At 68.6% G+C, this 57,671-nt stretch carries 46 protein-coding genes and 1 tRNA gene (2 of these 47 cut by a window edge); 22 read left to right on the top strand and 25 right to left on the bottom strand.

Annotated elements, in window-relative coordinates:
* The 3 genes in view from SFC76_RS05935 to SFC76_RS05945 are tightly spaced (at most 7 nt apart) and all read right to left on the bottom strand, a layout consistent with a single transcriptional unit that may run on beyond the window.
* Nucleotides 1–1,130: the 5' portion of an acyl-CoA dehydrogenase family protein gene (locus SFC76_RS05935; RefSeq protein ID WP_322848540.1), read on the bottom strand. The gene continues 16 nt to the left of window position 1, outside the view; 1,130 of the gene's 1,146 nt are visible here — the first part of the coding sequence; the start codon lies at nucleotides 1,128–1,130; its stop codon lies off the left edge, out of view.
* Nucleotides 1,131–1,137: 7 nt separating this feature from the next.
* The gene (locus SFC76_RS05940) at nucleotides 1,138–1,632 is read right to left on the bottom strand and encodes a hypothetical protein (protein WP_322848541.1); all 495 of its coding nucleotides are present in this window, start codon (nucleotides 1,630–1,632) and stop codon (nucleotides 1,138–1,140) included.
* A gap of 5 nt (nucleotides 1,633–1,637) precedes the next feature.
* The gene (locus SFC76_RS05945; protein ID WP_322848542.1) at nucleotides 1,638–3,167 is read right to left on the bottom strand and encodes a CoA-acylating methylmalonate-semialdehyde dehydrogenase; all 1,530 of its coding nucleotides are present in this window, start codon (nucleotides 3,165–3,167) and stop codon (nucleotides 1,638–1,640) included.
* A 388-nt stretch (nucleotides 3,168–3,555) separates the two neighbouring features.
* Here SFC76_RS05945 and SFC76_RS05950 point away from each other — a divergent pair, with 388 nt between their 5' ends.
* Nucleotides 3,556–5,679, top strand: coding sequence for a TonB-dependent siderophore receptor (locus tag SFC76_RS05950; protein ID WP_322848543.1), 2,124 nt, complete (start codon nucleotides 3,556–3,558; stop codon nucleotides 5,677–5,679).
* Between the two features lie 39 nt (nucleotides 5,680–5,718).
* On the opposite strand, the gene topA is transcribed toward SFC76_RS05950, so the two are convergent.
* The 3 genes from topA to plsY all read right to left on the bottom strand — a co-directional run bounded on the left by topA (nucleotide 5,719) and on the right by plsY (nucleotide 10,133).
* Entirely contained in the window at nucleotides 5,719–8,325 is a 2,607-nt protein-coding gene (gene topA, locus SFC76_RS05955) for a type I DNA topoisomerase (RefSeq protein ID WP_322848544.1), read from the bottom strand.
* Between the two features lie 121 nt (nucleotides 8,326–8,446).
* Nucleotides 8,447–9,526: a DNA-processing protein DprA gene (gene dprA, locus SFC76_RS05960; RefSeq protein WP_322848545.1), complete on the bottom strand. Its 1,080-nt coding sequence runs from the start codon at nucleotides 9,524–9,526 to the stop codon at nucleotides 8,447–8,449.
* Nucleotides 9,519–10,133, bottom strand: coding sequence for a glycerol-3-phosphate 1-O-acyltransferase PlsY (gene plsY / locus SFC76_RS05965; protein WP_416222389.1), 615 nt, complete (start codon nucleotides 10,131–10,133; stop codon nucleotides 9,519–9,521). Before plsY ends, dprA begins: the two co-directional genes overlap by 8 nt.
* A gap of 138 nt (nucleotides 10,134–10,271) precedes the next feature.
* Here plsY and murI point away from each other — a divergent pair, with 138 nt between their 5' ends.
* Both murI and hemA read left to right on the top strand, forming a co-directional pair.
* Nucleotides 10,272–11,066, top strand: a complete 795-nt coding sequence (murI, locus tag SFC76_RS05970; RefSeq protein WP_322848547.1) for a glutamate racemase — start codon at nucleotides 10,272–10,274, stop codon at nucleotides 11,064–11,066.
* Nucleotides 11,067–11,237: 171 nt separating this feature from the next.
* Nucleotides 11,238–12,479 carry a 5-aminolevulinate synthase gene (hemA, locus tag SFC76_RS05975; protein ID WP_322848548.1) on the top strand — a complete coding sequence of 414 codons (1,242 nt, stop codon included), beginning with the start codon at nucleotides 11,238–11,240 and terminating at the stop codon, nucleotides 12,477–12,479.
* 204 nt (nucleotides 12,480–12,683) lie between these two features.
* On the opposite strand, the gene SFC76_RS05980 is transcribed toward hemA, so the two are convergent.
* On the bottom strand, nucleotides 12,684–13,160 hold the full coding sequence (locus SFC76_RS05980; protein ID WP_322848549.1) for a DUF3429 domain-containing protein: 477 nt from the start codon (nucleotides 13,158–13,160) through the stop codon (nucleotides 12,684–12,686).
* A gap of 164 nt (nucleotides 13,161–13,324) precedes the next feature.
* Here SFC76_RS05980 and rpiB point away from each other — a divergent pair, with 164 nt between their 5' ends.
* The 5 genes from rpiB to SFC76_RS06005 are packed head-to-tail and all read left to right on the top strand — an operon-like array spanning nucleotide 13,325 to nucleotide 16,483.
* On the top strand, nucleotides 13,325–13,759 hold the full coding sequence (rpiB, locus tag SFC76_RS05985) for a ribose 5-phosphate isomerase B (protein ID WP_322848550.1): 435 nt from the start codon (nucleotides 13,325–13,327) through the stop codon (nucleotides 13,757–13,759).
* A 4-nt stretch (nucleotides 13,760–13,763) separates the two neighbouring features.
* Nucleotides 13,764–15,074 carry a serine hydroxymethyltransferase gene (gene glyA / locus SFC76_RS05990; RefSeq protein WP_322848551.1) on the top strand — a complete coding sequence of 437 codons (1,311 nt, stop codon included), beginning with the start codon at nucleotides 13,764–13,766 and terminating at the stop codon, nucleotides 15,072–15,074.
* Between the two features lie 4 nt (nucleotides 15,075–15,078).
* Nucleotides 15,079–15,252 (top strand): small multi-drug export protein, encoded by a 174-nt coding sequence (locus SFC76_RS05995; protein WP_166753199.1) that lies wholly within the window; start codon nucleotides 15,079–15,081, stop codon nucleotides 15,250–15,252.
* A gap of 8 nt (nucleotides 15,253–15,260) precedes the next feature.
* A complete protein-coding gene (gene nrdR / locus SFC76_RS06000) occupies nucleotides 15,261–15,737 on the top strand; it encodes a transcriptional regulator NrdR (RefSeq protein ID WP_322848552.1) in 477 nt (158 codons plus the stop codon).
* Nucleotides 15,734–16,483: an RNA methyltransferase gene (locus tag SFC76_RS06005; RefSeq protein ID WP_322848553.1), complete on the top strand. Its 750-nt coding sequence runs from the start codon at nucleotides 15,734–15,736 to the stop codon at nucleotides 16,481–16,483. Before nrdR ends, SFC76_RS06005 begins: the two co-directional genes overlap by 4 nt.
* Here SFC76_RS06005 and SFC76_RS06010 read toward each other — a convergent pair.
* Nucleotides 16,453–16,755: a chorismate mutase gene (locus tag SFC76_RS06010; protein WP_322848554.1), complete on the bottom strand. Its 303-nt coding sequence runs from the start codon at nucleotides 16,753–16,755 to the stop codon at nucleotides 16,453–16,455. The two genes, SFC76_RS06005 and SFC76_RS06010, sit on opposite strands and share 31 nt — an antisense overlap.
* Nucleotides 16,756–16,964: 209 nt before the next feature.
* On the opposite strand from SFC76_RS06010, the gene rpsD reads away from it, so the two are divergent.
* The 4 genes from rpsD to aguB all read left to right on the top strand — a co-directional run bounded on the left by rpsD (nucleotide 16,965) and on the right by aguB (nucleotide 21,555).
* The gene (gene rpsD, locus SFC76_RS06015) at nucleotides 16,965–17,579 is read left to right on the top strand and encodes a 30S ribosomal protein S4 (RefSeq protein WP_322848555.1); all 615 of its coding nucleotides are present in this window, start codon (nucleotides 16,965–16,967) and stop codon (nucleotides 17,577–17,579) included.
* 394 nt (nucleotides 17,580–17,973) lie between these two features.
* Complete coding sequence (locus SFC76_RS06020; RefSeq protein ID WP_322848556.1) at nucleotides 17,974–19,614, top strand: M28 family metallopeptidase; 1,641 nt, start codon at nucleotides 17,974–17,976, stop codon at nucleotides 19,612–19,614.
* Entirely contained in the window at nucleotides 19,611–20,585 is a 975-nt protein-coding gene (locus tag SFC76_RS06025) for an agmatine deiminase family protein (protein ID WP_322848557.1), read from the top strand. Before SFC76_RS06020 ends, SFC76_RS06025 begins: the two co-directional genes overlap by 4 nt.
* 109 nt (nucleotides 20,586–20,694) lie before the next feature.
* Nucleotides 20,695–21,555 (top strand): N-carbamoylputrescine amidase, encoded by an 861-nt coding sequence (gene aguB, locus SFC76_RS06030; protein ID WP_322848558.1) that lies wholly within the window; start codon nucleotides 20,695–20,697, stop codon nucleotides 21,553–21,555.
* Here aguB and SFC76_RS06035 read toward each other — a convergent pair.
* Complete coding sequence (locus SFC76_RS06035) at nucleotides 21,543–22,241, bottom strand: uracil-DNA glycosylase (protein ID WP_322848559.1); 699 nt, start codon at nucleotides 22,239–22,241, stop codon at nucleotides 21,543–21,545. The genes aguB and SFC76_RS06035 overlap by 13 nt on opposite strands.
* A gap of 22 nt (nucleotides 22,242–22,263) precedes the next feature.
* On the opposite strand from SFC76_RS06035, the gene folK reads away from it, so the two are divergent.
* Both folK and SFC76_RS06045 read left to right on the top strand, forming a co-directional pair.
* Entirely contained in the window at nucleotides 22,264–22,740 is a 477-nt protein-coding gene (folK, locus tag SFC76_RS06040) for a 2-amino-4-hydroxy-6-hydroxymethyldihydropteridine diphosphokinase (protein ID WP_322848560.1), read from the top strand.
* 20 nt (nucleotides 22,741–22,760) lie between these two features.
* Nucleotides 22,761–22,836: transfer RNA gene (locus SFC76_RS06045), tRNA-Lys, on the top strand.
* Nucleotides 22,837–22,918: 82 nt separating this feature from the next.
* Here SFC76_RS06045 and SFC76_RS06050 read toward each other — a convergent pair.
* Nucleotides 22,919–23,203 carry a hypothetical protein gene (locus SFC76_RS06050; RefSeq protein WP_322848561.1) on the bottom strand — a complete coding sequence of 95 codons (285 nt, stop codon included), beginning with the start codon at nucleotides 23,201–23,203 and terminating at the stop codon, nucleotides 22,919–22,921.
* Between the two features lie 187 nt (nucleotides 23,204–23,390).
* Here SFC76_RS06050 and SFC76_RS06055 point away from each other — a divergent pair, with 187 nt between their 5' ends.
* The gene (locus SFC76_RS06055; protein ID WP_322848562.1) at nucleotides 23,391–24,116 is read left to right on the top strand and encodes a dihydrofolate reductase family protein; all 726 of its coding nucleotides are present in this window, start codon (nucleotides 23,391–23,393) and stop codon (nucleotides 24,114–24,116) included.
* Here the strand turns inward: SFC76_RS06055 and SFC76_RS06060 are convergent.
* From SFC76_RS06060 to SFC76_RS06095, 8 genes are all read right to left on the bottom strand, one after another.
* The gene (locus SFC76_RS06060; protein WP_322848563.1) at nucleotides 24,088–25,623 is read right to left on the bottom strand and encodes a sodium:proton antiporter; all 1,536 of its coding nucleotides are present in this window, start codon (nucleotides 25,621–25,623) and stop codon (nucleotides 24,088–24,090) included. The genes SFC76_RS06055 and SFC76_RS06060 overlap by 29 nt on opposite strands.
* A 118-nt stretch (nucleotides 25,624–25,741) precedes the next feature.
* Complete coding sequence (locus SFC76_RS06065) at nucleotides 25,742–26,110, bottom strand: hypothetical protein (RefSeq protein WP_322848564.1); 369 nt, start codon at nucleotides 26,108–26,110, stop codon at nucleotides 25,742–25,744.
* A gap of 33 nt (nucleotides 26,111–26,143) precedes the next feature.
* The gene (locus tag SFC76_RS06070) at nucleotides 26,144–27,181 is read right to left on the bottom strand and encodes a glycosyltransferase family 2 protein (protein ID WP_322848565.1); all 1,038 of its coding nucleotides are present in this window, start codon (nucleotides 27,179–27,181) and stop codon (nucleotides 26,144–26,146) included.
* A gap of 141 nt (nucleotides 27,182–27,322) precedes the next feature.
* The gene (locus SFC76_RS06075) at nucleotides 27,323–28,276 is read right to left on the bottom strand and encodes an alpha/beta hydrolase (RefSeq protein WP_322848566.1); all 954 of its coding nucleotides are present in this window, start codon (nucleotides 28,274–28,276) and stop codon (nucleotides 27,323–27,325) included.
* Nucleotides 28,277–28,310: 34 nt separating this feature from the next.
* Complete coding sequence (locus SFC76_RS06080) at nucleotides 28,311–29,201, bottom strand: alpha/beta hydrolase (protein ID WP_322848567.1); 891 nt, start codon at nucleotides 29,199–29,201, stop codon at nucleotides 28,311–28,313.
* A gap of 95 nt (nucleotides 29,202–29,296) precedes the next feature.
* On the bottom strand, nucleotides 29,297–30,607 hold the full coding sequence (gene xylA, locus SFC76_RS06085) for a xylose isomerase (protein ID WP_416222390.1): 1,311 nt from the start codon (nucleotides 30,605–30,607) through the stop codon (nucleotides 29,297–29,299).
* Nucleotides 30,604–32,046 carry a xylulokinase gene (gene xylB / locus SFC76_RS06090; protein ID WP_322848569.1) on the bottom strand — a complete coding sequence of 481 codons (1,443 nt, stop codon included), beginning with the start codon at nucleotides 32,044–32,046 and terminating at the stop codon, nucleotides 30,604–30,606. Before xylB ends, xylA begins: the two co-directional genes overlap by 4 nt.
* 8 nt (nucleotides 32,047–32,054) lie before the next feature.
* The gene (locus tag SFC76_RS06095; RefSeq protein ID WP_322848570.1) at nucleotides 32,055–33,161 is read right to left on the bottom strand and encodes a glycoside hydrolase family 43 protein; all 1,107 of its coding nucleotides are present in this window, start codon (nucleotides 33,159–33,161) and stop codon (nucleotides 32,055–32,057) included.
* A gap of 802 nt (nucleotides 33,162–33,963) precedes the next feature.
* Here SFC76_RS06095 and SFC76_RS06100 point away from each other — a divergent pair.
* Both SFC76_RS06100 and SFC76_RS06105 read left to right on the top strand, forming a co-directional pair.
* Nucleotides 33,964–35,742, top strand: coding sequence for an IlvD/Edd family dehydratase (locus SFC76_RS06100; RefSeq protein ID WP_322848571.1), 1,779 nt, complete (start codon nucleotides 33,964–33,966; stop codon nucleotides 35,740–35,742).
* Between the two features lie 42 nt (nucleotides 35,743–35,784).
* A complete protein-coding gene (locus tag SFC76_RS06105; RefSeq protein ID WP_322848572.1) occupies nucleotides 35,785–37,209 on the top strand; it encodes a sugar porter family MFS transporter in 1,425 nt (474 codons plus the stop codon).
* 64 nt (nucleotides 37,210–37,273) lie between these two features.
* Here SFC76_RS06105 and SFC76_RS06110 read toward each other — a convergent pair whose 3' ends face one another.
* Entirely contained in the window at nucleotides 37,274–38,923 is a 1,650-nt protein-coding gene (locus tag SFC76_RS06110; RefSeq protein ID WP_322848573.1) for a glycoside hydrolase family 43 protein, read from the bottom strand.
* 342 nt (nucleotides 38,924–39,265) lie between these two features.
* On the opposite strand from SFC76_RS06110, the gene SFC76_RS06115 reads away from it, so the two are divergent.
* The 5 genes from SFC76_RS06115 to SFC76_RS06135 are packed head-to-tail and all read left to right on the top strand — an operon-like array spanning nucleotide 39,266 to nucleotide 46,346.
* A complete protein-coding gene (locus SFC76_RS06115) occupies nucleotides 39,266–39,994 on the top strand; it encodes an acetylxylan esterase (RefSeq protein ID WP_322848574.1) in 729 nt (242 codons plus the stop codon).
* Between the two features lie 14 nt (nucleotides 39,995–40,008).
* Complete coding sequence (locus SFC76_RS06120; protein WP_322848575.1) at nucleotides 40,009–41,466, top strand: family 43 glycosylhydrolase; 1,458 nt, start codon at nucleotides 40,009–40,011, stop codon at nucleotides 41,464–41,466.
* Between the two features lie 35 nt (nucleotides 41,467–41,501).
* A complete protein-coding gene (locus tag SFC76_RS06125) occupies nucleotides 41,502–43,085 on the top strand; it encodes an alpha-N-arabinofuranosidase (protein ID WP_322848576.1) in 1,584 nt (527 codons plus the stop codon).
* 4 nt (nucleotides 43,086–43,089) lie between these two features.
* Nucleotides 43,090–44,742 carry a GH39 family glycosyl hydrolase gene (locus SFC76_RS06130; RefSeq protein ID WP_322848577.1) on the top strand — a complete coding sequence of 551 codons (1,653 nt, stop codon included), beginning with the start codon at nucleotides 43,090–43,092 and terminating at the stop codon, nucleotides 44,740–44,742.
* 29 nt (nucleotides 44,743–44,771) lie between these two features.
* Nucleotides 44,772–46,346 carry a glycoside hydrolase 43 family protein gene (locus SFC76_RS06135; RefSeq protein ID WP_322848578.1) on the top strand — a complete coding sequence of 525 codons (1,575 nt, stop codon included), beginning with the start codon at nucleotides 44,772–44,774 and terminating at the stop codon, nucleotides 46,344–46,346.
* Between the two features lie 142 nt (nucleotides 46,347–46,488).
* Here SFC76_RS06135 and SFC76_RS06140 read toward each other — a convergent pair whose 3' ends face one another.
* From SFC76_RS06140 to SFC76_RS06165, 6 genes are all read right to left on the bottom strand, one after another.
* A complete protein-coding gene (locus SFC76_RS06140) occupies nucleotides 46,489–47,256 on the bottom strand; it encodes a FadR/GntR family transcriptional regulator (protein WP_322848579.1) in 768 nt (255 codons plus the stop codon).
* Between the two features lie 62 nt (nucleotides 47,257–47,318).
* Nucleotides 47,319–49,214 carry an NPCBM/NEW2 domain-containing protein gene (locus tag SFC76_RS06145; RefSeq protein ID WP_322848580.1) on the bottom strand — a complete coding sequence of 632 codons (1,896 nt, stop codon included), beginning with the start codon at nucleotides 49,212–49,214 and terminating at the stop codon, nucleotides 47,319–47,321.
* The gene (locus SFC76_RS06150) at nucleotides 49,211–51,883 is read right to left on the bottom strand and encodes a glycoside hydrolase family 3 C-terminal domain-containing protein (RefSeq protein WP_322848581.1); all 2,673 of its coding nucleotides are present in this window, start codon (nucleotides 51,881–51,883) and stop codon (nucleotides 49,211–49,213) included. Before SFC76_RS06150 ends, SFC76_RS06145 begins: the two co-directional genes overlap by 4 nt.
* Nucleotides 51,884–51,908: 25 nt before the next feature.
* Nucleotides 51,909–53,852 (bottom strand): sialate O-acetylesterase, encoded by a 1,944-nt coding sequence (locus tag SFC76_RS06155; protein WP_322848582.1) that lies wholly within the window; start codon nucleotides 53,850–53,852, stop codon nucleotides 51,909–51,911.
* Between the two features lie 17 nt (nucleotides 53,853–53,869).
* The gene (locus SFC76_RS06160) at nucleotides 53,870–55,411 is read right to left on the bottom strand and encodes a tryptophan halogenase family protein (protein WP_322848583.1); all 1,542 of its coding nucleotides are present in this window, start codon (nucleotides 55,409–55,411) and stop codon (nucleotides 53,870–53,872) included.
* Between the two features lie 64 nt (nucleotides 55,412–55,475).
* Nucleotides 55,476–57,671, bottom strand: partial view of a TonB-dependent receptor gene (locus SFC76_RS06165; protein WP_322848584.1) — the 3' portion only. 861 nt of this gene lie beyond the right edge of the window; the window shows 2,196 of its 3,057 coding nt (coding positions 862–3,057); the start codon falls outside the window, past its right edge; it ends in the stop codon at nucleotides 55,476–55,478.

Genomic DNA, 57,671 nt, shown 5'->3' on the forward strand with positions numbered 1-57,671 from the left:
TCGCGGCCGACGATCATCCGCATCACCTGGTTGGTGCCCTCCAGGATCGAATGGACGCGCAGGTCGCGCCAGAAGCGCTCGATCGGATAGTCCATCAGATAGCCGTAGCCGCCGTGCAACTGCAGCGCGCGGTCGACGACGCTGCTGCCGGTATCGGTGGCGAGCCGCTTGGCCATCGCCGCGAAGCGCGTCTTGTCGGGGGCGTTTGCCGTCACCTTCGCCGCCGCCATGTAGAGCAAGGCGCGCGCCGCCTCCAGCTCGGTCGCCATGTCGGCGAGGGTGAATTGGGTGTTCTGGAAATCGGCGATCGCCGTGCCGAACTGCTTGCGATCCTTGGTATAGCGGATCGCCTCGTCGAGGCAGCGCTGCGCGCCGCCGAGGCTGCACGCGCCGATGTTGAGCCGGCCGCCGTCGAGCCCCATCATCGCGATGCGGAAGCCCTCGCCCTCGGCGCCGACGAGATTCTCGGCCGGCACGCGCACATTGTCGAACGTCACCTGCCGCGTCGGCTGCGAATGCCAGCCGAGCTTGCGCTCGTTGGCGCCGAACGAGACGCCGGGCATGTCCTTCTCGATGACCAGCGCCGAAATGCCCTTGGGCCCCTCCTCGCCGGTGCGGACCATCGTGACATAGACCTCGTTCTCACCGGCGCCGGAGATGAACTGTTTCGAGCCGGTGACGACGTAATAATCGCCGTCCCGGACCGCCTTGGTCTTCAGGGCGGCGGCGTCGCTGCCCGAGCCGGGTTCGGTGAGGCAATAGCTGCCGAGCCGGTCCATCGAGACGAGGCTGGGGAGATATTTGTCCTTCACCGTCTGCGACCCGAAGCGGTCGATCATCCAGCTCGCCATATTGTGGATCGAGATGAACGCGCTGGTCGAGGGGCAGCCATAGGCCATCGCCTCCATGATCAGCGCCGCCTCGAGCCGGCCGAGCGCAATGCCGCCGCTCTCCTCCGACACGTAGATCGCGGCGAAGCCCAGTTCGGCCGCCGCCTTGATCGTGTCGCGCGGGAAGATGTGCTTCTCGTCCCATTCCGCCGCATGGGGCGTGATCCGGTCGGCGGTGAAGCGGCGCGCGAGGTCCTGGATCTCGCGCTGGTCGTCGGTCAAGTCGAACTGGTTTTCCATGATATCCTCAGGCCGGGCAGCGGCTGTAGCGGAACGAGCCGGCGCGATTGGCATCGCCCTTGGCCTCGCGCACCAGCGTCTTGCCGTCGTCGAGCAGGGTGAGCGTGGTGGGTTCGGACCAGGTCATGCCCTCGCCGCTCATCGGCAGGTCGAAGGCGATCTGGGCCGGGCGGATCTGGCGGATCGTGCCCGCGGTGCCGCGCGATTCGAAGAAGGACAGGCGGTTGCCGGCGATGGTCAGCGCGCCCTTGTCGGCGCCGCTCGATGCGTCGCAGTCCCCGGAGACCATGCCCCAATGGCCCTGGAAGCCGCTGGGAATCGCGGCGATCGGCGAGGGGCTGACCGCGGGTATCGGCACCACGCTGTTCTGCGGATCGTCGGTGAGGTTGGTCGGCGTCGGCTCAACCGCGGCGCTGCCGCCGGACGATTCGTTGTTGGCCGATTCGCCGCCCGAACAGGCGGCGAGACCGAGCGCGGCGGCGAGGAGGATCGTGCAGCGCATGTCGGTCAGCCCATCGTCGGGATGACGAAGGCATCCTGGATGCGGCTCGGGCCGCCATCCTCGCTGCCGCCGGGGAGCGCCGAGCCATCGGGCCAGCGCTGCGTCACCGTCTTGACCTTGGTCCAGAATTTGACGCCTTCCATGCCGTGCTGGTTGGTGTCGCCGAACGCGCTGCGCTTCCAGCCGCCGAAGCTGTGATAGGCGACCGGCACCGGGATCGGCACGTTGATCCCGACCATGCCGACATTGACCCGCGCCGCGAACTCACGTGCGGCATGGCCGTTGCGGGTGAAGATCGCGACGCCGTTGCCATATTGATGCTCGCTCGGCAGCCGCACCGCGGTGTCGAAATCGGGCGCGCGGACGATCTGGAGGACGGGGCCGAAGATCTCCTCCTTGTATGCCGACATCCCGGGCGTGACGTGGTCGAACAAGGTCGGGCCGACGAAGAAGCCGTTCTCATGCCCCTGCAGCGTGAAGCCGCGGCCGTCGACGACCAGCTCGGCGCCCTCGTCGACGCCGGTCTGGATCCAGTTTTCGACGCGCTGCTTGTGCGCGGCGTTGACCACCGGACCGTAATGCGCCTGCGCATCGGTCGACACGCCGACGCGCAGCGCGGCGATCGCCGGGATCAGTTTCTCGCGCAGCGCATCGGCGGTCTTGTCGCCGACCGGCACCACCACGGGCAGCGCCATGCAGCGCTCGCCCGCCGAGCCGAACGCCGCGCCCGACAGATCGGCGACGACCTGGTCGAGATCGGCGTCGGGCATGACGATGCCGTGGTTCTTGGCGCCGCCCATCGCCTGCACGCGCTTGCCCGCCTCGACGCCGCGGCGGTAGACGTAATGCGCGATGTCGCTCGACCCGACGAAGCTCACCGCCGCGATTCCGGGGTGATCGAGGATCGCGTCGACCATCGTCTTGTCGCCGTGGACGACCTGCAGGATGCCCTCGGGCGCGCCCGCCTCCAGCATCAGCTCGGCGAGCCGCACCGGCACCGAAGGATCGCGCTCGGACGGCTTGAGCAGGAAGGCGTTGCCGGTGGCGATGGCGACGCCGAACATCCACATGGGGATCATCGCCGGGAAGTTGAACGGGGTGATCCCCGCGCCGATCCCTACGGGCAAGCGCATCGAATAGACGTCGATGCCGGGGCCGGCGCCCTGGGTGAATTCGCCCTTTAGGATGTGCGGGATGCCGCAGCAGAATTCGATCACCTCCAGCCCGCGCTGGATGTCGCCCTTCGAATCGGCGATCACCTTGCCATGTTCGGAGGAGAGCAGATGCGCGAGCGCGTCCATGTTCGCCTCGACCAGTTCCTTGAAGCGGAACATGACGCGGGCGCGGCGCTGCGGATTGGTGGCGGCCCAGCCGGGCTGCGCGGCTTGTGCCGCCGCGACGGCGCGATCGAGATCGGCCGCGGTGCCGAGCGGCACGCGCGCCTGGATCTCACCGCTGTTGGGATCGAACACGTCGCCGAAGCGCGTGGCATCACCGCCGGCCGATCCGACGATGAGATGATCGATAATACGCATCCTCGCTCCTTCGTGCCGCTTTGGTCGGCTTTGGAGCTTCCGTCGCAGGGTCCGGCCCGCGGTGCAAGAGGGGGCGGGTAATCGGTGGGGAAGGCTGACGTTTTTGTGGGGAGGATGTTGGCCGTAATCGGCTGGGGAACACCGACCCTGCCGGCGCGCCCGCAAACGGAATTCCGGCCTCGCACCGCGACAGCGTGTGCGCAAGCAACAGCAGAAAAACACTTTTTCAGGGTCTTACCATGCATGTAATCTGATGTTTAGATCAGCCTATAAAAAGTAATGGTATAGATCAGAGGTGGCATAGTTAGGCAGGTTAAATCCTAGTCGACTGGTGTATGTAGCCGTGATTCCTAACAAGTGGGCATTTGTACTTTATATTTCGATTGCAATGGCTTCGCCGGCCGGCGCGGAGCAGGTCGAGAAAAAGACATCCGATCGCAAATCGAAGGTGGGGGCAAATGCGGATGCCGATGCATCCCGCGCCGCCGCGGCGACGGGCGAGGACAATGCGGCGCCACAGACCATCGTCGTTACCGGGACGGCACGTCGCGATACGGTGACGGGGGGAGCCTTGGGCGTGCGGTCCGACCTCGACACGCCATTCTCCGCACGCGTGGTAACCGCGGACGAGATCGAGGAACGTCAGGTCCGGTCGCTGGCGCGGGTATTCAGTCAGGATGCTTCGGTGGTCGCCAACGGCGACACCTATACCTTCAACAGCTATTCCCAGACGATCCGCGGCATCCCGCTCGACGATCTCTACGGCTACCGGATCAACGGCGACCCGTTTTACATGACGACGGTGGAGCTGCCCCTCGAATCGTTCGAGGCCGTGCAGTTGCTGAAGGGCGCGTCCGGCTTTCTCTATGGCTTCAATGCGCCGGGGGGGCTGATCAACTATCAGACGAAACGACCCACGCCGGACACTTTCGTCACCGCCGACCTGGGGTATTCGTCCAACACGGTCTTGCTGCAACATATCGACACGGGCGGTCCCGTCGCCGCGGGTCTGGGCTATCGTCTCAACCTGACGCACGAAGCGGGCGGCACCTACAGCGGGTCGCACGTCCTGCGCTATTCGGGTTCGCTCGGTCTCGACGCGCAACTGACCGACACGCTGCTGTGGACCGGCGACCTGATCTATCAGGATCGCCGCATAAAGGGTGGAACGCAGGACTTCTTCATCGACGATCCCGTCGCTTATGGCGCGAACGCCCTGCCGCGGCCGATCAGCGGCACCACCAATCTCGCCGCCTATCCCGACCTGTTCTTCAACAGCCACGTCTTCTACGGCGCCACCGGTCTGCGCTGGACCGCCGGCCCGCATTGGACGGTCAAGGCCGACTACAGCAACAGCCTGGACTGGCGGACCTACAAGGCGGAATGGATGCCGCTGATCAACCGCGATGGCGACTATGGGGTGAAGCTGAACACCAATCCCCGGTCGTGGTCGCGCTACAATCAGGCACAGGTCACGCTCGAAGGGCATTTCACGACCGGACCGCTCGCCCATCAGCTGACGCTCGGCGCGACATGGCAGGACCTCAAGCGCTATCTGCCTCGCGATCGGCTGAACACGGTCATCGGGTCGCAAAACCTGTATCGACCGGTAACACCGGTGAACTATCCCAGCGCGTTCACCGATGCGATCTACCGCAGCTATCATTCGGTGCAGGAAGGCGCGTTCGCAAGCGACACGATCAGCCTCGGCGGCGTGTCGGTGATCGGCGGCCTGCGGGTGACGCGCTATGTCGAGCATCAATACAGCAAACAGGGCATTGTCAAAACCTATGCCAAGTCACCGGTGACGCCCGTCGCGGCGGTGCTGTATCATCCGTTGCCGGACGCCACCGTCTACGTCAGCTACGTTCAGGCGCTCGAAAGCGGGATAACGGTCCCCGACAGCTTCGCGAATGCCCGCGAGACACTGCCGCCGGTGATGTCCGACCAGATCGAGGTGGGTGCCAAGGTCGAACGGCCGGCGTGGTTCTTTTCGACGGCTCTGTATCGCATCGAACGGGGCGCCCAATACGCCAATGCCGCCAACGTCTACGTGTCCGACGGTACGCAACGCTATCAGGGTGTCGAAGCCAATTGGCGCGTCGCACTGCCGCTCGATCTATCCGTCGCCAATAGCGTCGCGATCGAGGAGGCGACCTACCGGAAGTCGGAACAGGATCTGCAAGGGCGACAGGTCGAGGGCGTGCCGCGCTTCAAGGACACCGTGCAGGTGACCGAGCGGCCATCGCGCCTGCCCGGTTTCAGCACCACCGCCGAACTATCCCACACGGCCAGACTGTGGGGCAATGCGGTCAACACTTTCCGCGTACCGTCGACGACGTTGGTCAATCTGCGCGCCAGCTATGACATCGGGTCCACCCCCCATGCCCTGACGCTTCGTGCCGAAGTCGACAACGTCGCGAACCTCCACCATTGGGGGTATCTCGGCTCGGGCTATGTATTCGTCGGCGAGCCACGGACGGTCAGGCTGAACGCCAGCATCAAGCTTTGAGAGCGACGGGATCGGAGGCGTACCCCCGATCCCCTCGCATCACTCCGCCGCGGCTTTCTTCGCCGCCGGCTTCTTGGCGGGCGCCTTCTTGGCCGCCGCGGGCTTGGCCGCTGCCGTCTTCGTCCCTGCCGCCTTGGCGGCCGGCTTTTTCGCCGCCGCCTTCTTGGCGGGGGCCTTCTTCTTCTTCGGCGGGGCGGCGGCGGCGCGGTCGTCGATCAGTTGCACCGCTTCTTCCAGCGTCAGCGCGTCGGGGGTGATCGACTTGGGCAGGGTCGCGTTGGTCTCGCCGTCGGTGACATAGGGGCCGTAGCGGCCCTCCATCAGCTTGATCTCCGCCTCGGTGCGCGGGTGCTTGCCGAGTTCCTTGAGCGGCGCGCGCGCGGCGCCGCGTGCCGGACGGCCGCCACCCGCAGCCGCCTCGGCGAGCTTGACCACCGCGGCGTTCATCCCGGTCTCGAACACGTCGGCGGTCGATTGCAGCCGCGCATATTTGCCGGCGTGCGCCAGATACGGCCCATAGCGGCCGATCGAGGCGGTGATCGGCTCGCCCGTCTCCGGGTGGTTGCCGATCGTGCGCGGCAGGCTGAGCAGCTTCAACGCCCATTCGAGGTCGAGTTCGCCGGGCAGGTCCTTGGGGATCGAGGCGCGCTTGGCCTCCTTGCCCTCGCCGAGCTGGATATACGGGCCGAACCGCCCCGATTTGCGCTCGACCTCCAGCCCCGTCGCCGGGTCCTTGCCGAGCCCTTCGGGGCCGCTGTCCTCGCCCTCCTCGCCGCCGGGCTGGGCGAAGCGGCGGGTGTATTTGCACTCGGGATAGTTGGAGCAGGCGATGAACGCGCCGAACTTGCCGCCGCGCAGCGCCAGCTTGCCCTGTTCGCATTTCGGGCACAGCCGCGGGTCCGATCCGTCCGCCTTGTCGGGGAAGAGATAGGGCGCGAGGAAGACGTCGAGCTCGGCGGTGATCGCGCTGGGCTGCTGCTCCATCACCTCGTTGGTGCGCGGCTTGAAGTCGCGCCAGAAGGCTTCGAGCACCGCCTGCCATTGCGCGCGGCCGCCCGAGACGTCGTCGAGCTCTTCCTCCAGCTCGGCGGTATAGTCGAAGCCGACGTATTTCTCGAAGAAGCGTTCGAGGAAGGCGGTGACGAGACGGCCGCTTTCCTCGGCGAAGAAGCGGTTCTTCTCGACGCGCACATAGGCGCGGTCCTTCAGCGTCTTGATGATCGAGGCATAGGTCGACGGCCGGCCGATGCCGAGTTCCTCCATCCGCTTGACGAGGCTCGCCTCCGAGAAGCGCGGCGGCGGCTGGGTGAAATGCTGTTCGGCGAGCACGTCCTTCTTCGCCGGTGCGTCGCCCTCGCGCAGGCGGGGCAGGCGGCGCGCCTCCTCGTCCTGCGTATCGTCCGATCCCTCTTCGTAGAGCGCGAGGAAGCCGGGGAAGAGCACGACCTGGCCGGTCGCGCGCAGCACGTTGCGGCCCGTCCCGTCTGCCATCTCGACGGTGGTGCGCTCCATACGGGCCGAGGCCATCTGGCTGGCGAGCGCGCGCTTCCAGATCAGCTCGTACAGGCGATTGTGGTCGCCCGAGCCGGCGCGGTCCTTGGTGAAGTCGGTCGGGCGGATCGCCTCGTGCGCTTCCTGTGCGTTCTTCGCCTTGGTCTGATACTGGCGCGGCGAATCGGGGACGTAGCTCGCGTCGTATCGGTTGGCGATGGCGAGGCGCGCGGCAGAGATGGCGCTGCCGTCCATCTGCACGCCGTCGGTGCGCATATAGGTGATCGCGCCATCCTCGTAGAGGCCCTGCGCGATCCGCATCGTATGATCCGCGGAGAAGCCGAGCTTGCGTGCCGCCTCCTGCTGGAGCGTCGAGGTGGTGAAGGGCGGCGGCGGGTTGCGCGTCGCCGGCTTGGTCTCGACGGTCTGGACCGAGAAGCGGCCTTCCTCGACCGCGGCCTTGGCCTTCAGCGCGTCGCCCTGCGTGCCGATCGACAGGCGGTCGAGCTTCTTGCCGTCCCATTGCACGAGGCGCGCGACGAAGGGCGTGCCGTCCTGCTCCATCTGCGCAGTGACGGACCAATATTCCTGCGCCTTGAACGCCTCGATCTCGCGCTCGCGGCCGACGATCAGACGCAGCGCGACCGACTGGACGCGGCCCGCCGACTTGGCGCCGGGCAGCTTGCGCCACAGCACCGGCGACAGCGTGAAGCCGACGAGATAGTCGAGCGCGCGGCGGGCGCGATAGGCGTCGATCAGGTCGGTATCGAGCTCGCGCGGCGCCTTCATCGCGGCGAGGATCGCCGGCTTGGTGATCGCGTTGAAGGTGACGCGCTGGACGTCCTTGGGCAGCGCCTTGCGGTTGCGCAGCACCTCCTGCACGTGCCAGCTGATCGCCTCGCCCTCGCGATCGGGATCGGTGGCGAGGATCAGGCGGTCGGCGGTCTTCGACAGGTCGGCGATCGCTTTAAGCTGCTTGGACTTGTCCGCGTAATTCTCCCACTCCATCGCGAAATTCTCGTCCGGGTTCACCGAGCCGTCGCGCGCCGGCAGATCACGGACGTGACCGTAGGAGGCGAGGACGCGGAAGTCCGAGCCCAGATACTTTTCGATGGTTTTCGCCTTGGCGGGCGATTCGACGATGACGAGCTGCATGGCGGTTCAATAACGTCCTTACGTGTACGCGCGAGGGTGGCGAGCGGTCGGGGCTCGCGTCAAGTCGGGGGCGTGGGGCGAAACGTCAACGGGTGGGAAGGCGGTCGGCCCGCGCCCGCGGTCAGGCGGTGAGGCTGACCCGGCCGCCGGCGTGGCGTTCCAGGCGGCCGGCGAGTTCGAGTTCGAGCAGCACGGTCTGGACGATCGCGGGGGCGGCGTGGCTTTGGCGGATCAGCTCGTCGACCGGGACCGGGGCGGGGCCGAGCAGCGCGGCGATGCGGGTGCGGTCGGCGTCGCTCGCATCCGCGGGGGGCGGGGCGGCGTAGGGCGAGGCGTGCGTGCGGACGGCGCGGGGGTCGATCGGGCGGAGCTGTTCGAGGACGTCGGCGGCGGTCTGGATCAAGGTCGCGCCGTCGCGGATCAAGAGATTGCACCCCTGCGCGCGCGGATCGAGCGGGCTGCCTGGGACCGCCATGACCTCGCGGCCCATCTCGCCGGCGAGCCGCGCGGTGATCAGCGAGCCCGAGCGCGGTGCCGCCTCGACCACTACGGTGCCGAGCGCGAGGCCGGCGATGATGCGGTTGCGCGAGGGGAAATGGCGCGCGAGCGGCTGGGTGCCGGGCGGCTGTTCGGCGACCAGCAGGCCCTGCGTCGCGAGCTGCTCCTGCAACGCCGCATTCTCGGGCGGGAAGGCCACGTCGATGCCGCTGGCGATGACGGCGATCGTGCGCGGCAGCGCGCCGACGTGCGCCGCGGTGTCGATGCCGCGGGCGAGGCCGGAGACGATCGTCGCACCCTCCGCGGCGAGGTCGTGCGCGAGGCTGCGCGCGAAACGGCACGCCGCCGCCGAGGCGTTGCGCGCGCCGACGATTGCGACCGTCGTCCGGCTTGCCAGCGTCAGGTCGCCGCGCAGGATCAGCGCGGGCGGCGCGGTGTCGATCTGGCCGAGCAGCGGCGGATAATCGGGATCGTCGAGGAACAGATAGCGTGCGCCGAGCCGGGCGGTCGCCGCCATCTCGCGCTCGACCGCGGCGCGCTCGGCGATGCGCGGCGGCGCGCCGCCGCCGCGCCGGGCGAGCGTCGGCAGCATGTCGAGCGCCGCCTCCGCGGTGCCGAAGCGGGCGAGCAACTGGCGCCAGGTGACCGGGCCGATCCCGGCGGTACGAAGGAGACGGAGGCGCGCGACATCGCGCTCAGCCATCGGCGAGCGCATCCGCGTCCTCGGCGTCGCGCGCGCCGCCGATGCGCGGTTCGGTGCCGGCGAGCAGCCGTTCGATATTGTCGCGATGCTTCCACAGCACGATCGCGGCGAGCGCGAGCAGCAGCATGACGAGATCGAAGCGGCCGAACAGCGTGCCGCTGACCGGCGCGCTGACCGCGGCGGCCATGCCGGCGACCGAGGAGATGCGCAGGCTGGCGAGCAGGCCGAGCCAGACCAGCGCATAGACGAGGCCCATCGGCCAGTGCAGCGCGAGGACGATCCCCATCAGCGTCGCGACGCCCTTGCCGCCCTTGAAGCGCAGCCAGACCGGGTAGCAATGGCCGACGAACGCCGCCGCCGCGGCGATCATGCCGTCGCCGGGGAACAGCCATTCCGCCAGCCACACCGCCGCCGCGCCCTTGGCGAGATCGAGCAGCAAGGTGGCCGCCGCCAGCCCCTTGCGGCCGGTGCGCAGCACGTTCGTCGCGCCGATGTTGCCCGAGCCGATGCTGCGCAGATCGCCCGCGCCGGCGAGCCGGGTGAGGATGACGCCGAACGGGATCGAACCCAGCACATAGCCGAGCAACAGCGCGCAGGTCGGCGCGATCCAGAGTATATGCGTGTGCAAGACTGCCCCGTCCTCCCCGGCCGACCATAGCGGGTCCGCCGCGGTTTCGCCAATGGGACCCTGCCTGATTTCGATCAAGATTGGCGCTGCCCGCCACGGTGGCTTATGGAGCCGGCGATGGACGATGCGCCGATCCTGTTCTTCGATTCGGGTGTCGGCGGCCTGTCGGTGGTCGCGCCGACGCGCGCGATGCTGCCGCGGGCGCCGATCGTCTACGCCGCCGATTCCGCCGGTTTTCCTTATGGGATCAAGAGCGAGGCGGAGATCGCGGCGCGGGTGCCGGCGCTGCTCGGGCGGCTGGTGGAGCGGTATCGGCCGCGGCTGGTGGTGATCGCGTGCAACACCGCCTCGACGATCGCGCTGCCGGTGGTGCGCGCGGCGCTCGACGTGCCGGTGGTCGGCACGGTGCCGGCGATCAAGCCCGCCGCGGCGCTGAGCCGTAGCCGGGCGATCGGGGTGCTCGGCACCGATGCGACGGTGCGCCAGGCCTATGTCGACGATCTCGCGGCACGGTTCGCGGGCGATTGCGTGGTGGTGCGGCATGGCTCGGCGGAACTGGTGCGGCTGGCGGAGGCGAAGCTGGCGGGCGCGGCGAGCGATCCGGCGCGGTATCGCGCGGTGCTCGACGGTCTGTTCGACCAGCCCGGCGGCGCGCGGATCGACGTGATCGTCAACGCCTGCACGCATTTTCCGCTGGTCGAGGCGGAGCTGGCGGCGGTGGCGCCCGCGGGGGTGCGATTCGTCGACGGCGGTCCGGGCATCGCGCGGCGGATCGCCTTCCTGACCGAGGGGCAGCGCTGGCCGGCGGGCGAGTCGGTGCATCGCGCGGTGTTCACGCGGCTCGGCGCGGCGGAGCACGCGTTGGCGCCGGCGCTGGCGGGATATGGGATCGGGACGATCGAGGAGCTTTGATTCCTCCCTCGCGTAGCGGGGGAAAAATTACTGGGGCGGGGATCGACACGCTCGCGCTTCGACCGATCCCCTCCCCCTCCCACGAGGGTGGGACAAAATGTCCAGCCTCCCGATCACGCTGAGCGCTTTTATCCACTGGCAAGCCCGTCGCCGCATCGGTACATGGTGCCCATGAGCAGCGACGGTACCGACGTACGCGTGGATTATTCGCGCGTCTTCACCCAGGCGATCGATCGCCTGCATAGCGAGGGCCGGTATCGGGTCTTCATCGACATCCTCCGCAACAAGGGGGCTTTCCCCAACGCACGGTGCTTCGCCGGGCACAATGGCCCCAAGCCGATCACCGTCTGGTGTTCGAACGACTATCTCGCGATGGGCCAGCATCCCGAGGTGATCGCGGCGATGGAAGAGGCGCTGCACGACGTCGGCGCCGGTTCGGGCGGTACGCGCAACATCGGCGGCAACACGCATTATCACGTCGATCTCGAGCACGAACTCGCCGACCTGCACGGCAAGCAGGGCGCGCTGCTGTTCACCAGCGGCTATGTCTCGAACGAGGCGACGCTGTCGACGCTCGCCAAGATCCTGCCGGGCTGCATCATCTTCTCGGACGAGCTCAACCATGCCTCGATGATCGCGGGCATCCGCAATGCCGGCTGCGAGAAGCGCATCTTCCGCCACAACGATCTCGCGCATCTCGAGGAGTTGCTCGCCGCCGAGGATCCGGCGGTGCCCAAGCTGATCGCGTTCGAAAGCGTCTATTCGATGGAGGCCGACATCGCGCCGGTCGCGGCGATCTGCGACCTCGCCGACAAATACAATGCGCTGACCTATCTCGACGAAGTCCATGCGGTCGGCATGTACGGCGCGCGCGGCGGCGGGATTTCGGAAGCCGAAGGCGTCGCGGACCGGCTGACGATCATCGAGGGGACGCTGGGCAAGGCGTTCGGCGTGATGGGCGGTTACATCGCCGCCGACCAGACGATCATCGACGTGATCCGCAGCTACGCGCCGGGGTTCATCTTCACCACCTCGCTGTCGCCGGTGCTGGTCGCGGGCGTGCTCGCCAGCGTCCGCCATCTCAAGGCGTCGAGCGTCGAGCGCGAAGGCCAGCAGGCGTCGGCGACCTTGCTCAAGACGATGCTGAGCGAGGCGGGGCTGCCGGTGATGCTCGGCAGCACGCACATCGTGCCGATCCTCGTCGGCGATCCGGTGAAAGCCAAAAGGATCAGCGACATCCTGCTCGCCGAATATGGCGTCTACGTGCAACCGATCAATTATCCGACGGTGCCGCGCGGTACCGAGCGGCTGCGCTTCACGCCCGGCCCGAGCCATACGCCCGAGATGATGCGCGAGCTGACCGATGCGCTGGTCGAGATCTGGAGCCGGCTCGAATTGCGCAAGGCGGCCTGACGAGGTTTCCGGGTGCGGGGGTGGCTTGGTCTGCTGCCGTTCGCGGGGTTCGGGACCTTGAGATATCGCGGGGGCAGCGAGGTTCGACCGGTTTTCTTTGCGAGACCCGTTACCCCGGAACGAGCCCGGGGTGACGGGGTGAGTTGGGAAAGCATCCGGCCTATGCGGCGGACTTCGGGCGGCGACGCGTAGCCGCCCGCGCGATCAGCTCGCCGACAGACCGCAGATGATCCCGCACAGGATCGTCAGGCCGCCGAGCCCGACCGACAATGGGATGCGCAGCGTCATCCAGCCGGTGGGGGCGTGGGCGGTATCGACCAGGCGGCGGTCGATCAGCAGGGTGGTGATGACCGCCGAACCCATCAGCACGAGTGCGAGGCCCAAGGGCAGCACGTGCGCGATCGACAGCAGGATCAGCAACGCGCCGAACAGCGACGGCAGCACTGCCAGCGTCGCGATCCGGCCCTGGTCGCGGCCGCTGCGCATCGCGAAGCCCCACCAGATGCCGCCGAGGAAGCTGAGGATCAGCGCCGCATATGCGAAGGCGAACATCGGCCCGACGTCGCTTTCGGCGGAGAAGAAGCAGGTGGCGACCGCCGCGATCTGCGGAAACAGGCCCGCATAGCCGAGGATCAGTGGCGACTCGCCGACGCTCCCGCGGGCGGAAACGGGTTCAGCCATGCCGGCCAACGCGGGGTCGAGGGACTTGCGGCATGTTCTTATCCTGCATTGCGTGGATCGCTTAGCGCGCGAGCGACGCGCTACGTTCCGCAACAGGTGTGGCATTTGGCCGTATCCCCCGCTAAGGCGCCCTGACCGCCCATCACCGTCACGGGACGTCACCCTTGCGCATCGCCTTCGCCTCCGATCACGCCGCCGTCGCGCTGAAGGCGCTGCTGGTCGAGCATGTCGGCACGCTCGGCCATGCGGCGATCGATCTCGGGCCGGACGGCGACGCGCGGGTCGACTATCCCGATTACGGGTACAAATTGGCGCGGGCGGTCGCGGCGGGGGAGGCGGAGTTCGGCGTCGCGCTCTGCGGTTCCGGCATCGGCATCTCGATCGCGGTCAATCGCGAGCCGGCCTGCCGCTGCGCCCTGGTTTCCGAACCGCTGTCGGCGGCGCTGGCGCGCCAGCACAACGACGCCAACGTCCTCGCGATGGGCGCGCGGCTGATCGGTCCCGATCTCGCCAAGGCCTGTCTCGAAGCTTTCCTCGCCGCCCCGTTCGAGGGCGGCCGTCACCAGAACCGCGTCGACAAATTGTCGCGAAAGGACTGATCCCATGAGCACCCAGCCCACCGACTTCAGCGATATCCGCCACACCGGCTTCTTCAGCGAAGCGCTCGCCGACGCCGATCCCGCGGTGTTCGCCGGCATCGCCCACGAACTGGAGCGCGAGCAGACGCAGATCGAGCTGATCGCGTCGGAGAATATCGTTTCCAAGGCGGTGCTCGAGGCGCAGGGCTCGGTGTTCACCAACAAATATGCCGAGGGCTATCCGGGCAAGCGCTATTACCAGGGCTGCGCGCCGTCGGACGAGGTCGAGAGCCTGGCGATCGAGCGCGCCAAGCAGATCTTCGGTTGCGGCTTCGTCAACGTCCAGCCGCATTCGGGTGCGCAGGCGAACGGCGCGGTGATGCTGGCGCTGGTCAAGCCGGGCGAGACGATCCTCGGCATGAGCCTCGACGCCGGCGGCCACCTCACCCATGGCGCGCGCGCGGCGATGAGCGGCAAATGGTTCAACGCGATCCAGTACGGCGTCGATCCGGTGACGCATCTGATCGACTACGATCAGGTCGAGCGCCTCGCCGTCGAGCATAGCCCCAAGCTCATCATCGCAGGCGGCAGTGCTTATCCGCGCGTCATCGACTTCGCCCGCTTCCGCGAAATCGCCGATAAGGTCGGGGCGTATTTCCTCGTCGACATGGCGCATTTCGCCGGCATCGTCGCCGCCGGCCTGCACCCGACGCCGTTCGGCCACGCGCATGTCGTCACCACGACGACGCACAAGACGCTGCGCGGGCCGCGGGGCGGGATGATCATGACTAATGACGAGGCGCTGGCGAAGAAGATCAACTCGGCGGTGTTCCCGGGGCTGCAGGGCGGGCCGCTGATGCACGTCATCGCCGCCAAGGCGGTCGCATTCGGCGAGGCGCTGCAGCCGGGCTACAAGAGCTATATCGCCGCGGTGGTGGAGAATGCCAAGGTGCTCGCCGCGACGCTGAAGGAGCGCGGTTCGGACGTCGTCTCGGGCGGCACCGACACGCATCTCGCGCTGATCGACCTCACCCCGCTCGGCATCACCGGCAAGGACGCCGACGAGGCGCTGGAGCGTGCCGGCATCACCTGCAACAAGAACGGCATTCCCAACGATCCGCTGCCGCCGGTCAAGACCAGCGGCATCCGCGTCGGTTCGCCCGCCGGCACGACGCGCGGCTTCGGCCCCGCCGAGTTCCGCGAGATCGGCAACATGGTCGCCGACGTGCTCGACGGATTGGCCAAGAAGGGCGAACATGGGGACCCCGAGGTCGAGGCGAACGTTCGGCAGCGTGTACGCACGCTGTGCGCACGCTTCCCCATCTACGAAGGATAACACCATGTCGAAGATCGAAGAGGTCCAGGCGACCGTCAAGAATACCCCCGGCCTCGGCAAGAAGATGGCGAAATACGGCGCGATCGGCGCGGTCGTGGCGATCCCGATCCCGTTCGTCGGGCCGGTGCTGGGTGCGCTGGTCGGCGCGGGCGTCGCCTACGCCAAGCGCAAGGATTGATCGCCTGAATGCGTTGCCCGTTCTGCGGCCATGAAGACAGCCAGGTGAAGGACAGCCGCCCCACGGAAGATGGGGCGGCGATCCGGCGCCGGCGCCAGTGCGAAGGCTGCGCGGCGCGCTTCACCACCTTCGAGCGGATCCAGCTGCGCGATCTGTGGGTGCTCAAGAGCACCGGCAGCGGCGGGGTGCGGCGCGAGCCGTTCGACCGCGAGAAATTGCTGCGCTCGGTATCGATCGCGACGCGCAAGCGGCCGATCGAGCCGGTGCGGATCGAGAAACTGGTCAGTGGCATCCAGCGCCAGCTCGAGACGCAGGGCGAGAGCGAGGTGTCGTCGAAGCGGATCGGCGAGATGGTGATGGACGGGCTCAAGGGGCTCGATTCGGTTGCCTATATCCGCTTTGCCAGCGTCTATCGCGACTTCAGCGAGGCGCGCGACTTCGAGGAATTCGCCGGCACGGTCGAGCAGGCGGGGCGCGCCGAATGAAGCCGGTCATCGTGCTCGTCCGCCCGCAGCTCGGCGAGAATATCGGCAAGGCGGCGCGCGCCATGCTCAATTTCGGCCTCACCGACATGCGGCTGGTCAGCCCACGCGACGGCTGGCCCAATCCGCAGGCGGGGCCGGCGGCGAGCGGTGCCGACAGCGTGCTCGCCGACGCGCAGGTGTTCGACAGCGTCGCCGACGCGGTGGCGGATTGCGCGCACGTCTATGCGACGACGGTGCGCAAGCGCGGCATCACCAAGCCGGTGGTGACTCCCGAGATCGCGGCGCGCGACATCCACGCCGCGCCGGAGCGGTCGGCGATCCTGTTCGGGCCGGAGCGATCGGGGCTGGAGACCGACGACGTCGCGCTGGCGCGGACGATCGTCACCGTGCCGATCAACCCCGCATTCGGCAGCCTCAACCTCGCGCAGGCGGTGATCCTCGTCGCCTACGAATGGTCGAAGGGCGAGGCGCTGGCACAGCCGTCGATCAACCCGATCGAGCCGCCCGCGCCGCATGAGGAGCTGGAGGGGATGATCCTCCAGCTCGACGACATGCTGGAACGTGCCAATTTCTTCTTCCCGCCCGAACGGGTGTTCCAGACGCGGCGGACGCTGCGCACGCTGCTGACCAAGCCGGGCTGGTCGTCGCAGGAGGTGCGGACGGTGCGCGGCGTCTTGTCGGCGCTGGACGGCGCCAAGGTCCGCCGGGTCGAGGCTCAGCGCCGGTCGAACGACGCCAGTTCGTAGGCGATCGACGCCTCGACGAGCTGCTCCCACAGATCGGCGATGACCGCGCCGGGCAGGCCGAGCGCCTCCGCCGCGGCACGGGCGTTGGCGATGACCTGCGCCTTGCGCGCCTCGTCGCGGACGTGGCCGCGCTCCGGCTTGATACGCGCCGCGGCGTCCATATAGGCGAAGCGGCGCGCGAGCAGCGCGACCAGCTCGCGGTCGAGCGCGTCGACGCCGGCGCGCACCTCGGTCATCGTCGTGCAGTCGGGGCCGGGCAGAGGTGTCGTCATGCCCGCCGTGTGACGCGGCGGCGCGACGCTGTCCAGCTTGACTTGGCGGCACGGCCCGTCTAGGCGGCCGCCTTCGCAACAGCCCCCGCACCCCGGTGAAGCGGATGGCCTGCCCCCGTCAGGGATCAGCAGAGCGATACCGGGATCAACCCCGCCGCATGGCTTGCCATGGGACGGGATCACGTCGTTACAGTTGCCAAGGAATCACTATGTCGAAGCGCCATAGCGCCAAGCACAAGCTCGACCGTCGTCTCGGCGAGAACATCTGGGGCCGGCCGAAGAGCCCGGTCAACAAGCGCGAATACGGCCCGGGCCAGCACGGCCAGCGCCGCAAGGGCAAGGTGTCGGACTTCGGCATCCAGCTGCGCGCCAAGCAGAAGCTCAAGGGCTATTACGGCGACGTCACCGAGAAGCAGTTCAAGGCCTGCTACACCGAAGCCGCCCGCATGAAGGGCGACACCAGCCAAAACCTGATCGGCCTGCTCGAGCAGCGTCTCGACATGATCGTCTATCGCGCCAAGTTCGCGCCGACGATCTTCGCCGCGCGCCAGATCGTCAGCCACGGCCACATCCGCGTCAACGGCGTGAAGTGCAACATCGCGTCGCGCCGCTGCTTCGTCGGCGACGAGATCACCCTGGGCACCAAGGCCAAGGAAATGGCGCTCGTCCTCGAGGCGCAGAACCTCGCCGAGCGTGAGATCCCCGATTACGTCGCGCCGGACGGCAACGCCAAGATCACCTTCGTCCGCGTGCCGACGCTCGACGAAGTGCCTTACCCGGTGAAGATGGAACCGAACCTGGTCGTCGAGTTCTACTCGCGCTGATTTCGGGTCTTCCGGTTTCGGATTTGGAAGGGCGGTCCTTGCGGGCCGCCCTTTTTGATTCACGCGAAGACGCGAAGGTGTCGCGCGCGCGGCGTCCGCGCCGTGCAGCGCAGGCGTGGCCCTCTCTCTACCTCTTCGCACCTTCGCGTCTTCGCGTGATTCATTCTTTGAGCGCAGAGGCGCAGAGAGCGCAGAGGATGTTGCGCTCAGGTCGGGCTGGGCGGCTCCCGGCTTCGTGATGAAGCGCCTCCGGCGCCAGCGGCGTAACCCCTCTGCGTCCTTCGCGCCTCTGCGCGCAAAACCCTTCATCTCCACGCCTGCGCGCGAGCCCGTGGACAAGGCCGCGCGCGGGCGGCAAAAGGCCGGCCACGCTGCCATCCATGCGGAGTAATCGATGCGTCGTTTCGTTCTTGCGGCCCTGCTCGCCACGCCCGGCATGGCGCTCGCCCAATCCGCGCCGCCGATCTCGGTCGAGACGATGAAGGCGGTCACCAAGACCCTGTCGTCGGACGCCTTCGAAGGCCGCGCGCCGGGCAGCGCCGGCGAGGAGAAGACGCTCGCCTATCTCAAGGCGCAGTTCGAGAAGGCGGGGCTCAAGCCCGGCAACAAGGGCAGCTGGCTGCAGGACGTGCCGCTGGTCGAGATCACCGCGCAGAACGTCACGCCGCTGACGATCACCGGCGGCAAGACGCCGCTCAGCCTCGCTTATGGCAAGGACATGGTGATCGGCACCTATCGCGTCACGCCGCACATCGACGTCAAGGACAGCGACATCGTCTTCGCCGGTTACGGCATCAACGCGCCCGAGAAGGGCTGGAACGATTATGCCGGGCTCGACGTCAAGGGGAAGACGGTGATCGTCCTGATCAACGATCCCGACTGGCAGACGCCGGGGCTGACCGGCCCGTTCAACGGCCGTGCGATGACCTATTACGGCCGCTGGACGTACAAATATGAGGAAGCGGCGCGGCAGGGCGCGGCGGCGGTGATCATCGTCCACCAGACCGAGCCTGCGGCCTATGGCTGGAACGTCGTCCAGTCGAGCAACACCGGCGCGGCGCACGTCGCCGATGCCGCCAACGGCCATATGGACGACAGCGCCGCGCACGGCTGGATGCAGCTCGACAAGGCGCGCGCGCTGTTCGCCAGCGCGGGGAAGGACTTCGATAGCCTCGCCGCGGCGGCAAAGGTGAAGGGCTTCAAGCCGGTGCCGCTCGGGCTGAAGGCGTCGGTGAGCTTCGACAACCAGATCAAGAAGCAGATCTCGCACAATGTCGTCGGCATCCTGCCGGGGCGCGAGGCGCCGGACGAATATGTGCTGCTGTCGGCGCATTGGGATCACCTCGGCCATTGCACCCCGGTCAACGGCGACGGCATCTGCAACGGCGCGGTCGACAATGCCGACGGCACCGCGGCGCTGGTCGCGCTGGCGGAGGCGAATGCCAAGGCCGGGCCGGCGCGCCGCTCGATGGTGTTCGTCGCGCTGACGGCCGAGGAATCGGGGCTGCTCGGCTCGGCTTATTATGGCGAGAATCCGGTCTATCCGCTCGCGAAGACGGTGGGCGGCGCCAATATGGATGCGCTCGCCATGTACGGCCCGTCGAAGGACGTGATCGTGATCGGCCCGGGCAAGTCGCAGCTCGACGGCTATCTCACCGCCGCGCTCAAGCGCCAGGGCCGCACCGCGACGCCCGAACCGACCCCGGAGAAGGGCTTCTATTATCGCTCCGACCATTTCAGCCTCGCCAAGCACGGCGTGCCGATGGTCTATTTCGAGACCGGTCAGAATCTGGTGAAGGGCGGGCTCGCCGCGGGGCAGGCGGCGGCGAAGGATTACGAGGAGAACCGCTATCACGCGCCCTCAGACGAATATGATCCCAATTGGGATTGGAGCGGCGTGCAGCAGGACGTCGGCCTGTATTATATGATCGCGCGCGATCTCGCCGACGGCCGCGACTGGCCGAACTGGACGCCCGGCGACGAATTCCGCGCGATCCGCGACAGGAGCCGCGCCAGCCTGGGAGCCGCGAAGTGACCGTCGTTCCGCCGCCTGCCGAATGGGCGCCGCATGATGCGGTGTGGATCGGCTTTCCGAGCCATCCCGAATTGTGGGAGGAAGATCTCGATCCCGCGCGCGAGGAGGTCGTCGCCTTCGCCCGTGCGGTCCATGCCGGGGGGCGCGGCGAAACCGTGATCCTCGTCGCCGCCGATGCCGAGGCGGGCAACGCCGCCAGCCGGATGGCGCCGTTCGCCGAGGTGGTGGTCGAGCCGTTCGGCGATATCTGGCTGCGCGATACGGGGCCGATCCTGCTCGGCAACGGCGAAGCGTGCGACTTCGGCTTCAACGGCTGGGGCGGCAAATACGATCTGCCCGGCGACGATACGATCGGCATGCGCCTCGCCAAGCGGCACGGCCGCCGCGTCGGCTATTGCAACTGGGTGCTCGAAGGCGGCGCGATCGACGGCGACGGCACCGGCGTCGTCGTGACGACCGAGCAATGCCTGCTCAACGCCAACCGCAACCCGACGCTGGACAAGGCGCAGATCGAGGCGCGGTTGCGCGGCGATCTGGGGCTGACCAAGGTGGTGTGGCTGGGCGACGGGCTGCTCAACGACCATACCGACGGCCATGTCGACAATCTCGCCCGCTTCGTCGGCGAGGGGCGGCTGGCGCTGCCGGAAGCCGCCGAGAACGATCCCAATTGGCAGGTCTATCAACATGCGCTGCGCGACGCGCGGGCGGCGGGGCTGGAGGTGGTGACGATCCCGTCGCCGGGCCGCGTGCTGCGCGACGAGGAGGTCGTGCCGGCGAGCTATATGAACTTCTACATCGGCAATGCCGCGGTGGTCGTGCCGCTGTACGGCGCCGAGAACGATGCCGCCGCGGTGCGCGCGGTGCAGGCGCTGTTCCCCGACCGCGAGGCGGTGGGGCTGCGCGCCGATCATATCCTGACCGGGGGTGGCAGCTTCCACTGCATCAGCCAGCAGATCCCGGCGGGGGTGTGATCGCCGATCGGCGTGGGTGACCTTCGATCCACCCACTCCGTGAAGGGGGCGAGCATCCGAGCCCCACGCAAGGGGTGACGACTCACGTCCGGCCCCTTATGTGGCGCGCATGACCCAGATCACCGTCGCCGCGCTGCAGCTCGCCTTCTCCGACGATATCGATGCGAACATCGCCAACGTCTCGCGCCTGGTGCGCGAGGCGGCGGGGCGGGGCGCGCAGGTGATCCTGCCGCCCGAATTGTTCGAGGGCGAATATTTCTGCCGCGTCGAGGACGAGGGACTGTTCGCCAATGCCGCGCCGGTGCGCGAGCACAAGGCGGTGCTGGCGATGCAGGCGCTCGCCGAGGCGCTCGAGGTGACGATCCCGACCAGCTTCTTCGAGGCGGACGGGCCGCATTATTACAACAGCCTGGCGATGATCGGTCCCGACGGCGAGGTGCAGGGCGTCTATCGCAAGAGCCACATCCCCGACGGCCCCGGTTACGAGGAGAAATTCTACTTCCGCCCCGGCAATACCGGCTTCAAGGTCTGGCCGGCGCCGCCGACCGCGCCGGGCTGGACGCTCGGCGTCGGCGTCTGCTGGGACCAATGGTATCCCGAGACCGCGCGCGCGCTGATGCTGATGGGCGCGCAGGTGCTGTTCTACCCGACCGCGATCGGTAGCGAGCCGCACGACACCAGCCTCGATACCGCCCGGCTGTGGCGGCGCGCGATGGTCGGCCACGCCGTGTCCAACGTCGTGCCGGTCATTGCCGCCAACCGGATCGGCACCGAGCACGGCCAGCATTTCTACGGCACCAGCTTTATCGTCGACGAGCGTGGCGACGTACTCGCCGAACTCGGCCGCGACGAGGAGGGCGTGATCGCCGCGACGCTCGACCTCGACCGGGTCAAGCGCCACCGCGCCGCCTTCGGTTTCTTCCGTGATCGCCGGCCCGAGCTGTACGGGCGGCTCGTTCAGGACGTCTGACGCAGCGCCACCGCGCGGGCGAACACCGATTCGAACATTGCTTCGTCGAGCCGGCCGGTGTTCTGGTTGTAGCGCGACGGGTGGTAGCTATCGATGAGGATGCGGCCGTCGGGCATGCGGTGCTCGGCGCCATGCGCGAAATTGGCCTTGGGCAGGCGCCCGCCCATCACCTTGACCGCCGACTGGTGCGCGACCTGCCCCAGGGCGACGACGATGCGGACGTTGGGCAGCGCCGCGATCTCGCCGTCGAGGAACGGGCGGCAGGTGCGGATCTCCTCGGGCGTCGGCTTGTTGGCCGGCGGCAGGCATTTGACCGCGTTGACGACGATCGCCCCGGTCAGCGCGAGATCGTCGGTGACGCGATTGGCAAAGGTGCCGGTGGCGAGGCCGAGCTTGCCGAGCGTCGCGAACAGCAAGGCGCCCGAATGGTCGCCGGTGAACGGCCGGCCGGTGCGGTTGGCGCCGTGCAGCCCCGGCGCGAGGCCGACGATCGCCAGCCACGCCTCGGGATCGCCGAAGGCGGGGACGGGGGCGTTCCACCACGTCGGATTGTCGATCCGCAACGCCTCGCGTGCGGCGACGAGCCGCGGGCAGCGCGGGCAGTCGCGCGGCGGCTCGACCGCGGCGAGCGGGTCGGGGGCGGGCAGGTCGGTGGCGATGTCGGGCGCGAGCGTATCGAAGGTCATTGCTTTCGCCTAAAGCCCCGGGATGGCGACGGCAATCTATGCGATCGGGATCGGATCGAACCGCCGCGGGCGGCACGGCGGCCCCGCCGACGAGGTGCGCGCGGCGATCGCGGCGATCGGCGGGCTGGTTTCGGCGTCGCCGGTCATCGGCTCGGCGCCGCTGGGGCCGTCGATCCGCCGCTTCGCCAATGCCGCGATCCTGATCGCCAGCGACGAGCCGCCGCCGGTGCTGCTCGCCCGGCTCAAGGCCATCGAGGCGGCATTCGGCCGACGCCGCGGGCGGCGCTGGGGCGCGCGGGTGATCGACCTCGATATCCTGCTCTGGTCGGGCGGCGTCTGGTGCGATCCGCGGCTGACCGTGCCGCATGCGGCGCTGGCCGCGCGCGGCTTCGTGCTGGGGCCACTCGCACGGATCGCGCCGGACTGGCGCGTGCCGCCGCGGGCGCGAACGGTCAGACAATTGTCACATGCGGTTGACCGACCGCGCCCCCGCGCCTAGGTGCCCCGGATCGATGGCGGGGGTCCGTAGCTCAGTCGGTAGAGCAAGCGACTTTTAATCGAGAGGTCCCGGGTTCGAGCCCCGGCGGACCCACCATCGACGTTTTCCGGGGGCATCCACCCGCCCCCTTCGACCAGGCGGGTACCAGGCGATCCGCTGCGGGGGCCGACTGCCCGGTTCAGCGGTCTGCTTCCATCCTCCCGGGATAGCCGCGGCGCATGCGAAATATCCGCTCCTTGTCCGCGGCATTATCGTCGTCGACGGCGGCCCATTCCCGGCGCGTGTGACACGTCTTCGTGGTGAAGTGGCTACCCGTCACATCTTCGATCCGGCAGATCTTGGCGTCGGGATCACGCGAAAGCGACTTGGCCGGCGCCGCGGTCTTCGGCGGCGCGGTCTGGGCGGAGCCGCTGCTCGAATAGATCATGATCGCCGCAGCTGTGACAAACGAACTGATATGCAAGCGGCATCTCCCCCGTCACGACAATGTCAGCAACATTGACTATACTGCGTGGCAGAGCAAGCCCGCAGGCGTCCCGTCGCCGATGAGATCATGGTAGCGTCGGGTAACGGAGGGGGCGCGGGTGGCGGATGGAACGATCCGGCGGGCGACAGCGCTTCGTCATCGATCTGATCGCAAAGGACCCTTGATGAAGCCGCATGTCGCCTGCCTGATGATGTCGTCGGTGGACGGTCGTCTGCATCCCAGCCGCTATACCGCCAGCCCCGATGGAACGCCGAAGGCATGGAGCGGCGTCTACGAGCGGCTGCACGATGCGATGGCGGCGGACGCGTGGCTGGTCGGGCGGGTGACGATGGCGGAGATGTCGAAGGCTGCGGCACATCCGACCGCCGCCGCCGCGGGTGCGGCCGTGACGAGACCCGTCCACGTCGCCGCGACGGCCGACGGCTATGCGGTCGCGGTCGATCGGGCGGGCAAGCTGCACTTCGCGAAGGGCGATATCGGCGGCGATCACGTGATCGTGCTGCTCGGCGCCGATGTCGCGGACGAGCATCTGGCGGAGCTCGCCGGCGACGGCGTGTCCTATATCGTCGCCGACGCGGCCGACATCGATCTCGCCGCGGCGCTCGACACGCTCGGCGCGCAGTTCGGCATCCGCCGACTGCTGCTGGAAGGCGGCGGCGGCATCAACGGATCGATGCTGGCGGCGGGGCTGGTCGACGAGCTGCACGTGCTGGTCGCGCCGGCGCTCGATGGCGGCGAGGGCGTGCAGGGCATCGTCTCGCGCGGCGAGGACGGGCTGGCCGGTGCGGTGACGCTGTCGTTCCGGTCCGCCGCGGCGATGGAGCATGGCGCCGTGCATCTGGCTTATGACGTGCGGGCGGTCAGGCGCTCTCCGCAGGACGCGAGCTGAGTTCGAGCCAGTCGAGCTCCTGCTCGACCGCGCGATAGGCCTCGTCGCCGATCGTCCCGGCGCTGCGCAGCGTATCGAGCGCGTGGCGCGACGCGGGTAGCACACGCTGGCGCAACGCATTGTCGGACGAGGTGCGCGGATCCTCACCCGCCCGCGCGACGCCGAGCGCTTCGCGATATTCGTGGCGCAGCCGCTCGGCCGCCGGCCCCGGTTCGCCGTCGAGGACCTGCATCGCCGCGCCGATCGCGGCCGATCGTGCGGTGGCGATCTCATCCTCGACGATGGTGTCGGGCGGGAAGTGCAGCGCGTGGAGGAGCGGTTTGAGCGTCAGGCCCTGGACGACCAAAGTCCCGAGCACCACGACGAACGCGACGAGCAGGATGAAATCGCGATAGGGGAAATCGGCGGGGAGGGCGAGCGCGGCCGCCAGCGTGACGATGCCGCGCATGCCGGACCATCCGACCAGCAGGCCGCTCTTGAACGTGGCGGTCCAGCTGCGCGGTGCGTCGCCCGGCGCCCGCGACAGCCGGTGCGAGGCGCCGTACACCAGGACCCAGGCGAGCCGGACGAGGATGACGACGACGAGGATCGCTAGGGCATAGAGCGGATAGGTCGCGCGTTCCCCGCCATCCAGCCGCTCCATGATCGGGCCGAGCTGCAATCCGATCGTCGTGAACGCCAGCACGTTGAGGACCAGCGTCATCGTCTCCCATGTCGCGAACGACAGGATGCGCACCGACGTCCGCGACGATCCCGAGGCGCGGCGGCCCGCGGTCAGCCCGAACACGACGATCGTGACCACGCCCGACAGTTCGAGCCGCTCGGCGACGATCCACACGCCGAAGGTCGTCACGAACTGGAGAATCGTGGCGATCGCCGGATGCTCGATCGGCGCGGTGATGCGGCCGACGAGCACCGCAAGCAGCCAGCCGACCACGACGCTGCCGACCGTGACCAGCGCGAATGCCGGCACCGCATCGACGACCCGGAAGCCGCCGACCGCGACCGCGGTCACCGCCAGCTTGTAGACGAGCAGCGACGAGGCATCGTTGAGCAGGCTTTCGCCCTCCAGGATCGAGCGGATGCGATGCGGCGGCGCGACCGAGCGCATCACCGCCAGCGCGGCGACGGCATCGGGGGGCGCGAGCAGAGCGCCGAGCGCGATCGCCGCCGCCCACGGCATGTCGGGCAGGAAGACGCGCGAGACGCAGGCGACCGCAATGGTGGTCAGCCCGACCGCGACGAGCACCAGCGACAGCACCGGCCGCCAATTCGCCCGCAGGTCGCGCAGCGACGTGTCGTGCGCCGCGTCGAGCAGGACCGGCGCGACGAACAGCGCGAGGATCAGCTCCGGCGGCAGGCCGAGCCGCGGCACCCCGGGGATCAGCGCGACCGCGACGCCGCCGACCGCGAGCAGCGTCGGATAGGGTACGCCGATCCGCCCGGCGAGCATCGAGAGCAGCGCGGCGCCCAGCAGCAGCAGCAGGATCGTCTCGAACACCAGCACGGTTTATCCCCTTGCGCCGCCTTCCTCGTCGATCGAGCCGGTACGCCGGCGAAGAACGTGCGGCGCCGCGGAACGGCGCCGTGGCTAGCGGATCGTGTTCCCGGCCGTGCTCACCGGGTCACAACCGGCGCGGGCGGCCGCTCCGCGCGACCGCCACCACCAGCACGACGCCGACGATGATCGCGGTGTCGGCGACCCAGTCCATGATGTCGCAGTCGCGGTGCAATACCGGAACCGACTGCACCAGCTCGATCATCGCGCCGAGGAAGCTCAGCCGTTCGGCGATGCGGCCGAGCGGTGCGCGCGGCCAGCCGGCGCAGGCGAGCACGGTGAGCGTGCCGAACGCGGTCATATGCTGCCATTTGTCCAGAACGTCGACGGTGACCGGCGGGCGCGGCGACAGCGCCATGACCAGGGCGAAGAGAAGAGCCGCCCAGAACAGCAACCGTGCGATCGGCGCGACGCGCGCCTGCGAAAGTCCAACCATGGCGCGCGCCCTACGGCCGCCGGCGGTGCGCGTCTACCGGCGGTCGGGCGCCGGCCGGCGTGCGAGCACGGCGGCGATCGCGTCCTGGACGATGAGCGTGGCGCCGCCGCCGCCCCAGCCGGGACGATAATGGCGGTCGCGATACGCCGCATAGAGCCGCCGCAGCCGCGCGGCGACGCTGGGCGCGGAGAAGACGGCGTGGCGCGCGGTGTAGAAGGCGGCGACCTGCGACCAGCGATCGGCGGCGGTGTGGAAGTCCGGCGATTCGATGCCGTCGCGGACGCTGGCCAGCAGGCGTGCGGTGTCGGCGGCGATCCGCTGTCGCTGCGCGATATAGGTGGGGTATTTCTCGACCGCCTTGCGGACCCGGCCGATCATCGTGGTCCGGGTGCGGCCGAAGACGTTGCCGCCGTGCTGACGGTAGGACGCGAGCGGCTCGTCGATATAGCAGATGCTGCCGAACAGGCCGGCGACGAGATAGAACCAGCGATCGTGCGACATCGGGCGGTCATATTCGATGAGGTCGCGCGGTCGCGCCGCCGGGTCGATCCACTGGAGCAACCGGCGGTCGATCGTACAGGTGAAGCCGAGGAACACGCCCCATGGCTCGAAGGTCCGGCCTTGCAGGATCGCGCGCTTCGACAGGTTGGCGGACTGGCCGATCGCCGCGCCGGCATCGTCGATCAGATCGACGCGATGCGAGCACATCAATGCCCCCGTCGCCGCCATCGCATCCAGCGAGCGGGCGATCTTGGCCGGATGCCAGATGTCGTCCTGATCGCAGAAGGCGATATAGCGGCTCTCGCAGAGCCGGATCGCCTTCATGAAATTCTCGGAAAAGCGCAGCCGCATGTCGTTGCGATAGAGTCTGACCGGGAAAGGCGCGGTGCGCGCGAATGTTTCGATGATCGCGACGGTACGGTCGGTCGACAGATCGTCGCAAATGACGAGCTCGGCGGGAAGGCGTTCCTGCGCGGCGAGCGAGCGGAGTTGTTCGGCGATGAACCGTTCGCCGTTGTACGTCGCCATGGCGACGGAGACATGAGCCGCCTGCACGCTGATTCCCTCCATGATTTTTCTTTAACCATGTACCGCGTGGAGGGTGGGTGCAATGCAACCTGCGCCGACGATTGCGCCAGGTCGGCGCCGAACCGGGATTCCCGTGCGGCCGGACCGGCCCGCCCCGTTAATGGACGGGGCGGGCGGGCGGGATCATCCGCCGCGCTTGAGCAGGCCGTGCATGTCCATCCAACGGGCGAATTCCTCGAACCAGCCGGTGCTGGTCGTCGGTTTCGGGTACATGCCGAAGCCGTGGCCGCCCTGTTCGAACAAATGGAATTCGACCGGCCGCTTGGCGGTGCGCCAGCTTTCGATCAGGCCGAAGCCGCCATTGGCGAAGAACGGATCGTCGGAGGCGAGCGCGACGAACATCGGCGGCGCATCGGCGGGCACGGTGACCGCCGTCAACGGACCGTAGATATTGCCGATGAAGGCGGGCTTGGCGTCGCCGCCGGACAGCGTCGTCGCCATCGTCAGCATCGCGCCGGCGGAGAAGCCGACCATGCCGATCCGGTCGGCATCGACGTGCCATTCGCCGGCACGCTTGCGGATCAAAGCGAAGGCCGCGCGGGCGTCGGCGATCTGCGGCGCGAGGCTGGCCGCCATCGCATCGGCGCGCGGCCGCGGCGGGCGGGCGCCGGGACCGAAGATCTCCGCCATCGAGCGTTCGAAGCCGGGCATATCCGCGGGCGTCGGGTTGAGCCGGTATTTCAGCACGAAGGCGGCGACGCCCTTGGCGGCGAGCGCCCGCGCGACGTCCCAGCCCTCATTCTCCATCGATAGCGTGCGGAAGCCGCCGCCGGGCGCGACGATGACCGCGGCACCGGTCGCCTTGGCGGGATCGGGCAGGAAGGGGGTCAGCGTCGCGACGGTGACGTTGCGGGTGAAGACGCTGCCATATTGGCTATGCCACGCCTCCGGCGCGGTGGCGCCGGGCAGCTTGCCGGTGTCGAGCGTGATCGCGCCGGGCTGCGCCGGGGTGGGGATTGGCACCATCTTGTCGCTCTGCGCCTGAACGGGTGCGGTCAACGTCGCGGCGGCGAGGATGCCGGCCCCGATCGGGCGCAGCAGATGGGCGATCGCGGCGGCGTGGATACGGTGTCTCATGTTCGCTCTCCCTGATGATCGATGTCGGTATGGGTCATTTGCCGCCGGCACGGGGCCGGGGCGACAGCCAGCCGCCGTCGGCGAGCCAGTCGTCGAGCCGGTCGGGCCAGTGCAGGATCGAGATGCGATCCGATTCGTCGAGATTGAAGGCGTGATCGCTGTCGGCGTACATATGCAGCTCCGCCGAGACGCCCGCCTTGCGCAATTGTTCGTACAGCGCGACCGAGGGCGGCGCGCAGCAGGCGTCGCGGCTGCCCGCGACGATGAAGGCGGGCGGCGCGCCGGCGATCGCCTTGGCGGGGATGCCGCGCGGGCCGGGGAAGACGAGCACCTGGAAATCGGGGCGCGCGGGCAGGCGGTCGATCGCATCCACCGCCGGGCGGCCGGCGGGTTCGGGATTGTCGGCGATCTGCGACACCAGTTCGCCACCGGCGGAGAATCCCATCGCGCCGACGCGGGCGGGGTCGATGCCGTAATCGGCGGCATGCGCGCGCACCCAGCGCATCGCGCGGCGGGCGTCGTCGGCGGCGTCGCCCTCGACCGAATAGGGGGAGCCGGGCTCGTTCGCCAGCCGGTATTTGAGGACGAAGGCGGTGACCCCCATGCGGTTGAGCGCGGTGGCGACCTTGGTCCCCTCGTTGGTCCAGACGAGCAGTTTGTGGCCGCCGCCGGGCATCACGACGATCGCCGCGCCGTTGCGGTGGCGGGCGTCCGCGGGGAAGGCGATCAGCGAGGGATCGTGGATGTTGCGCACCCAATAATCGCGGGCGACCTCGGCTTCCTGACGGCGCGCGCGCGATCCGGGGGCGCCATCGGGCCAGAGCTTGATCGCCGTATAGGTCGGCGCGGCTTGCGGGGCGGGGTCCTGCGCGGGCGACGGCGCCGCCGCCAGCAGGACCGCCAAGGCGAAGGCTCGGCGCATCATCACTCTCCCATATGTCCGGTCGCCGTGTTCGACGTTCCGGGTCCCGGCATCGCCGGGGAGGCGTCCGGCCCCGTCAGGGGCCGGACACGCGAGGCTTAGAGGAAACGGTTGATCAGGTTCTCGAGCCGCTCCTGGCCGCCCGAGCGCGGCTGCGGATCGATGTCCTGCTGGATCGCGAGATCGGCGATGCCGGCGAGGTCGAGATCGGCGATCTTGCCGCCGAACTCACCCGTCCAGCCCGCGTAACGCTCGGTCTTGGCGGCGTCGAGGCGACCGTCCTCGATCAGCGCGGCGGCGTTGAGCAGGCCCTTGGCGACGACGTCGATGCCGCCGACATGGCCGTGGAACAGGTCGATCGCGTCGATCGACTGGCGGCGGACCTTGGCGTCGAAGTTGAAGCCGCCGGTGGTGAAGCCGCCGGCGCGCAGGATCTCGACCATCGCCAGCGTCAGTTCCTCGACCGAATTGGGGAATTGATCGGTATCCCAGCCGTTCTGCGGATCGCCGCGATTGGCGTCGATCGAGCCGAAGATGCCGAGCGCGCTGGCGGTGGCGATCTCATGCTCGAAGGTGTGGCCCGACAGCGTGGCGTGGTTCGCCTCGATGTTGACGCGCACCTCGTTCTCGAGGCCGTAGCGCTTGAGGAAGCCGTACACCGTCGCGGTGTCGAAGTCGTATTGGTGCTTGGTCGGCTCGTGCGGCTTCGGTTCGATCAGGATCGTGCCGGTGAAGCCGATCTTGTGCTTGTGCTCGACGACGAGGCTGAGGAAGCGGCCGAAATTGTCGAGCTCGCGCTTCATGTCGGTGTTGAGCAGCGTCTCATAGCCCTCGCGGCCGCCCCACAAGACGTAATTCTGGCCGCCGAGGCGATGCGTCGCCTCGAGCGCGTCGCGCACCTGCATCGCACCGAAGGCATAGACCTCGGGATCGGGATTGGTCGCGCCGCCGGCGGCGAAGCGCGGGTGGCTGAACAAATTGGCGGTGCCCCACAGCAGCTTGCGACCCGACGAGGCCTGCAGCTTCTCGAGGTGATCGACGGCTTCCGCGAAATAGCGGCGATGTTCGGTGACGTTGGCGGCATCGGCCATCACGTCGACGTCGTGGAAGCAATAATAAGGCACGTCGAGCTTCTGGAAGAAGTCGAACGCAACCTCGCGCTTCTCGGCCGCGGCGGCGCTGTCGTTGGGGCCGCGATGCCACGGGCGGTTGAAGGTGCCGCCGCCGAACACGTCGGAGCCGGGCCAGCAGAAGGTGTGCCAGAAGCAGGCGGCGAAGCGCAGATGCTCTTCCATCGTCTTGCCGAGCACGACGCGGTTCTTGTCGTAGAAGCGGTAGGCGAGCTCGTTGTCGCTGTCCGGTCCTTCGTAGCGGATCTGGGGGATGTCGGCGAAAAAGTCGGCCATCAGAGGGTCCTTATGCGGGGGTAGGCGTCGCGGAACGCGGCGCCCTTGGGGGCTAGGCGCTCGACAAGCGCCGGATCGGGGGTGATGACGTGGGACACGGGCGGCGCCTGGCAGACGTCGGCGGGGCTGCCGCCGTCGACCGCGAGCTGGGCGAGGCGGGCGGCGCCGAGCGCCGGGCCGACCTCGCCGCCTTGCAGGTAGACGAGCTCGACGTCCATCGTCGCGGCGAGCGTTTCGCCCCAATAGCGCGAACGCGCGCCGCCGCCGATCACCGACAGGCGCTCGATCGTCGTGCCGGCATCGCGCAGCACGCGGATGCCGTCGGCTAGCCCGAAGCCGACGCCCTCCAGCACCGCCTGCGCCAGCCGGTCTGGACCGGTGTCGTTGTCGAGCCGGAGGAAGGCGCCGCGGACCTGCGCGTCGTTATGGGGGGTGCGTTCGCCGGAGAGATAGGGGAGGAACAGCTCCGGCCCGGCACCCGGTCCGGCGCGCTCGGCGCGCGCGAACAGGTCCGCGGCACCCGCCGCGCCGGTGATCCTGGCGACCCAGTCGATGCACGAGGCGGCGGACAGGTGAACCGCCATCTGGTGCCACATGTCGGGCAGGCAGTGGCAGAAGGCATGGACCGCGCCCGCGACATTGGGGCGGAAGCGGTCGGTGGCGACGAAGATCACGCCCGAGGTGCCGAGCGACAGCAACGCATCGCCGTCGCGCACCGCGCCGACCCCCGCCGCGCCGGCGGCATTGTCGCCGCCGCCGCCGGCGACGGGCACGCTGCCCATGCCCCAGAGTTCGGCGATCTCGGGGCGCAGGCGGCCCGCGACGGCGCTGCCCTCGACCAGCGCCGGCATCTGCGCTTCGGTCAGGCCGGTGGCGGCGAGCAGCGTGTCGCTCCACCGCCGGCCGGCGACGTTGAGCCACAGCGTGCCTGCTGAATCGGACATATCCGACAGCTTTTCGCCGGTCATCTGCAGCCGGACGTAATCCTTGGGCAGCAGCACGGTGGCGATCTGCGCGAACGTCTCCGGCTCGTGATGGCGCACCCATTGCAGCTTGGGCGCGGTGAAGCCGGGCATCGCGAGATTGCCGGCGATGTCATGCAGCGCGGGCACCTCGGCTTCCAGCTCGACGCATTCGGCGTGCGAGCGGCCGTCGTTCCACAGGATCGCCGGGCGCAGCGGACGGTCGTCGGCACCGAGCAGCGTCGCGCCGTGCATCTGGCCGGCGAGGCCGATGCCGCGCACCGCGCGGCGGACGTCCGGGTCGATCGCCTGGACCGCCGCGGTCGTCGCCTGCCACCAGGCGTCCGGGTCCTGTTCCGACCACAGGGGCTGCGGACGCTGCACGGTCAGCGCGGCGGTGCCCTGCCCGACGACGCTGCCGTGGGTGTCGAGGACGACCGCCTTGACCCCGGACGTACCGATATCGATGCCGAGAAACATGCCGCCGCTCAGTTCTTGAACGGATCGAGCTGACGGATCGTGCCGTCGGGGTTGAACGTCAGCTCGGCGACCTTGGCCGAGCGCAGATAGTTCTTATTCGACAATTGCGTGTCGTGATAGAACAGCCACCACTTGCCCTTGAACTCGACGACCGAGTGATGCGACGTCCAGCCCTGCACCGGCGACAGCATATGGCCGGTATAGCGGAACGGCCCGTACGGCGAGGTGCCGATCGCATAATTGAGGAAGTGGGTGTCCCCGGTCGAATAGGTGAAATAATATTTGCCGCCGCGCTTGAACACCCACGACGCTTCGAAGAAGCGGCGATCGTGGTCGCCGCCGAGCACCGGCTTGCCGGCCTCGTCGGTGATGACGATGTCGCGCGGCGCCTCGGCGAATTGCTTCATGTCGGCCGACATGCGCGCCATCTTGGGCGACAGCGCGGGCTTGTCGTCCTGCTTGAGGTCGGTGTCGCCGGCATTGGGGTCGAAGCGGCCGCTGGTCCAGCGCTGGAGCTGCCCGCCCCAGATGCCGCCGAAATACATATAGCTCTGGCCGTCGGTGTCGGTGAACACCGCCGGATCGATCGAGAAGCTGCCCTTGATCGGCGCCGGCTCGGCCTTGAACGGGCCGGTCGGCGACTTGCCGGTGGCGACGCCGATGCGGAACACGCCGTCCCGGTCGCGCGCGGGCATATAGAGGTAATAGGTGCCGTTCTTATATGCGGCGTCGGGCGCCCAGGTCTGCTTGGCGGCCCAGGGGATATCCTTCACGTCGATCGCCACCGGATGAACCGTCACCGGGCCGCCGATGCGGTCCATGCTGAGCACGCGATAGTCGTGCATCGCATATTGCGTGCCGAGATCGTCGTCCGGAATGCCGGCGTCGACGTCGTGGCTGGGATAGACGTAGAGCTTGCCGTTGAAGACGTGCGCCGAAGGATCGGCGAAATACAGATTCTTGACCAGGGGCTGGCTGAGGTAGCGCTTACCGTCGGGGCTGCGCGGCTCGGCGGCGGCTGCGGTCGCGGCGGGCTTGGCGACCTGCGCGAGGGCGAGCGTGGCGGTGGTGCCGAGCGCGGCGGCGGTCAGGCAGAGGGCGAGACGAAGCCTCATGGCCGATGATCCTTCCTAGTGACGGCCTTCTGGCGAGGCCTGCAAAATGTGCCGCAGATGCGGGATAGCGCTACCATATGAGGCCGTTTGCGAATTCGCAAGCTGTTCCGGGGCCGGGGAATGACCCGGAGTGGATCAAGAGGCGGGTCATAAGTGGGCGCTCAAATGACGGAGTGGTTGGATGGAGTGCGTCCTGCGAGGCTGCTGCGTTCCGTAATGTCATGAAGCCGGGGCAATTGCATGTCACGCGGCGGCGGGGCTCGATCGATTACACCGAAAGACCCGTCACCCGGACCCGTTCGAGACCTCTGCGAGACCGCGGATGTACCCCGGCGAAGGCCGGGGCGCAGTTGGGCGAAGGTTTGTAATGACTTACCGCGGCTTTCCCAACTGGGCCCCGGCCTCCGCCGGGGTACAATGTTGCCTGTTGTCGCCTCAAGTCGTTCTCTTCGCTGCGGAGTTTACCCCGGAACGCGTCCGGGGTGGCGGAGGGTGAGAAGATAGTCCGGCGAATGGCGATACGTCGTTGTTCGCGCTCGGGATCCATCACGCATTGTATCTCTGAGTCCTCTGCGCCGATGCGCGAACCCAAAGCTACAGACCCCCGCGAACCCACCAGTCGTCGAGTGATTTTCCACTTTCGCAGTTTCGGTCGACCGTGCCGAATCGGGATCGCCGGACCGCCGCATCCGCCCGGCGACGCCTGCGTACCCGTTTGAAGCCTTGACGTGCGGCGGCGGCCTGATAGCGATACCACCAAGGTACGAGCCGGCTCCGGCATCGTCCAAGTGGAGAGTCCAGCGTGTCACGCCAACCGGTTCGTCCCTTCCGTTCGCGCGACTGGTTCGCCGACCCGGCCCGTGCCGATATGACCGCGCTCTATCTCGAACGCTTCATGAATTACGGCCTGACCCCGGCGGAGCTGCGCTCGGGCCGGCCGATCATCGGCATCGCGCAGACCGGCAGCGACCTCAGCCCGTGCAACCGCATCCATCTCGATCTCGCGCGGCGGGTGCGCGACGGCATTCGCGACGCGGGCGGCATCCCGCTCGAATTCCCGGTGCACCCGATCTTCGAGAATTGCCGCCGACCGACCGCGGCGCTCGATCGCAACCTCGCCTATCTCGGGCTGGTCGAGACGCTGTACGGCTATCCCATCGATGCGGTGGTGCTGACCACCGGTTGCGACAAGACGACGCCGTCGGGGATCATGGCCGCCGCCACCGTCGACATCCCGGCGATCGTCCTGTCGGGCGGGCCGATGCTCGACGGCTGGCACGAGGGCGAGCTGGTCGGATCGGGCACCGTCATCTGGCGCTCGCGGCGCAAGCTCGCGGCGGGCGAGATCGACGAGGAGGAATTCCTCCAGCGCGCCACCGACAGCGCGCCCTCGGCGGGCCATTGCAACACGATGGGTACCGCCTCGACGATGAACGCGGTGGCCGAGGCGCTCGGCCTGTCGCTGCCCGGTTGCGCGGCGATCCCCGCGCCGTATCGCGAGCGCGGCCAGTTCGCCTATGAGACCGGCCGTCGCATCGTCGACATGGCCTATGAGGACCTGCGCCCGTCGCGCATCCTGACCCGCGAGAGCTTCCTCAACGCGGTGCGCGTGGTCACCGCGATCGGCGGATCGTCGAACGCGCAGCCGCATATCCAGGCGATGGCGGCGCATGCCGGGATCGAGGTGCGGCCGAGCGACTGGATGGAGCATGGCTACGATCTGCCGTTGCTGGTCGACGTGCAGCCCGCCGGGCGCTTCCTCGGCGAGCGGTTCCACCGGGCCGGCGGCGTGCCCGCGGTGCTGAACGAGCTGCTCGGCGCGGGCAAGCTGGACGGCGACTGCCTGACCGTCACCGGGCGCAGCATAGCCGAGAACCTCGCCGGCCGCGGCGCGACCGACCGCGAGGTCATCCGCCCGTTCGACCAGCCGCTGAAGGAGCAGGCGGGGTTTCTCGTCCTCACCGGCAATCTGTTCGATTTCGCGATCATGAAGACCAGCGTGATCTCGCCGGCGTTCCGTGAACGCTATCTCACCGTGCCGGGACGCGAGAACGTGTTCGAGGCGCGCGCGGTGGTGTTCGAGGGATCGGACGATTACCACCACCGCATCAACGACCCCGCGCTCGGCATCGACGAAGGCTCGATCCTGGTGATCCGCGGCGCCGGCCCGATCGGCTGGCCGGGATCGGCGGAGGTGGTCAACATGCAGCCGCCCGATCATCTGATCCAGCGCGGTATCCTGACGCTGCCGACGCTCGGCGACGGCCGCCAGTCGGGAACGTCGGACAGTCCGTCGATCCTCAACGCCAGCCCGGAGAGCGCGGTCGGCGGCGGCCTGTCGTGGTTGCAGACCGGCGACGTGATCCGCATCGATCTCGCCGCGGGCCGCTGCGACGCGCTGGTCGACGAGGCCGAGATCGCGCGTCGGCGCGGCGGCACGCCGCCCCCCATTGCCGAGAGCCACACGCCGTGGGAAGAACTGTACCGGGAAAAGACCGGCCAGCTCGGCGAAGGCGGCGTCCTCGACTTCGCGTTGAAATATCGGGGTATCGCCGCACGTACGCCGCGGCATAACCACTAGGCACAACCCATTTCGCCGGCGGTGACCGGCACAGGAGAGACGATGACGGATAGCGTAAGGGGGGCAGGGGGGACTGCCACGAACCACGGCTTCATCGCCGCGATCGTCGCGGTGGCGACGATCGGCGGCTTCATGTTCGGCTATGATTCGGGCGTGATCAACGGCACGCAAAAGGGGCTGGAGGCGGCGTTCGCGCTCGGCCGGCTCGGCATCGGCGTCAACGTCGGCGCGATCCTCGTCGGTTCGGCGATCGGTGCGTTCGGCGCCGGCCGGATGGCCGATGCGATCGGCCGCCGCAACGTCATGATGCTGGCGGCGCTGCTGTTCCTGGTCAGCGCCCTGCTCGCCGGCGCGGCGAGCGGCTCGGAAGTCTTCATCTTCGCGCGCATCATCGGCGGCCTCGGCGTCGGTGCGGCGAGCGTCATCTCGCCGGTCTACATCTCCGAAGTCACTCCCGCCTCGATCCGCGGCCGGCTGACCAGCGTGCAGCAGGTGATGATCATCACCGGCCTGACCGGCGCGTTCGTCGCCAATTTCGTGCTCGCACGTTATGCCGGCGGCTCGACCGCGCCGTTCTGGCTCGGCTATCCCGCATGGCGCTGGATGTTCTGGCTGCAGGCGATCCCCGCCGCCATCTATCTCGTCGCGCTGTTCGTCATTCCGGAAAGCCCGCGCTTCCTGATGGCCAAAGGCCGCGAGGCCGAGGCGCATACGGTGCTCGTCCGCCTGTTCGGCACCGCCGAGGCCGACCGCAAGGTCGTCGAGATCCGCAACTCGCTCGCCGCCGACCACCACAAGCCCAAATTGTCGGACCTGCGCGACAAGACCACCGGCAAGATCCGCCCGATCCTGTGGGCGGGCATCGGCCTTGCCATCTTCCAGCAGCTCGTCGGCATCAACGTCGTCTTCTATTATGGCGCGGTGCTGTGGGAAGCGGTTGGCTTCACCGAAGACAATGCGTTGCAGATCAACATCCTGTCGGGCGTGCTGTCGATCGCGGCGTGCCTGTTCACGATCGCCACGGTCGACAAGATCGGCCGCAAGCCGCTGCTGCTCGTCGGTTCGGCCGGCATGGCGGTGACGTTGGCGGTGGTGGCTTGGGCATTCTCGACCGCGGTGACGGACGCAGCGGGCGCGGTCTCTTTGCCGGGGCATAATGGCATGATCGCGCTGATCGCGGCCAACCTCTACGTCATCTTCTTCAACGGCAGCTGGGGCCCGGTGATGTGGGTGATGCTCGGCGAGATGTTCCCCAACCAGATCCGCGGGTCGGGCCTCGCCGTGTCGGGTTTCGCGCAGTGGATCGCCAATGCGGCGATCTCGGTGAGCTTCCCCGCGCTGGCGGTGTCGCCGGGGTTGGCGGTGACCTATTTCGGTTACGCCTTCTTCGCCGCGGCATCGTTCTTCTTCGTGCGCAAGATGGTCAACGAGACCGCGGGCCGCGAACTGGAGGACATGGCGGGCTGATCCGCCGGTCCATCACCGTCATCGCCAGGAAGGGGCGGTCCTGCGGGACCGCCCCTTTTTCGTGTCAGCGGCGCCAGGCGTAGGGCCCCACCAACGTGCCGACGAAGCCACCCGCCGCCTCGGTGCTGAGGAAGCGCGCGTCGACGTCGGCGGCGAGCGTCCGGCCCGCACCGCCCGCCCGATAGTCGAACGCCATCGTGCCGCCGTTGGCGCGGATCGTCAGCGTCACCGGGCCACCGGTGGCGACCGGTGCCGAGGCGACCAGCCGTTCGGCGCCCTTGTCGGTGGTGTAGAGCGCGACCATCGGCTTGCCGGCGATGCGGGTGATGCCGAAGAACAGGAAGTTCTTGTCGCTCTGCATCGCGGCGAGGCCGGCGCGTTCGCCGTCGCTGTCGGGGGTGAAGCGCACCGTCGTGCTCATCGTCGCGACGTGATGCTGCTGGCGCCGCGCGACGAAGGCGGGGACGCCGGCGAGGTCGCCCATCGGCGCGCCGCGGTCGAGCACCAGCTCGTGCCGGTCGATCCGGTAGAGCGGCTGCTTCGGCGTGCGCACGCCGATCCACTGCATCGCCAGCTTCGGCCCGGCGAAGGTGTCGGTATATGCGAAGTCGCCGCTGGTCGGCAGCGCCGGCGGGCGTTGCTGCGGCAGCTTGGGCACGGGCGCGGTGAACGGGATCGGCGTGCCGTGCGGCAGGATCGTCGGCCAGCCCTGCGCCCACGTCACCGGCAGCAGGAACGTCTCGCGCCCAATATTGTAGTAATTGCCGGCATAAGGCCGCACGGCGAGGAAGGTCGCCCACCAGTCGCCGTTCTGCGTCTGCACCAGTTCGGCATGGCCCGCCGAGGTGATCGGATCGGGACGGGCGGGATCCAGATCGCGCTGCGTCAGGATCGGGTTGCCGGCGAACGGCGCATAGGGCCCGCGCAATTCGCGCGAGCGGAAGACGACCTGCGAATGGTTGACGCTGGTGCCGCCCTCGGCCGCGGTCAGATAATAATAGCCGTCCTTCCGGAGGATATGCGGCCCCTCGATCCACACCGGCTTTTTGGTGATGTCGACGCCGCCGTTGACCAGCTGCGTGCTCTCGCCGACCATCTTGCCGGCGCGCCAGTCATATTCCTGTACCCAGATCGCGCGATGGCCCTCGTAGCGCGGCGGTTCGGCGGGGGCGCGGTTGTTGACGATATAGGCGCGCTCGCCCTCCCAATAGATCGACGGATCGATCCCCTCGAACGGCAGCCAGATCGGGTCGGACCACGGCCCCGCCGGGTTCCTGGCGGTGATGACGAAATTGCCTTTGCAGGAGACGCAGGTGTTGACGATGTAGAAGGTGCCGGCGTGATAGGAGATATCGGGCGCGAACACCGCTTCCGAGGTGCGGCGGCCGGTGAAGTCGAGCTGGCCGGGGCGATCGATCGCATTGCCGATCTGCGTCCAGTGGACGAGGTCCTTCGAATGGAAGACCGGCAGGCCGGGGAAGTGCGCGAAGGACGAATTGACCAGGTAATAATCGTCGCCGACCCGCGTCACCGACGGATCGGGATAATAGCCCGACAGGATCGGGTTGCGATACGCGCCCGGCGCCGCGACGGCCTTCTCCTGCGATTGCCCCTGATAGGCGAAGCGGCTGAAGCGCGGCGCCTCGCTCGCCATCGCCGCCGAGCCACCGGCCAATGCCAGCGCCAGAATCATGGCACGTCCCGCCATCTTCATCTCTCCCATATCGCCGGACGCTGGATGCGCCGACCGTTGGAGCAACTATAGCGCTACCAGACGTCGGGGCCAGCCAACGGGATATATCGAATAGATTATTACTCCGATAAATCAGCCGTCCCGCGATGGACACGGTAGCGTTACCAGTCTAGCTTCCGGATCAGCGCAACGATCAGATACGGCGCGATCCGGTGGCAGGCCATCGGGATCGCAGACCAACTCGATCGCGCGACGAAAGGAGGAGGGGATGACCGGGCTGCCGACGGATCGCCATGCGGCGACAGGCGCACCAATCGCGACGGCATCGATGCCATTCCCCTTCGTCAGCCAAGGAGAGCAGCGATGACGGGGATGGTGCGGATGATGCGTCTGGCGCGCGGCGGCGCAGCGTGGCTGGCGCTTGCCGGCGCGACACCGGGCATGGCCGGCCAACAGGCCGCTCCCGCTCCCGCTCCCACCCCCGCCACCGGCATCGCCCCGTATTTCCAGCCTGCCGGCGCCACGCCGGGCGCCCCCGATGCCGATGGCTTCCTGCGCCGCTGGCTGTTGCTCGAACCGATCGTCAAGCCGAACCGCACCAACACGGTGTTCACCGCCAGTTATGTGCGCGAGGCGTTGGGCAAGGAATATTTCCCCGGCCAGTTCACCGCGACGCCGCGCGACGGCCAGATCGTCAACGCCGCCGAGCCGCTGCGCTGGCATGCGCTCGATTCGAACAGCTTCGACATCAAGCTGTTCAACCTGGCGCAGGGGCTGGGCAAGCCGACCTATGGCGTGATCTTCCAGGCCTATACCGTGGTCGATTCGCCGCGCGAGATGCGCGACGTGCGGATGGCGGTCGGCTCCAATGCGGCGTCGATCTGGTGGCTCAACGGCAAGGAGGCGGTCGGGCTGTTCAACGATCGCCGCATGGTGATGGACGACGTGCTGTCGGACCGGTTGACGCTGCGCAAGGGCCGCAACGTCATCCGCGGCGCCGTCATCAACGGGCCGGGGCTCAGCGATTTCTGCGTCCGCTTCCTCGATGCGGAGGGCAAGCCGATCACCGCTGTGTCCACCGTGCTGCGCTGATCCGGGAGACCGCCATGACCCGCCATATCCTCACCGCGCTGGCCCTCGCGCTCGGCACTTCGCTCGGCCTCGCCGCCGCACCCGCCGCCGCGCAATTGCAGGGCGAACCGTTCATCCACGATCCCTCCACGGTCACCTTCTCCGACGGGCGCTGGTATACCTTCGGCACGCGGCAGGGCGGCCTCGTCTCCGACGACGGCTGGACGTGGCGCAGCGGCCCGGTGCGGCCCGGCGGCGGCGTCGCGCCCGACGTCATCAAGATCGGCGAGCGTTACTACATGGCCTATGCGGTCGGCGGCGGCGGCATGTCGGGCGGTCACGCCAGCCAGGTCAAGATCATGTGGACGCTGTCGCTCGACCCCAAGTCGCCGCGCTTCGGCTATCACGACGTCGGCGTCGTCGCGTCGAGCGACGGGGTGGAGACCGCCGATGCGATCGATCCCGCCTTCCTGCTCGCCGACGGGCGGCTGTGGCTGACCTACGGCACCTATTTCGGGCCGATCCGCGTCATCGAACTCGATCCCAAGACCGGGCTGCGCGTCGCCGGCAACCAGCCGGTCGATGTCGCGATCGACATGGAAGCGACCGCGATGATGTATCGCGACGGCTGGTATTATCTGCTCGGCACGCACGGCACCTGCTGCGACGGGCCCAATTCCACCTATCATATCCGCGTCGGCCGGGCGCGCAGCCCGCTCGGGCCGTATCTCGACCATATGGGCACGCCGCTGCTCAAGGGCGGCGGCAAGCTGGTGGTCAGCGCGCGCGGCCGCGATATCGGCCCCGGCCATTTCGGCCTGATCGAGCTGCCCGGCGGCGTCGAGAAATTTTCGATGCATTACGAGGCGGACATGGACCGCAGCGGACGCAGCGTGCTCGGCATCGCACCGCTGCTGTGGCGCGACGGCTGGCCGGTCGCGGGCGAGAACGTCGCGCCCGGCACCTATGAGATCGCGTCCGAGCGCAGCGGCTATGCGCTGGGTCTCGCGACCGATTTCGTCCGCATCCCGTTCGACGCGCGGCGCAGCTTCATGGCCAAGCCGGGCGATCCCGTCGCGCCGCTGCCCGACCAGACGCTGGCGCAGGACAGCGCCGGCTGGCCGCAGGGCCGGGTGCGCGTCGACCTCGCCGATTACATGGTGCGGCCGCATCAATTGTGGACGATCGCGCCGGTGGCCGATGCCGGCGGCTCGTTCGGCGCGCCTTATTACAAGCTGACCATCGCCGGCACGACGCGCGCATTGGCGGCGACCGCGGCGGGCGAGGTCGAGGCGGTGCCCGCCTTCACCGGTGCGGCCGAGCAATTGTGGCGCGTCGACCAGCTCACCGACGGCACCTATCGCATCATGCCCAAGGCGGTGCCGGGCGGCCGCACCGGTCTGGCGCTGGTCGCCGCCGGTGCGAGCACGCCGACGCTCGCCGCGTTCGACCCGATTAGCCCGGCCGGGCGCTGGACGTTCCGCACGCCCTGATCCCCGCCGCCGCCGCCATCACGAGAGGAAGACCCATGACCCCGTTTCGACCCCGCGCCGCCCGCGCGCTGCTGCCGCTGCTGCTCGCCGGGCTCGCGCTGCCGGCGGCGGCACCCGCGCAGGAACGCGAGACAGAGGCGGTGCGCGCGACGCTGCGCGCCGACACGCCGGGGCCGCAGGTGCATCGCGACGTCTTCGGCCAGTTCGCCGAACATCTCGGCCACGGCATCTATGGCGGCATCTGGGTCGGCCCGAAATCGCGCATCCCCAACGATGCCGGCTATCGCCGCGACGTGCTCGCCGCGCTGAAGGCGATCAACGTGCCGATGGTGCGCTGGCCCGGCGGCTGTTTCGCCGACGAATATCATTGGCGCGACGGCATCGGCCCGGCGAAGGACCGGCCCGGCAAGGTCAACACCAACTGGGGCGGGGTCAACGAGGACAACAGCTTCGGCACGCACGAATATTTCGGGCTGATGGAGCGGCTGGGCGCGAGCACCTACGTCGGCGCCAACCTCGGCAGCGCACCGCCGGCCGAGACCGCGCAATGGGTGGAATATATCACCGCCGCCAAGGGCAGCAGCGTGCTCGCCAAGGAGCGCGCCAAGAACGGCCATGCCGAGCCGTGGAAGGTGCAATATCTCGGCATCGGCAACGAACTGTGGGGCTGCGGCGGCAATATGCGTCCCGATTACGCCGCCGACGAGACCAACCGCTACGCGCAATTCGCCAAGTCGGCGAACGGCTCGATGCTCAAGATCGCCAGCGGCCCGAGCGATTCGAATTACGAATGGACCGAGTCGATGATGCGCATCGCCGGCAAGAATATCGACGGGCTGGCGCTCCATTATTATACCCGGCCGCGCGACAAGGACTGGAAGGACAAGGGGCCGGCGATCGGCTTTTCCGAGCACGAATGGGCGACGACGATGCAGCACACGCTGCAGATGGACGAATTCCTGACCAAGCACGCCGCGATCATGGACAAATACGATCCCGCCAAGCGCGTGATGCTGGCGGTGGACGAATGGGGCACCTGGTACGATCCGACGCCGGGCAGCAATCCCGGTTTCCTCGAACAGCAGAACTCGATCCGCGACGCGGTGGTCGCGGGCCTCAACCTCAACATCTTCGTCGCGCATGCCGACCGGGTGCGGATGGCGGCGATCGCGCAGATGGTGAACGTGTTGCAGGCGATGCTGCTCACCGACGGGCCGCGGATGGTGAAGACGCCGACCTATTGGGTGTTCGACCTCTACAAGCCGTGGCAGGGCGCGACCGCGCTGCCGATCACGCTGACCTCGCCCTGGTATCACAAGGACGAGGTGGCGGTGCCCGCGGTCAATGCTTCGGCGGTGCGCGACGCCGCGGGGCAGGTGCACGTCGCGCTGGTCAACCTCGATCCCAACCGCGCGCTGCCGGTGTCGGTCGCGCTGACCGGGGTGCAGGCGGCGCAGGCGAGCGGCCGGATCGTCACGGGGGCGGCGATGGATGCGCACAACAGCTTCGATGCGCCCGATACGGTGACGCCGCAGCCGTTCACCGCGGCGCAGGTCGCCGGCGGTACGCTGACGCTGACGCTGCCGGCCAAGTCGGTCGTCGTGCTCGATCTGCGCTGAGCCGGTGCGCGGCGGTCTCTCCTCGTGGTGCCGGTCGGCGGCGGCGGCGTCGCTCGCGCTGCTGACCGCGGCGGCGCCGGCGCCGCGCGCGGTGCACGTCAGCGTCGATGCGGCACGCGTCACCGCGCCGCTGCCGCCGATCTGGCGGTTCTTCGGCGCCGACGAGCCCAATTACGCGACGATGGCGGAGGGCAAGCGGCTGCTCGTCGAACTCGGCCGGCTGCGGCCGGGCGAGGTCTATTTCCGCGCGCACAACCTGCTGACCAGCGGCGACGGCACCGCCGATTTCAAATGGGGCAGCACCAACGTCTATACCGAGCGCGACGGCAAGCCGGTGTACGACTGGCGGATCGTCGACGGCATCATCGACAGCTATCGCGCCGCCGGCATCCACCCCTATCTCGAGATCGGCTTCATGCCCGAGGCGCTGAGCGCCGCGCCGCCTGGCACGCCCTATCGCCTGCCCTGGGCGCCCGGCGTCGACGCCAAGGGCACCGCCGGCTGGACCTATCCGCCGCGCGACGAGAAACGCTGGGCCGATCTCGTCTATCGCTGGACGCTCCACAACGTCGCGCGCTACGGTCGCGCCGAGGTGGAGCGCTGGTATTTCCAGACGTGGAACGAGCCCAATCTGCGCTTCTACTGGAGCGCCAGTCCCGAGGCCTTCTACCGGCTGCACGACGTCACCGTCGATGCGATCCGCCGCGCGCTGCCGACCGCGCGCGTCGGCGGTCCCGATCTCGCCGGGGCGGGCGGCACGTTCATGCAGGGCTTCCTGAGCCACGTCACCACCGGCACCAATCACGCGACCGGCGGGACGGGCACGCCGACCGACTTCCTGTCGTTCCACGCCAAGGGGCAGCCGGCGGTGGTCGACGGCCATGTCCGCATGGGGATCGCCAACCAGTTGCGCACCGCCGACGAGGCGTTCGCCGCCTTCGCCGCGGTGCCGCAGCTCGCCGGCAAGCCGGTGGTGATCGGCGAGAACGATCCCGAGGGCTGCGCCGCCTGTCCGGGGCCGGCCAACGCCTATCGCAACGGGCCGCTCTACGCGAGCTACACCGCGGCGAGCTATGCGCGGCTGTGGGAGCTGGCGCAGCGGCGCGGCACCCGGCTGGAGGGGGCGCTCGCCTGGTCCTACACCTTCGTCGGCCAGCCGTGGTTCGCCGGCTATCGCCAGCTTGCCACCAACGGCGTCGATCTCGCGGTGCTCAACGTGTTCCGGCTGTTCGCGCGGCTGGGGCCGGAGCGGCTCGACGCGCGCAGCGATGCGCAGGTGCCGCTCGATACGATGCTGCGCGACGGGGTGCGCGGTGCGCCGGATGTCGGCGTGCTCGCGACGCGCACCGCGGCGGGGCGCGTCGCCTTGCTCCTGTGGCATTATCACGACGACGACGTGGCGGGGCCGGACGCCCGCGTGACGCTGGACGTCGCGCATGTCGCGCCGGCGGCGGCGGGGCGGCTGTGGCGGGTCGATGCGCGGCACGCCAACGCCTTCGGCGCGTGGCAGGCGATGGGCGCGCCGGCGCGGCCGACCCCGGCGCAGGTCGCGACGCTGACGCACGCCGCGCGACTGACGCCGGAAGCGCTGCGCCTGACCGGCGGCCGGCTGACGCTGACCGTGCCGCGGCAGGGCGTGGCGCTCGTCGAACTATGATCCCGTTTCCCGGCAAAGGATTGACCGTCATGCCCCGCTTCCGTGTCGCCGCGCTCGCCGCTCTGCTGGCGCTGACCGCCGGCGCGGGCCCGGCGCAGGTGTGGCGGTCGGACCAGGGCGACGGCAGCTTCCGTAACCCGGTGCTCTACGCCGATTATCCCGATCCCGACGTGATCCGCGTCGGCCGCGATTATTATATGGCGAGCACCACCTTCGCCAACGTGCCGGGGATCACCATCCTGCAGAGCCGCGACCTGATCAATTGGACGATCGCCTCGCATCTCGTCGACCGGCTGGAGGGGCTGCCGCAATATGACCTGAAGGGCGGCAACGCCTATCGCAAGGGGCTGTACGCCTCCAGCCTGCGCTATCACGACGGCATCTACTATCTCGCCAATACGCCGGTCGGGCAGAAGACGCGCATCTGGTACGCCAGGGACGTGCGCGGGCCGTGGCGCTATCACGAGCTGGAGCGCGAGGCGTTCGATCCCGGCCTGTTCATCGAGCCGGACGGCCGCGCCTATCTGGCCACCGCGAGCACCGCCGACGGCACGATCACGCTGCTGACGCTCGATGCGACGCTCGCACACGTCACCGATGCGAGGCGCATTCATTACATCAAGGGCGCGGAAGGATCGAAGATCATCCGCCGCGGCGGTTATTATTACCTGTTCAACGCGCTGCCGCCGCGACTGGCGCTCAGCGTCTCACGGTCGCGCAGCCTGTTCGGGCCGTGGGAGACGCGCGACCAGATCGACGACAAGAGCGGCGGGCATCAGGGCGCGCTCGTCGACCTGCCCGACGGGCGCTGGTTCGGCTTCGTGATGGAGGACAGCGGCGCGATCGGCCGGATGACCAACATGAGCCCGGTGTTCTGGCAGGACGACTGGCCGGTCTGGGGCACGCCCGCCGCCCCCGGCCGCGTGCCGCGCCGTGCCGCCAAGCCGATCCCCGGCGCGCCCGTCGCGGAGCCGGCGACCTCCGACGATTTCACCGCGCCGCGCCTCGGTCTGCAATGGCAGTGGAACCACAATCCCGATCCCGCGCGCTGGTCGCTGACGCAGCGGCCGGGCTGGCTGCGGCTGCGCCCGACGGTGGCGACGCGCGTCTGGTCGGCACGCAACACGCTGACCCAGAAGGGGCAGGGACCGGCGAGCCGCGGCGAGGTGAAGCTCGACATCGGTCATCTGGCGCCCGGCGATCGCTGCGGCTTCGGCACGCTCGGCCAGTATAGCGCCAATCTGACCGTCACCCGCGGTGCGGACGGCAAGGCGGCGGTCACCGCCGAAGTGACCGAGGACAAGGTTGGCGGCGCGGTCACCACGACGCTGGCGACGGCGCCGCTGCCGCGCGCCGATGCTCTGTGGCTGCGCACCGACATGGACTTCACCACCGACCGCAGCCGGTTCGCCTACAGCCTCGACGGGCGGCGCTGGACGGCACTCGGTGGCGACGCGCCGCTCGCCTTCGCGTGGCGCACCGGCACCTTCCAGGGCGAGCAATTCGCGCTGTTCTGCTATGCCGGCGCGGCGAGTGCCGGGTGGATCGACGTCGATCGCTTCACGCTGTCGAAGCTGGCGCCCGCGGGGGCTGTGCGGGAATAGCCTTGGGAAGAAGCGGGACCCCGGGGCAAGCCCGGGGTGACGAGAAGAGCGAAGCTTCGGCACCCGTCATCGTCCAGCACCAACGGGGTTGGGTAAACGCTGTGGGCCGGCTGCGCTCGCGCTCACCGGAGCGCCCGCGCGTTCAGACCGGCGTTTCGGCGGGCATCGCGTTGCGCGTGTCGCTCAGCGCCAGATCGACCAGCACCTGCATCGCGGCGGTCGCGGCGGTCGCGTCGCGCGCGGCGATCGCGTCATAGACGCGGGCGTGGTCGGGGATCGGATCGCGCGGCAGCGCGCGGGTGCGCTGCTTGAACTGCGTCGTCCAGGCGACCGCGGCGCCGATCGACGCGCCGAGCACCACCATCGCGTCATTGCCCGTCGCGTGCAGCAATGCGTCGTGGAAGTCGCGGTCGGCGGCGCGCCCTTCGGCGGTGGCGAGCGTGTGGCGGCGCATGCCCTTCAGCGCCTCGCCCATCCGCGTCAGGTCGGCGCGGGTGCGGCGTTCGGCGGCGAGTGCGGCGGCGGCGGGCTCGATCACCAGCCGCAATTCGAACAGGCTGCGGATCAGCCGCGGATCGGGCTCGCCGGCGAAGGCCCAGGCGAGCACGTCGGGATCGAGCAGATTCCACCGCTCGCGCGGCAGCACGTGCGTGCCCGTCTTCGGCCGGCTCTCGACCAGCCCCTTGGCGGTGAGCACCTGCACCGCCTCGCGATAGGCGCCGCGCGAGACGTCGAGCGCCTCGGCGGCGGCGACCTCTCCGGTCAGCACGTCGCCGGGGCGATATTCGCCCGACAGGATGGCGATGCCGAGCTTGTTGGCGACCGCACCGCGCAGCCGTCGCCCGGGTTTGCGCGTGCTCTGCACGGGATCGGGCAGGTCTGCGATGCTGGTCTCTTCTTCGGTCGCCACGATCAAGACAAGGCCCGGATCAAAGGGATAAGTCAATAAGCGCCATGGTCGGGGGTGGGGCGCTACCGCGTCAGCGCCGCCTCGCCCCAGGTCGCGGGCTGCACCGGCTGCCCGTCGCCGGCACGCGCGACGAGTTCGACGATCGCGACGCCGCCGACGTTCGCCTGCAGCGGCGCGGCGGGGGCGCCGAACGCCATCGGCGGCGACTTGCCGAGCAGGCGGCCGTCGCCCCACACTTCGAAGGTGACGGTGCCCGCGCGGCGCTGGCCGGAATCGTTGACGCCGACCTGCGCGGTGAAGCGCTTGAACCCCTGGTTGCGCACTTCGAGGCGCGAATTGGCGAGCACGCCGATGCCGGTGTCGAAATCCTTGCCGGCGACGCGCATCAGCTTGCCATAAGGCGCGCGATCCGCCTCGGCGCCGCCCCAGCCGCCATATTGCGGGTGATCGCCGGCACCGCGCGTGCCGGTCCACGGCGTGATCGAATGGTGGATGGTCGGATCGGGCTGCGGCGTCACCACGCCATCGGTGGCGGGGTTCACCCGGCCGGTCTGTTCGGAGAGGTAGAGGCCATTCGCCAGCCGGCGCGTACCGCTGGCGCGGAACACGCGCGTCTCGTGCGGCGCCAGCGTCAGCGCCAGTTCGCCGCGGAAGCGGCTGTCCTGCTTGCTCCACAGGTCGCGCAGCCGCACGTCTGCGGTCGGCAGCAGCTTGAGATGATCGGCGGTCAGCAGCGCCTTGGCGGGCAGCGCGGTGCGGTTGAAGATCGCGACGCCCTTGCTGCCGTCGGCGAGAGTCTTGGCGAAGATTTGCACCTCGTCGGAATCATAGGCGAGCACCGCCTGATTGCCCGCCGGGTCCTGGTTGAGCGCGACCAGATCGGCATTGCCGAAGATCGCCAGCTGTTCGGGGGTCAGCTTGCGCAGGTCGTAGCCGATGAACAGCGGCGCGTTGACCATCGCCCACAAGGCGAAGTGCGACCGCGCCTCGACCGCGTGCGCATTGTCGAAATCGCCGGTGCCGACATACAGCATGTCGGGGTCGTTCCACGATCCGGGATGCGCATAGAGCGCGCGATGCGTTACCGTATCGAAATTGGTCAGCATGCGCGACCACACCGGCTGGATGTCGTCGCTGGTGCGCGAACTGTTGCCGACGTCCTTGCCCCAGGCGCGCACGTCGCCCGCGCCCCACAGGCACAGCGAGAAGACATAGGGCCGGTCGCCGGCATAGGTGCGGATCGCGGTGCCGACCTGTTCGTAGAGACCGCGGACCCCGGCGATGTCGGAGCCGCCGAGCGACTGCATGTCGACCAGCGGCGGCAGTTCGCGATACAGGCCCGACCGGACGCGCGGCGCATCGGCGGGCAGGCCGCGGATGCCGCAGGCGTCGACCTTGATGAAGTCGAAATTCCAGTCGCGGAAATAGAGCTTCATGTCCTGGTCGACATGGCCGTACAGGCCGACCTCGCGCTCGGCGACCGTCCCCTCGGGCTGGTTCTTGAAGTCGGGCGTGTAGATCTGGCCGCAGGTGTTGCGGCCGATGTCGGAATAGATCCCCGCCTTGAACCCCATCGCATGCAGCTTGTCGGTGAACGGGCGGAAGCTGGGATCGCCGCCGGTCGCGGCGGAGGGGAAGTGATCGGTGCGGATCAGCATCCGCCCGTCGGGCTGGCGCCGCTTGAGCCACCAGCCGTCGTCGATGTTGACGTAGCGATAGCCGAGGTCGGCGAGCTTGGTGTCGAGCAGCGCCTGCGCGGAGGCGAGCACCTTCTCCTCGTCGACGTCGCTGTTGAACGCGTTCCACGAGTTCCAGCCCATCGGCGGGGTCGGCGCATGACCGCTGGCGTTGGCGCTCCAGCGGCCGGTGGCGGCGAGCGGATCGCGGTTCGCCGCCTGCGCGCCGGTGCCGAGCGCGAGCAGCGACAGGCCGGCGAGGATGGTCGAGCGGGCAATCATTTGGGCAACTCCTGCGATTGGCGCGCGGTGAAAATGGCGGTGCTGCCGGGGGCGGTGCCGGGCTGGCCGCCGCCGACGGTGACGCGATAGCTGCCCGCGGCGACGGACCGCGCGCCGTCGGTCGCGACCGAACTGAGGTCGCGCGGCGACAGGTCGAAGGCGACGGTGCGTGCCTCGCCCGGTCGCAGCGCGACGCGCTGGAAGCCGCGCAGCGCGACGCGCGGCATGCCGGGGCGGTCGGGGAAGGTCAGATACAGCTGTGCCACGTCCTCTCCCGCCCGATCCCCCGTGTTGGTCAGCCGCGTGGTGACGCGCAGCCCCGCCTCCGCCCCGCCGCGCGCCGGTGTGACGGTGAGCGGGCCGTAGGTGAAATGCGTATAACTTAGACCGTAGCCGAACGGATAGACCGGCGTGCCGGTAAAATAGCGATAGGTGCGGCCGGTCATCGCATAATCGCCGAACGGCGGCAGGTCGGCGACGCTGCGGTAGAAGGTCAGCGGCAGGCGGCCCGACGGATTGGTGCGGCCGGTGAGGATGTTGGCGGCGGCAAGCCCGCCGGTCTCGCCGGGATACCAGGCCTCCAGCACCGCGGCGGCATTGGCTTTGGCCCAGGCGAGGTTGATCGGGCTGCCGTTCATCGCGACGAGGACGATCGGCTTGCCGGTGGCGCGTGCCTGGTCGAGCATCGCGAGCTGGTCGGCGGGCAGGTCGAGCGTCGTCTTGTCGCCGCCGGCGAAGCCGGGGACGGTGACGCCGGTCTCCTCCGCCTCGAGGTCGGAGGTGAGGCCGACGACCGCGACTAGCACGTCGGCTTCGGCGGCGGCGCGCTTCAGCTCGGCGGCGGGAGCATCGGAGACGCGTTTCCAGACGAGATCGATGCCGCTGCCCTCGGCCTTGATCGCATAGCGGCGGCCGGCGGTGAGCTTGACCGTGGTCATGCCGGCAAGGTCGTTCCAGCGCGCCTTGCGCCGGTCGGAAAGGACGCGCCCGTCCAGCTCCAGCGTGCCGCCCGCGCCCGACAGGCCGACGCGATAGCTGCCGGTATCCGCGGGGACGAGGAAGCCGGTCCAGATCGTGCGGTGGACGTCGGCGACGCGCGCGAGATCGAGGTTGCGGTCGCCGACATCGGGTTCGATCCGCGTCGCCACCGGCTCGGTCTGGTATTTGACCGCGGCGACGGTCTTCTCGCGCGTGCCGGGCGCATAGAAGGCGGGCAGCGGCGTCGCCGGGTTGTAATAGCGGGCGAGCAGGCCCGGCTTGCCATCGGGCGTCTGCAGCACGGCGGTCGGGACACGATCGCCGTCGGTCAGCGATTCGCCGAACGGCACCAGGGTCACCTGGCTCGCCCCCAGCGTCGCGCGCAGGCCGTCGAGAACCGACACCGGCGGCCCCGACAGGCCCGAGGAATAATTGCCGCGCAACACCCGGGTCGCATCGCCCAGCGGGCCGATCACCGCGACCTTGGTTCCGGCGCGCAACGGCAGCGCGCCATCGTTCTTGAGCAGGACCATCGAGCGTTCCGCCGCGGCGAGCGCGAGTGCGCGATGCGCGGGGGCGGCGATCGCGCTCACCGGCACCGCGGCGGGGGCGCCGGCGAGGCCGGGCAGGTCGCCGTTGCGATAGCGCGCGGCGAACAGGCGGACGAGCGTGCGGTCGATATCGCCTTCGGTGATAAGATTGCGGCGCAGCGCTTCGCTATAGCGGTCTTCGAGGCCGGCGGTGTCGCCGAGCGTCGCATTGTTGCACTCGCTGTCGACGCCGGCACGCATCGCCGCGGCGACCGCGGTGGCGCCGTCGGGGGCGTATTTGTGATTGTCGGCGATGTCCTTCACCGCGTCGCAATCGGAGACGACATAGCCGGAGAAGCCCCAGGCACCGCGCAGATGCTCCTTGAGCAGCAGGTCGCTGGCGCAGGCGGGCTGGCCGTCGATGCGGTTGTAGGCGCACATCACCGATCCGGCGCGCCCCTCGACGATCGCGGCGCGGAAGGCGGGCAGATAGGTGTCCTCGAGGTCGTGCGCCGAGATGAAGACGTTCGCCTCGTGCCGGGTGCCCTCGGGGCCGCTGTGGACGGCGAAATGCTTCGGTGTGGCGATCACCTGCGGCCGGTCGGGGTTCGGCCCCTGCATGCCGCGGACGAAGGCGACCCCCATCGTCGCGGTGAGGAACGGGTCCTCGCCATAGGTTTCCTGCCCGCGGCCCCAGCGTGGGTCGCGGAAGATGTTGATGTTCGGCGACCAGGTGTCGAGGCCGGTGCCGATATGGCCGACCCGCCCGGTTTGGCGGGCGAGCGTGTGCAGCGCGCGCACTTCGGTGCCGATCGCGCCGGCGACGTCATGGACGAGCGGCGCGTCGAAGCTGGCGGCGAGGCCGATCGGTTCGGGGAAGTTGGTGGTGTTGCGCGCGCCGAGCGCGCCGTGCAGCGATTCGGTCCACCAATTGTACGCGGGCACGTCGAGCCGCGGGATCGCCGGCGCGACGTTGAGCAACTGCGGCAGCTTCTCCGCGAGCGTCATCCGGGCGACCAGCGCCGATGCCATGCGCAGCGCGGGATCGGTCTGCGCCTGCCGTTGCGGCGCTTCGGGTTCGCGCGCCAGCACCGGCGTGAGCGCGAGCGCGAGGCCCGCCGTGGCCAGGCCTGCGGCCCGCATCGTGATCGCCATCGTCATCTCCCGTTGCGGCGTTGCGTGCCGCTTATCGTGCCACCGGCACTTCGAACGTGCCGACCGGCAGCTGCGCGTCGTCGGCGAGGTTGATCGCGGGCGAATCGGCCCAGGCATAGCGGACCCGCGTCACCGGCTTGCCGTCGCCGGGCAGAGTCACGGTCGTGCCCGCGACGGTGCCGCTGGCATAGCGGCAGGTGCCCGGCGCCGCGTCGCACAGTTCGAAGCCGATCGCGCGATCCGCGCCGTGCGCGTGCAGCGCGCCGGTGACGCCGTCGAAGCGCAAGCCGACGCCGCCGCCCGCCGCGCCGCTCGCGGCGGCGATGGCAGGGCCGGAGGGCGCGATACGCTCGCCGTAGACGGTGGCGCGCATCACCCGCGCGAGCCGCTGGCCGACCTCGTGCTTCTCGCCGGGATGGATGTCGAGCACGTCGCCGATGTCCATCGCGACCGCGATCCCCGCGCGCGGATCGGCGGCGGCGACGCGGCGCTGCGCATCGCGGACGAGGCCCCAGCCGCTGTCCGAGGGTGCGGTCGCCGGGGTACCGTAGGAGGAGAGCTGGACGATGCCGAACGCCGCCTGCGGGCTGGCGAAGCGGCTGCGCCAGTCGGCGATCAGCGCGGCGAGGCGGCGGTCGTAACCGGGAATGCCGGTATCGGATTCGCCCTGATACCAGGCGATGCCGGCAAGCCGCATCGTGCCGAGCGGCGCGATCATCGCATTGTAGAGCGTGCCGGCGCCGTTGATGTCGTCCCACGGCACGCGCGGCGCGGCGCCGGCGAGCCGCTTGGCGACCGCATAGCGCCAGTCGCCGCCGAGCGGCTGGCTGCTGCCGTCGGCGAAGGTGATGCGCATCGTCTCCGCCGGTCCGAGCATGCCGCCATAGGCATAGACGTCGTCGTCGTTGACCGTGACGACGTTGCGTCCGGCCTTCAGCGTGCCCGCGGGCAGCGCATAGACCCGCGACTGCGAGGCGAGGCTGCTGCCGCCGACGCCGACGCCGTTGACCCAGGTGCGATCGGCGTCGTCGACCATGCCGAGCACCAGCGTCGCCGGTCCGCGCGCCTGCTCCGCGGTCACCTCGATCGTGCGCTGATACCAGATCATGCCGTTGTACTTGGCGAGTTCGGGCACGCCCCAGGTCTCGAACGCGGTCATCGACGGCACCGGCTTCCAGTCGAGCGCGGCATCGGCCTGCCACGGCTCCTTGCCGCGCGCGTCGCCGGCACCGGCACGCCACCAATCCTCCCAGATCGTCGAGGCGCGGCGGTTGGCGGCGGCGGGGTCGCGGGCGTAGAGCGCGAGCAGGTCGGCGGCGTCGCCCATGTTCGAGGCGCGCAGCGCCGCCGCGCTCATCCACGCGCTGATCCGCGAGCCGCCCCAGCTCGAATGCACCGCGCCGATCGGCACCTTGGCGGTGCGGCGCAGCGCCTGCACCATATAGAAGCAGGCGGCCGAGAAGCCCTGCGCGGTGGCGCCTTCGGCGGCGACCCAGCGCGGCGCCTGGTCGAAGCGCGCGAGCGGCGCGGGTGCGGCGACCTTGGCAATCGTCAGCAGCCGCAACTGGTCGTCGAGCGGCGGATGCGCGTCGGGGATCAGCTTCTGCGCGTCGGTGACCGCCAGCTCCATGTTGCTCTGGCCCGAGCAGAGATAGACGTCGCCGACGAGGATGTCGCGCAGCACCGCCGCGCCGCTCGCCGCGGCGATGGTCAGGTCGTAGGGGCCGCCGGCGGGCAGCGCGGGCAGGCGCGCCGCGAACCGGCCGTCGCGCCCCGCCTTGGCGGTGACGGTGTGACCGGCGAGCGTGATCATCACCGTCTCGCCCGCGGCGGCATCGCCGGCGAGGTCGATCGGCTGGCCGCGCTGGACCACCGCATGATCGGAGAGCACGCCGTCGAGCCGCGGCGCCGCCACCGCCGGGCTGGCGCAGGCGAGCGCGAGGATCGCGCAGGAGGCGAAGGCGAACGTCCGCATGGGCTGGTCTTTCCGGGTCAAATGGGTTGCAGGCCGTGGCGGACGATCCGTTCGATCAGGTCGCGATGACGCGGCAGGCTGGCGACCATCCGCTGCGTCTGCACCGCATTCTCGCGCCGGGCGCGGCGCGCCAGTTCGGCGTCCGCCTCGATCGTGCCGGGCAGGACGGTGCTGCGCGCGCCCATGCCGTAGAGGACATATTGGTAGCTGGCGGAGGGAAACACCTCCTCGGCGCGGTCGAATTCGTCGTGCAGCCAGGGCGATTGATGCTGCCACAGCTCCATCAGCCCGCGCAGGCGATCGGGGATCGTCTCGGGCCGGACGTTGTCGCGCCAGAAGTCGGTGTCGGTCCGCTGCGTCAGCGCATAATGCAGCTTGAGGAAATCGATGATCCGGCCCCAGCGATAATGGGTCGTGTCGTTGAAGCGGCGCGCGACGACGTCCATCACCTCGCGGCACGGCGGCAGTTGCTCGGCGATCATCTTCGCCGACAGCTCGATGAGCACGATCGCCGAGGCTTCGAGCGGTTCGAGGAAGCCCGCCGCCAGCCCGACCGCGACGCAATTGCGCTCCCAGAAGCGCGTCCGATGCCCGGCGCGGATCGCCAGCCGGCGCACCGGCAGATCGGCGCCGGCCGGGCCGATATAGGCGCGCAGCTCGCGTTCGGCGGCGTCGACGTCGATATGGCTGCTGGAGAAGACATGGCCGACGCCGCGCCGCGTCGGCAGGCCGATGTCCCAGATCCAGCCCGCCGATTGCGCGGTGGAGACGGTGTGGCTGGCGATGGGATCGTCCGCCTGCGCATAAGGGACCTGGATCGCCAGCGCGGTGTCGCAGAACAAGGTGTCGGCGCAACTGCGGAACGGCACGCCCATCGCCTTGCCGATCAGCAACGCGGCAAAGCCGGTGCAGTCGACGAACAGATCGCCCTCGATGCCGATGCCCTGTTCGGTGTCGAGGCCGACGATATCGCCGCTTTCGTCCTTGCGCACCTCGGTGACGTCGGCGCGGACGTGGCGGACGCCGAGCGTCTCGCAGCAATGACGCTCGAGGAAATGCGAGAATTTGCCGGCGTCGAGGTGATAGGCGTAATTCGCCTGCCCCTCATATTCGGGCGTCGCCATCGTCTTGGGGGCGAGCCCCTCGTCGCAGATGCGGCCCTGCGGCGTCACCGTATCGCAGAAGCTGCCGTCGCCGTCGCCCGCCAGCCAGTGCGGCGCGAGGTTCACGCTGCCGAATTGCTGCGGCAGCATCAGCGGGTGATAATAGCCGTCGTCGACCGCGCCGGTCGTCCAGCGATTGAAGCGCGCGCCCTGTTTGAACGACGCGTCGCACTCGCGGAAGAAGTCGGTCTCCGAAACGCCCATCCGCTTGAGCGTGCTGCGCAACGTCGGCCAGGTGCCCTCGCCGACGCCGATGATCGGCACGTTGGGCGATTCGACCAGCGTCACGGTGAAGCCGTGCGGGCGCTGGCCCTGGTGGCGTGCGGCGATCACCCCGGCGGTCAGCCACCCTGCGGTGCCGCCGCCGACGATGACGATGTTCCTGATCTGGTGCATGGCTTTGCGTGTTCGCAAAAATGACGGAGCGCAACCGGGTCGCGCTCCGTCCAGGGGGAGAGGATCAGAAGCGGTAGCGGGCGCCGACCGTATACCGCCGGCCATAATCGAACACGTCGAGCAGCTGGTTGGAATAGCGGCCGTGCGTGCTCTGCTGGTTGTTGTTGACGTTGAGCGCCTCGCCGAAGACGCTGAAGTTCTTCGTCACGTCGTAGCTGGTCGTCAGATCGATCTGGAAGCTCTGGTTGACGAAGGTCGGCTCCGATCCATAGGAACCAGTGTTCTGATTTTGCCCGAACTGGAGCAGATATTTGTCGCGCCAGTTCACCGCCGCACGGAACTGGAACCCGGCCTTGTCGTAGAAGCCGACGAAGTTAGCCGAATTGGCAAGTCCCGTCACCGCAAAGCCGGTCTGCGACACGTTCTTGTCGTCATACGGCCGGTTGGTGTTCACGAACGTGGCGTTCGCCTGGTAACCGAAGCCTGTGTCGCCGAAAACCTGCTGCCAGGCCAGTTCGACGCCGCGGACCGTCGCGTCCGGTCCGTTGACCTGCTGCGACACGGCGAAGCTCGCCAGCACGCCGGTCGTCGGATCGATGACGCCGTTGATCGTCTGACGGGTTACGCCACCGACGATGAAGTTGCTGACGTTCTTCAGGAAGAAATTGACCGACAGGTACGAGTTGCGGCGATAATACCATTCCGCGCCTAGGTCGAAATTGTCCGACAGATACGGCTTCAACGTAGCGTTGCCGCCGCTCGCGGAAAGCGCGCCGATACGCTGTCCGCTGCCCACGTTGAGCACCGGGTTGAGCAGATTGAGCGTCGGCCGGGTCAGGGTGCGCGACGCATCGACGCGCAGGATCAGATTGTCGGCCAGTTCCAGCTTCGCATCCAGGCTGGGCAGCAGATACGAATAGGAGTTCTTCACCGTATTCGGCTGCACCGCCGTATAGCCATCGGGCACCCCCGGCGCGGCCGACGGAATGGTCAGCAGCGTCCGGTCGGCCGTGCTCGTCTGGAAGTAGATGGGCAGTCGACCCTGACCCGTCGAAACGAGGCTGGTCACTTCGTTGCGAACGCCGGCGTTGAACGTGAACGGCAGGCTGCCGATCTCGGTCTTGAAGTTGGCGCTGAAATACAGCGACCAGGTTCGTTCGCGCACGCGCTGGATGCTGCCCGGATCGACCGCTTCGTCGAACGAGCCCGTGAAGCCGTTGACGTTGCCGTAATTGAACCCCGGCACGTTCTGCGCTTGCGGATTGCCCAGGCTGCTCAGATAATTCTGATAGGCGATCGGGCTGAACACGAACACCGACGGCGGCAGGGCGCCCTTGAAGCCCGGGATGAAGTCGTTGAGGCTGACCGAGCCTTGATACAGGTTCGTCGGGATCGGAGCGATACCGGCCGTGCCGCCGGACGGCGCGCCATAGCCCGCATAGGCCTGCCAATAGTTGTTGACGAAGGTGCTCTGGTTCCGGAAATTGAACGAATCCTGGTAGAATTGACCGCCTGCCTTGAGGGTCAGATTGTCCTGCTTCCAGGTGGCGTTGCCGCGGAACTGGACCAGCTCGTCGGTATTGTGCTGCGTTTGGTTCACCGCAACGTGGCTGCCGATCAGCGACTGGTCGGCCCAGGCGGCGCTATTGCCGGCGGGCCCGAAGTTGCTGATCGTCGGGAACGCGTCCTTGCTGTCGCCGGTGACGTTGAAGCGCAAGTTGTTGCCCAATGCGCTGCCATAGCCGATGTCGCCGTTGCGGCTGCCGATCACGTCGCCTGGGTTGAGCCAGCTCTTCGCGTAGGACACATCGCCTTCGAGCGTCAGGTTGCTGGTCGCGTCATATTTGACGTTGAGGCCGGTCTGGTTGGTCTGCAGAATCTGCTTGTTGAGCGCCGAGGTGAAGTCGGTCGGCGTGCCGGCTTGGGTGAAATCGGTCGCGGTGCCGTTCTTGTCGAGCGTGACGTTGCGCAGGTCGCCCTGGTTGAACCAGACGCCGAACGCATAATTCTCCTGGGTGATCGTCTGACGCGAGAAATTGTTGTCGATTGTCAGCATCAGGTCGTCGGACGGATGGTATTGCAGCGCGATGCGCGCATCGACCCGCTCGTCCTCGACGCGCTGCTGCTCGGCGCCGTATTGCTGCGGGGACCAGCCGGTCAGCGACCGGCGATTGGCCGGATTTGCATAAGCGGCAGACGTCGTATCGCTGGTCGGCGAGCAGGTGCCGGTGCTGCCGGCGAGCTGGCAGGGCGCGAAATT

This window comes from Sphingomonas sp. CD22 (genome assembly GCF_034556155.1).
Taxonomy (GTDB): domain Bacteria; phylum Pseudomonadota; class Alphaproteobacteria; order Sphingomonadales; family Sphingomonadaceae; genus Sphingomonas.

Bases quoted from the DNA above. Each gene is read 5' to 3' on its own strand.
- SFC76_RS06145 (WP_322848580.1), bottom strand. From the start codon at position 49,214: ATGATTGCCCGCTCGACCATCCTCGCCGGCCTGTCGCTGCTCGCGCTC.
- hemA (WP_322848548.1), top strand. From the start codon at position 11,238: ATGAGCAGCGACGGTACCGACGTACGCGTGGATTATTCGCGCGTCTTC.
- SFC76_RS06135 (WP_322848578.1), top strand. From the start codon at position 44,772: ATGCCCCGCTTCCGTGTCGCCGCGCTCGCCGCTCTGCTGGCGCTGACC.
- SFC76_RS05940 (WP_322848541.1), bottom strand. From the start codon at position 1,632: ATGCGCTGCACGATCCTCCTCGCCGCCGCGCTCGGTCTCGCCGCCTGT.
- SFC76_RS06150 (WP_322848581.1), bottom strand. From the start codon at position 51,883: ATGACGATGGCGATCACGATGCGGGCCGCAGGCCTGGCCACGGCGGGC.
- SFC76_RS06055 (WP_322848562.1), top strand. From the start codon at position 23,391: ATGAAGCCGCATGTCGCCTGCCTGATGATGTCGTCGGTGGACGGTCGT.
- SFC76_RS06005 (WP_322848553.1), top strand. From the start codon at position 15,734: ATGAAGCCGGTCATCGTGCTCGTCCGCCCGCAGCTCGGCGAGAATATC.
- SFC76_RS06035 (WP_322848559.1), bottom strand. From the start codon at position 22,241: ATGACCTTCGATACGCTCGCGCCCGACATCGCCACCGACCTGCCCGCC.
- SFC76_RS06125 (WP_322848576.1), top strand. From the start codon at position 41,502: ATGACCCCGTTTCGACCCCGCGCCGCCCGCGCGCTGCTGCCGCTGCTG.
- SFC76_RS06075 (WP_322848566.1), bottom strand. From the start codon at position 28,276: ATGAGACACCGTATCCACGCCGCCGCGATCGCCCATCTGCTGCGCCCG.
- nrdR (WP_322848552.1), top strand. From the start codon at position 15,261: ATGCGTTGCCCGTTCTGCGGCCATGAAGACAGCCAGGTGAAGGACAGC.
- folK (WP_322848560.1), top strand. From the start codon at position 22,264: ATGGCGACGGCAATCTATGCGATCGGGATCGGATCGAACCGCCGCGGG.
- aguB (WP_322848558.1), top strand. From the start codon at position 20,695: ATGACCCAGATCACCGTCGCCGCGCTGCAGCTCGCCTTCTCCGACGAT.
- SFC76_RS06010 (WP_322848554.1), bottom strand. From the start codon at position 16,755: ATGACGACACCTCTGCCCGGCCCCGACTGCACGACGATGACCGAGGTG.
- topA (WP_322848544.1), bottom strand. From the start codon at position 8,325: ATGCAGCTCGTCATCGTCGAATCGCCCGCCAAGGCGAAAACCATCGAA.
- rpsD (WP_322848555.1), top strand. From the start codon at position 16,965: ATGTCGAAGCGCCATAGCGCCAAGCACAAGCTCGACCGTCGTCTCGGC.
- SFC76_RS06070 (WP_322848565.1), bottom strand. From the start codon at position 27,181: ATGGAGGGAATCAGCGTGCAGGCGGCTCATGTCTCCGTCGCCATGGCG.
- SFC76_RS06110 (WP_322848573.1), bottom strand. From the start codon at position 38,923: ATGAAGATGGCGGGACGTGCCATGATTCTGGCGCTGGCATTGGCCGGT.
- dprA (WP_322848545.1), bottom strand. From the start codon at position 9,526: ATGGCTGAGCGCGATGTCGCGCGCCTCCGTCTCCTTCGTACCGCCGGG.
- SFC76_RS06105 (WP_322848572.1), top strand. From the start codon at position 35,785: ATGACGGATAGCGTAAGGGGGGCAGGGGGGACTGCCACGAACCACGGC.
- SFC76_RS06155 (WP_322848582.1), bottom strand. From the start codon at position 53,852: ATGCGGACGTTCGCCTTCGCCTCCTGCGCGATCCTCGCGCTCGCCTGC.
- SFC76_RS06020 (WP_322848556.1), top strand. From the start codon at position 17,974: ATGCGTCGTTTCGTTCTTGCGGCCCTGCTCGCCACGCCCGGCATGGCG.
- SFC76_RS06080 (WP_322848567.1), bottom strand. From the start codon at position 29,201: ATGATGCGCCGAGCCTTCGCCTTGGCGGTCCTGCTGGCGGCGGCGCCG.
- SFC76_RS05945 (WP_322848542.1), bottom strand. From the start codon at position 3,167: ATGCGTATTATCGATCATCTCATCGTCGGATCGGCCGGCGGTGATGCC.
- SFC76_RS06115 (WP_322848574.1), top strand. From the start codon at position 39,266: ATGACGGGGATGGTGCGGATGATGCGTCTGGCGCGCGGCGGCGCAGCG.
- SFC76_RS06160 (WP_322848583.1), bottom strand. From the start codon at position 55,411: ATGCACCAGATCAGGAACATCGTCATCGTCGGCGGCGGCACCGCAGGG.
- SFC76_RS06120 (WP_322848575.1), top strand. From the start codon at position 40,009: ATGACCCGCCATATCCTCACCGCGCTGGCCCTCGCGCTCGGCACTTCG.
- xylB (WP_322848569.1), bottom strand. From the start codon at position 32,046: ATGTTTCTCGGCATCGATATCGGTACGTCCGGGGTCAAGGCGGTCGTC.
- SFC76_RS06095 (WP_322848570.1), bottom strand. From the start codon at position 33,161: ATGAGGCTTCGTCTCGCCCTCTGCCTGACCGCCGCCGCGCTCGGCACC.
- glyA (WP_322848551.1), top strand. From the start codon at position 13,764: ATGAGCACCCAGCCCACCGACTTCAGCGATATCCGCCACACCGGCTTC.
- SFC76_RS05995 (WP_166753199.1), top strand. From the start codon at position 15,079: ATGTCGAAGATCGAAGAGGTCCAGGCGACCGTCAAGAATACCCCCGGC.
- murI (WP_322848547.1), top strand. From the start codon at position 10,272: ATGGACGATGCGCCGATCCTGTTCTTCGATTCGGGTGTCGGCGGCCTG.
- SFC76_RS06065 (WP_322848564.1), bottom strand. From the start codon at position 26,110: ATGGTTGGACTTTCGCAGGCGCGCGTCGCGCCGATCGCACGGTTGCTG.
- SFC76_RS05980 (WP_322848549.1), bottom strand. From the start codon at position 13,160: ATGGCTGAACCCGTTTCCGCCCGCGGGAGCGTCGGCGAGTCGCCACTG.
- SFC76_RS05950 (WP_322848543.1), top strand. From the start codon at position 3,556: ATGGCTTCGCCGGCCGGCGCGGAGCAGGTCGAGAAAAAGACATCCGAT.